The following is a 55,100-nucleotide window of genomic DNA, read 5'->3' on the forward strand; positions in this document are numbered from 1 at the left end:
GCAAATCCATACCCGAAGCACGGCGTAGCACCGAGTAGCACAGCTCGTTATCATCGGCAGCATGACAGCGCAGCCCGAGATCACTCAGCGCGATCTGCGCACCCGCTCCAAAGAGATCATGGACGCCGTCCAGGGAGGACAGGCGTTCACCGTCACCCGCGACGGGCATCGTGTCGGCGAGCTGATCCCGCTCCGCCGCCGTCGCCGCTTCGTTCCCCGTGCCGAGTTCGCGTCCATGTCACGCACTGCCCCTGACATCTCGCTGGACGCCTTTCGCGACGACCAGAACGCCGTCGTCGAGCAGGAGTTGGACGACCCGTATGCCCGTTGAGCACGAGCAAGGCCTGCTCGATACCAACATCATGATCCTGCGCAAGTGGATCGACGCCGACGAGTTGCCCGCCGAGATGGCCATCAGCGCCATCACCCTCGCGGAACTCTCCGCAGGCCCCCATCAGGTACGCGGCAGCGACGAGCAGAGCGACTACGACGAACACGCCGAGCGGGCCCGCCGTATGGACGTCCTGCAGCGCGCCGAGAATGAGTTCGACCCCATCCCCTTCGACGTGGAAGCGGCCCGCCTCTACGGCCGAATCTGCGCCGCCGTCGTCTCCGCAGGCCGCAAGCCCCGTCGCCGTGTGGCCGACCTGATGATCGCCGCCATCGCGGCCGCCGAGGAACTCCCCCTCTTCACCACCAACCCGGACGACTTCAAGGGCCTCGGCGACTTGATCACCATCGTGCCCGTGACGCGGCCCGACATCCTGCACGACCGGTAGTACCCCGTCCGCCCCGCGCTGCGCGGAAGCCCAGGTGGTTCCACTCCCGGTCGCGGACACCACCGCCCGTCACCAACTCACGTCACGCCAGACCTCGATCTGCACGGAGATGGCGCTCGGAGCCTCGGTGCCGGCACGCGCCCATACAGTTACCCGATGACGCCGATCAAGAAGTTCCAAGTCACCTTCGACTGCGCAGAACCCGAGCGGCTCGCTCGTTTCTGGTGCGAGGTGCTGGGGTACGTCATACCGCCGCCACCGGCGGGGTTTGCCACTTGGGACGATTTCAGGCGCTCGCAGCCAACTGAGCAGCGGGATTCCTGGTTCGCCTGCGTCGATCCCTCAGGTGTGGGCCCGCGGCTGTACCTCCAGCGTGTCCCCGAGGGGAAGGCCGCCAAGAACCGGGTGCATCTTGATGTGCGGGTCGGCACCGGACTCGTAGGGGAAGAGCGCCTCGCCGCACTAGAGGCGGAATGCGCACGACTGGTCCCGCTCGGTGCGGTGCACGTGCGCACGCTGTACGACGGCAATGATTCATGCATCCCGATGCTGGACATCGAGGGCAACGAGTTCTGCATCGACTGAGAGGCCGCGAACGTGCCTTCGCCCTGTCCCCATGAGCCAGGGCGAAGGCACGAGGGGCGGTCATCAGCCGAAGGTCCCCCGGAAATGACAGCAAGCGCTTTGACAGTATGCGTTCGCGAGCGACCAGCGAAGACGCAGGTGAGCACATCGCTCAACCCGTGACACCTTCTAAGCGCTTGGCCGCAGGTTCGAGTCCTGCCGGGGGCGCCAACAGCATCCGTGCACGATGTTGATCGTCAGCATCGTCGGCCGCGTCCAGCTCCGCGAGAGTCGCGAGAACGGCCTCTCACTGTGACCCCAGCCAGTTGCAGTTCACGCGCAGCCCCTTCGTAAAGGGGTCGTCCGGCTCGCCACTCTCGGCCTGGCGCAACGGAGGCTGATCACGTGGAGTATCCCTTTGAGGTCGCACCGGCCGAAGCTGGCCCCCGACCCCGTGCTGGCGTCAGTTCTGGCAACCGCACCCTGATGCGGTCTTGGCCTCGGCCACGGTGATCGCGGGGGCGACTGAAGTCTCAGCCGGACGTACAGAAGGCGTCGACGCCGCAGCAGGCATCTAACGGTTGTTCGTCCGAGGCGGGTTCTGCTCGGGAAGGCCGGTGAGGATGTCCAGCGCGGCGGCGTGTACGCCGGGCGCGGCGGCGAGGTAGCTCTTGGTGGCCGACTGCCATGGTTTGCCGTCGATGTCGGTCACGAGACCACCGGCCTCCTGGACCAGGAGCACGCCTGCCGCGTGGGAGCGGACGTTGTCGAGCTGCCAGTGCAGGTCCATCCGGCCGGCGGCGACCTGGGCGAGCTGGCCGGTGACCGGTACGGAGACCTGCACGCACAGAGCGGAGTTCAGCATCGCGGTGACGGCGGCGCCCATCCGCTTGGCGAGGTCGGGGTCGTGGCCCGGCTTGGCCTGGCCGGTCCCGGCCAGTGCGCCGTCCAGCGACGTCTTGGCCGAAACCTGAAGCCGTACACCGTTGAGGAACGCCCCGCCGCCCTCGGTCGCGGTGAACATCTCGTCGAGGACCGGAGAGTAGACCACGGCCAGGACCGGGCGGCCGTCACGGACGAGGCTCACGCCGATGTTCCAGTCGGGCATGCCGTGCACGGCGTTGACGTTGCCGCCGACCGGGTCGATGAGCCACCACTCGCCCGCGGCCATCGGTCCCGATCCGCGTTCGTCATTCAGCCAGCCCGCGCTCGGCAGCACCTCGGTCAAGGCGGGACGCAACGTGTCGACGACGGCCGCGTCATTGGCCTGGAGGTTCGCGAGCAGTTCGGGGAGGCCGGACTGACGGGACTCGGTGGAATAGCGCGTCATCATCCGGGCGCCGGCGTGGCGGACGGCGCGGACGGTCGCGGCAAGCAGGTTCTGGTTCATGGGGACACCCCTGGAGTTGATTGAAGTGGAGTTGATTGAAGTGGATCCGTATCTGGCTAGGATTTACTTCTATGCAATTGGACTTGAATCTGCTGACCGTGCTGGACGCCCTGCTCGAAGAGGGCAGCGTGATGGGCGCGGCCCGGCGGCTGCACCTGTCCTCGCCCGCGGTCAGCCGCACCCTCGGCCGGCTGCGCGCCGTCACCGGGGACGACATCCTGGTGCGCACCGGCCACTCCATGGCGCCCACCCCGTACGCGCTGTCGGTGCGAGAGGACGTGCACCGGCTGGTCCGGCAGGCGCACGAAGTGCTCTCGCCGATCCGTGAGCTGAACCTGGACGAACTGGAGCGCACCTTCACGATCCAGTGCCACGACGCGGTGGCCGCGTCACTGGTACCGGTACTGGTCGGCAGGATCCAACAGCAGGCTTCCGGGGTGCAGTTGCGGGTGCTGGCGGAGAACCGCGTCGACACCGACGACCTGCGACACGGCCGCGTCGACCTGGAACTCGGTGGCGACAGGCCCACTCAGCCCGAGTTCCGGTCCGAGCCGCTCGGCGACGACCGGCTCGTCGTGGCGATGCGCGCCGACCACCCTTGCGCCGCCGCACTGGACCTGGCCTCCTATGCGGCGCAGCCGCACGTGGTGATCTCCCGGCGTGGCCGCCTGACCGCCCCGATCGACGACGCGCTGGCCGCCGACGGCTTGCGGCGCCGGGTGATCGCGGCGGTGGCCACGGTGTCCACCGCCCTGCAGATCGCCGCCCGCAGTGACGCGCTGGTCACCTGCACGGCGATCCTCGGCCGCCCGCTCATCGAGGCGTTCGGCCTGGTCGCCCGGCCGCTGCCGATCGAATCCCCGGCGGCGACGATCAACTGCAACTGGCACCAGCGCTACGACTCCGACCCCGCCCACGCCTGGCTCCGCGAGCAGGTCCGGGCATCGATCGAGGAGATCACCGCCTGCTGACTACTCCGCCAACGGCAGGGCCACGACACCGGGAAAACCAGGCGTCTCGGCTTCGTCGAGCATCGCCGCAGCGACGGTTTCCCGGCTGACCCGCGCACCGAGGTCGAAGGGAGGCGCGGCCTCCAGGCCGACCGTGCGCCGACGAGGGCTTTCCGGCCCGTCAGCCAGCATCCCGGCATGGAAGACGGTGCCCCCGGCCGCGAGAACGGTGTTGTCGGCTTCGACCTTGTCCGCCAGCCGGTCACCCAGCACCCTCGCGAGCACACCCGCGCCCTCCCCCGCCACTTCGGCCGACTTGCCCGTGCCGTAGGCACCGAGCCAGATGACACGCCGTGGGCCGGCGGCGACCACGGCCCGGGCGCCTGTCAGGAGAACCCCGGCCCGGTCCGTGCCGAGCGCGGAAAGGACCACGGAATCCCCGTCCACGACGCCGGCGATACTGGCCGCGTCGTTCACGTCACCCGCCACTTTGCCCAGGTTCGGGGAGTCGGGCAGAGCGATCCGCTGGGGATCACGCGCGATGGCGGTCACGGTGTGACCACGGCGCAGCGCCTGTCGTGTGAGGGCGATTCCGGTCCGGCCGGAGGCCGCGAGGACGGTGAGGTTCATGCCGAGAACGCTAGAGACCCCGTAACTTAACATCAAGTGCAAGTATCTGACTTGATAAGTTACCCAGACGCAATCAATACCAGCGGGCGGAAGAGTCAGTCGATGGCTGTGTCCGCTGCGACGGCAGTCCTGCGGCGGCGGAGGTAACGTATGCCTTCGATGACACCGGTCACCACGAACGCCAGCCCCACACCGACGGCGATGGCCAGGAGCGTGTTCTCCTGGAACACGACGCCGCCGAAGTAGCCGGTGAGTGCGGTGTAGGCGCTCCACGTGGCGGTGGCGAACGCGACGAAGAGTAGGTATTTGCCCAACGGGTAGCCGACGAGCCCCGTGGACAAGGTGGCCAGGTAGCGCCCCACCGGGATGAACCGTGTGGTCACCAGGATGAAGCCGCCGCGAGCGTCGAGTTCGCGGGCGAACCAGTCGTGTGCCGTCCGGCGTTTGGAGCCGGGTGGCAGGCGCTTGAGTATGCGTTCACCCAACAGCCGTCCGACCGTGTAGGGAACGAGATCGCCGAGAAGGGCGCCGAGCGTCGTGGCGGCGATGACGAGCACGATGTCGGTCTGCCCGGTGGCGGCGTAGACGCCTGCGACGATCACGACGGGTTCGCTCGGGATCAGCGGGAGGAAGGAGTCGAGGAAGGACACCGCGATGAGTACCGCGTACAACCACGGTGAGGCGATGACTGATTCGGCCAGCTCGAGCCAGTCGATCATAAGCGCCAGACCTTCGTCGTCAGGTGCGGATGGATGGTCACGGGGCATCTCTCCCGGGGTGGTCGGCGATCACGGCGTTCGGCATGTGAGGGGTGGTACGGATCGGGTCAGAGGTCGACGGTGAGGTCGGACGAGAGGGCCCGTGAGACGCAGCAGTACATGTGACCGGGCGGGGCGCCGATGTCGTCGCGGTGCTCCGGTTCTCCGTCCACGAGGGCGATCTCGCAACTGCCGCAGACGCCTTCACGGCATCCGGACGGTATGCGGAATCCCGCGTGGTTCAACGCGTCCAACATGGAGTCCTCCGCACTGACCCGGACAGTCCGTCCCGACCGGGCGCAGCGCACATCGAAGGGCTTGTTGGGCGCGAACTCCTTGGCCACCGGCCGGAAATGCTCGATGTGCAGCTGCTGTGGGGGGAACGCCGCCTCGGCCGCGTCGAGCATCGACATGGGGCCGCAGCAGTACACCAGCGCCCGAGGGTCCAGCGCTGCCGCCTCCGCGGCGAAGTCGGGCCTGCCGTGCTGCTCGGTGGCGTGGATGCGCACCCGGCTGCCGTGCGCAGCGCGCAGTTCGTCGGCGAACGGCATGGTGGCCAGGGACCTGCCCACGTACACCAACGTCGCCGAAGCGCCCGCTTCGACCGCCGCCGTCAGCATCGGCACGATGGGGGTGATGCCGATCCCGCCGGCGAGGAACAGGTACGCCTGTGCGGGCAGCAGGGGAAAGTTGTTGCGTGGCACCGAGACGTCGAGTGTGCGGCCCTCATTGAGGAACAGGTGGATGTACTCCGAGCCGCCCCGGCTGAGCCGGTCGTGACGGACGGCGACACGGTACGTGTCGCGGTCGGTCGGGTTTCCGCACAGCGAGTACTGCCGGGTCAGCCAGTTGGGCAGTGCCAGATCGATGTGCGCGCCCGGTTCCCAGGGGGCCAGCGGGCCGTCGGCGCCGCGCAGGAGGAGCGAGACCGCGCCTTCGGCGACCGGCTCCACCTTCTCAAGGATGGTTCGTTGCATGGCCGTACCGCCTTCAGTACAGGTGCCGGTAGTCGTCTTCGAGCATCTCTTCCAGCGCCGTCGGATCTGCGTCGTCGAGCCCCATCTGGTCGACGGCGATCTCACCCATCGGCGGCAGTTCCTCGGCCAGGGCCTGGCTCGCCGGATCCCACAGCCGGGAGCGGATCAGCGCGCGGCCGCAGTGGAAGAAGACCTCCGCCACTTCCACGACGATCGCCAGCTGGGCCGCCTTTCCCTCGGTGCGCATCCGGGCGAGCACGTCCGGTTCGTCGGTGGGATAGGCACGACCGTTGACACGCAGCACTTCCCGCACTCCGGGAATGACGAACATCAGCCCGATCCCGTCGTTCTCGGCGAGATTACGAAAAGAGTCGGCGAGGTTGTTGCCTGGCCGGTCGGGAATGGCGAGCGTGCGCTCATCGAGTACTTTGACGAATCCCGGATAATCACCGCGCGGTGAACTGTCGGGGAGTCCTGTCGCGTCCGACGTGGCCATCGCCAGGAAAGGGGAATGGGCGATGAAACGGCGGCAGTGCCCGTCGAGGCGGTCGTGAATTTTGCCCTTGATCAGGTCCTCGGGCTCGCCGATCCGGGCACGTACCTCCGCGAAGGGAATCCGGCGCGGACGGGCCTCGGAGATTGCGTCACCGCTGGTCGCATGATGGTCATGAGTGATCATTCAGGTTGCTTTCCGTGGTGTCCAGATCGAACAGCGGCAGTCGATGTTTCCCCCAACGCGCGCTCACAGCGTCATGGGGCCTGCTGTCGCGAGGTGGGCAGATGCGGATGTCCACCGCGACCTCCTTCATGTCGTCGAGTGAGTTCGACGTTAGGAAACGCAGCCGATTCACACCAGTGCAACCTTGGTAAGCAGTTCTTTCGCCAGTGATAATCCGGGGATGGACTACGTTGATCTGAACCTCATCGAGGCGTTGGACGCGCTGCTCGCCGAGAACAGCGTGACGAAGGCCGCGGAACGCCTGCACACCTCGCCACCGGCGATGAGCCGCGCACTGGCCCGACTGCGCCGCGCCTTCGACGATCCGCTCCTCGTGCGTGCCGGACGCGACCTCGTGCCCACACCCCGGGCCCTGGAGCTGCGTGGTGAGGTGCACGCGGTCGCCACCCGGGCGCGAGCGCTGTTCGCGCCGTCGAACACCGCCGATCCCCGAACCGCTGTGCGCACGTTCGACCTGCAGGTCAACGACATGCTGTCCACGACCTTCATCCCGTCCCTCCTCGACGATCTACGGGTCCAGGCGCCCGGTATCTCACTGCGGTTGCGGCCGGAGAGCCTCGAGGACACCCCGGCCCTGCGCGAAGGACTGGTGGATCTGGAGATCGGGATCGTGCGTCCCGGTGATCCGGAGATCCACTCGGAAACACTTCTCACGGAGACACTGATCGGCGTCGTACGGCCGGACCATCCACTCACGAGGACGAAAACCGTCACACCGCGGCGGCTCGCCGACACCGACCACGTCGTCGTGTCGCGACGCGGCCGAGCTCACGGCCCGATCGACGAGCAGCTCGCCGAACTGGGCCTGAGCCGGCGCGTGGTGGCCGTGGTCCCCAGCGTCGCGACCGCGCTGTTCCTGGCCCGCGAAACGGACGTCGTCAGCGTTGCCCCGGCCGGACTCGGACGGCCGATGCTGAACACACTCGGGCTGCGCACGTTCCCGATCCCCCTGGCGCTGCCGTCCCTGACGATCGGCATGGCGTGGCACCCACGTAACCACCACGACCGCACGCATCAATTGCTACGCGAACGTATCCGTCACATCATGACCACCGCTGTCGACGGAGCCGCGCAGACGTGACCCGCGCTGCCACAAAGTTGTTGAACAAGCCGTAGTCGCTGCGCCCAGAAGCCACGTCGTGCTTGCAAGGCGCCTCTTCAACAGGGAGTAGCCGTCGCATCCGCTACTGCCTGTGCATGCGGAGGCTGATCGGCGGGGCCGGTGTCCGGCGCCGTGGCCCGTTGATCGACAGGACCCCGGCGCCGGGTACGGAGATCAGCTGCTGGGAACCGTGTCCTGGAACGTGGTGCCCGCGCTGCGGTAGCCCGTCACCTTGGCGGCGACCTGGGCCGGCGTAAGGACCTGGTCCTTGACGTGGAGGACGTAGTCGACCTGCTGGTCGTACGCCCGCCCCGTGGTGCTGGTCTGGCCCGCGAGGTCGATCAGCCACTGGTTGAAGTTGATCGACATCGGCCGCTCCGGCAGGTACGCGGCGTCATGGGTGCCGAAGAGCCGTCCGTCGACGTAGTACTTGATGCTGCTGTTGTCGATGGTCAGCACCAGGTCGTGCCAGCCGGCGTAGCTCTGGCGGCTCTCGCTGTGCTGGTTGACCGCAATCCACGGGTCGGCCTGGTAGGTCTCCCAGGACGTCGTGTAGAGGATGTTCGACGGCTCGCCCCAGCCGCCGTTGGGCAGGTACTCGAAGTCGTACTCGGCGTAGTCGTCCGCCAGCGGTGCCTTGAGGTCGTTGATGGTGAAGAACGTCTGGACGAGATGGTCGCCGTCGGGGCCGTACTTGGGCGCGTCGCTGAACTTGACCCGGGCCGCGTAGGTGCCGTTCTTGAACTTCATCGCCCGGGTGAGGATCTCGGTGTGTTCGGTGCTCGCCGCGGTGCCGGCGGTGGAGGTCTCCAGGTTCATGATGGAGTTCCCGCCCGCGCTGGCGAAGGTGACGTTCTCGGGTGCCCAGGTGGCGCCGGGCACGCCGGGGCCGCCGGAGTTGGCGCGCACGCTCCAGCCGTGAGCCGAGATGTTCGGGTCGTTGTGGCTGCTGTAGTTGAAGTCGTCGAACAGCGCGGCACCGTCGGCCGGAGGATCGGTGGGCGGGTCCGTCGGCTCGTTGCCCGCGGGGGCCGTGCCCCACAGGGTGGTGCCGGACAGCTGCGCCGTGACTTTGGACCAGTCGCCGTACGACGTCCGGGAGGCGCCGAACGAGTAGTCGTCGCTCTGGTTCAGCGGCGCCCACGTCGACTGGTAGAAGCGCAGCTGCATGTCGCCGGTGTCGGCACCCGGGGCGAGCGAACCGGCACCGGAGGTGAAGCCGATCTCCAGGTAACGGTCGGCGGTGGCGGTCGGGTTGGCGAGCGTGCCGAAGGTGCCCGTGACGTTGGCGCAGCCCTTGACGGCCCAGGAACAGGCGAAGCGGTAACTCGCGCTCGCCGAGTCGGCCTTGAAGTAGTAGCGGATCTTGACTCCGCTCAACTGCACGCTCGCGGTGCCGGTGTTCGTCACCTTGAACCAGGGTTCGGCCTGGTCGGCACTGGCCCCGGTGGCGCTCGTACGGTACTGGACACTCAGCCCGTCGGCCGCCGCGCTCGCGGTGGTGGGGAGTGCGGTGAGCGCGGCGGCGCCCATGGCCGCCGCTACGGCGGTGACTGCGGTGGTGCGCAGCCGGTTCTTCGCGAATCTCATCCTTGTTCCTCTCCAGAACGGTGGGGGCTTCCCGGAATTCCCGGAACGGGACGGGGGTCAGGGGTGGTACTGGACGCCGAGCGCATCGAGCCGGGCCGTGTGCGCGCCAAGCCGGAACCGGAAGTCGGCCCAGTCGCTCGCGCCACTCCAGCCGCGGTCGGCGAGGGCGCACAGGCGTGGGTAGGTGAGGTATTCGATGTGGGCGGGCGTCGCGACGAACTCGGTCCACAACTGGGCCTGGGTGCCGAGCACCCGCCCGGCCGCGTCGACGTCCGCGTGTTCGGGCACGGCGTCGTGGGCGTGAACGGCGCGCAGATCTACGACGGTTCCAGGCTGGGCGGGTGGCTCGTGCGGATCGGTGGACTGGGCGTAGTCGAGGTAAGTGGCCCGGTGATACGCGCTGACGACGGGGTGGCCGCGACGAGCCGCCGCCAAGGCGTGGGACGAGTCGCGCCACGTCATCACCGTGAAGTCCAGAGGCAGTTCGGCCCCGGTCTCGGCCCAGCCGACCGGTCGGCGCCCACGCCGGACCAGATGGTCGCCGATCCGCCCGAGGAACCAGCCGCGCAGGGCCTCGGGATTGGGCAGCCCCTCCGCCGCCGCTCGTTCGCGGGCGACGGCACTGCGCGTCCACTCGGTGGTGGGGCACTCCTCGCCGCCGACGTGGATGTACGGCGAGGGGAAGACATCCATCACCTCGTCGAGGACGGTACGGCAGAAGTCGAGGACCTCGTCGTGGACGCCGAGCACGGTGTCGCACACACCCCAGCGCGTCCAGACGTCGAGGGTGCGCTCGGGGTGGTTGCCCAGGTGGGGGTAGGCGGCGAGGGCGGCCCGTACATGTCCGGGCATCTCTATCTCGGGCATGACGGTGACGCCGCGAGCGGCCGCATACCGGACCAGGTCGGCGAGTTCGGCCCGCGTGTACGCCCCGCTGTGCGGGACGCCGTCGTACGTGCCGCTGCCGGCCGGGCCCTGCTGGGACTCGGCACGGTGGCCGCCGATCTCGGTGAGCTTGGGATAGGCGGCGACCGGCATCCGCCAGCCCTGGTCGTCGGTGAGATGCAGATGGAACACGCTGATCTTGTGCAGGGCCAGGACATCGACGTACCGGCGCAGATAGGAGACGGGCTGGAAGTGGCGTGCCACGTCCAGCATCGCGCCGCGCCAGGGGTGCCGCGGGACATCGGTGATGTCGACGCACGGCAACAGCCATGGCGTGCCGCGCTGCGGGTTCGCCGACAGGGCCTGCGGGGGCAGGAGTTGACGGATCGTCTGGATACCGCGCAGCAGGCCGGTGGGGTGCGCGGCACGCAGTAACAGGGCGTGCGGGTCGATGGTGAGGACGTACCCCTCGTCGCCCAGGTCGCCGAGGCCGGAGTCGAGCGTCAGCGTGAACTGGCCGCCCGGGGACGGTCGTAGAGCCAGTCCGGTGGCGGGGGCGAGCAAGGTGCGCAGCAGGTCTACGGCCGGTTCGGCGCCGGGGCCGATGTGCAGCGCGGTGCTGTCGTCGAGGGCGAAGTGACCGGGCCGGAACGCGGCTTGGGTGGGGTGAGGCACGAGTGCGGGCATGGCTCGCCTCCGGAACGGGTCGTGTGGGGTTCACCCCTGGAGGGCCTGACCACTTGACCAGTGAGGCCACTGGACAGCTCATCTGTCGATGTGTGGATGAAGGTGGCATAGACCAATCGCGGCGTCAACCCCCTGCGTCCGTAAGGGATTTGGTCGGCGGCAGTTACACTTTCCCGACCAAGGGACCGGCCACGGGCACCGACTGGTCAACTGGTCAACCGGGGATCCGCGCATCAGGGAGGGCAACATGAAGGCCGACGAACCAGGCGCAGTTCTCAAACGGGAGCGAGTGCGCGACTTCATCCTCGACCTCGTCGAGTCGCACCGCCCGGGCGACGCGATCCCCTCCGAGCGCTCCCTGTGCGCCCAGCTGGGCGTGTCCCGCCCGACCCTGCGCGCGGCGGTCGACGAGCTCGTCGCCGCGGGTCTTCTCGTACGGGAACACGGCCGCGGCATGTTCGTGGCACCCGAGAAGATCACCCAGGAACTCGTCTCCGCCCAGCAGGCCATGACGGTGCCTCAGGCCTCCGGTACCTGGTCGAGCCGTCTGCTGGAGTTCACCACCATCCCGGCAGGCGCGCGCGTGGGCCGCAAGCTGCGCCTTTCACCCGCCGCCGAGATCGTGTACGTGGCACGGCTGCGCCTGGTCGACGGCGCCCCGATGGCCATCGAGCACCTGCACATCAGGGCCGACCTGGTCCCCACCCTGTCCGCCCAGGAACTGGAAGCCGGCGACCTGTACGAGCACCTGCGCGAACAGCACGGCGTGCACGTCCAGGAGGCCGTGCAGGCGATCGAGCCGACCGTCGTCACCCGGGCCGAGGCCGAACTGCTCGACGTGCCCGAGCTGTCCCCCGCGCTGCTCTTCGAGCGGCTCACTTCGGACACCACGGGTCAGGCCGTCGAATACGTCCACTCGGTCTACCGCGGCGACCGCTACCGCATCGTCTCCCGCCTCACCCTCGGCCCCTCGGCCGCGGCGGCGCCCCCGGTCGGCCTCGGACACCACCCCGGCATCCCCCCGGGCGACTTCGCCCACAGCGACACCATCGCGTCCTCCACACGCGGGGACATCCAGTCGGCACCGTGACCCGCGTTCGGCGCATCCCCCGTGAGAGCTACAGGAGTTGTCCATGCGCGGGTGACTCGCCGACGTCGGCAAATTCCTAGCGTGGTCATCAAGTCGCCGCAGGTGCGACCACTACCGGGGAGGCCACCATGGGCACGACGTCCGTCACGCAGCACGACACAGGCTCCGGCCCGAATACCGGCCCGAATACCGGCCCGGACGGCCGCGGTGGGCGTTTCCGCCGTATCGTGCGCTCTCCGCTCGGCTGGATGGCGGCGGGCATCGTCGGCGTCGGCCTGGTCTCGGGCCTGACGGCGACCGGCCCCGGCCCGGTGCCGGTGCTGGGCGCGGCCGCCGCGGTGGCCGTGTACTGGTGGGTCATGCGCCGTGTCGCACGGCGCTCCACGCCGGAGATCGCCCGGCGCGGGGCCGGCCGGGAGGCGCTGCTCGGCGGCGGGATCGGCGTGGGCTTCATCCTCGTATCGGCCCTCCTGATCACGGCGTTCGGGGGCTACTCGTTCTCCTGGGCGGGCAACGGCTTCATGTCGGTCGTGTGGACCACGGTCGCGGTGCAGATCGGCGCCGCGGTCACCGAGGAGTTGCTGTTCCGCGGTCTTGCCCTGCAGGCCCTGGAGCAGCTGTGGGGCAGCCGGGCCGCCATCGTGATCACCTCGCTGTTCTTCGGTGTCGCCCACCTGGGCGCCCCGGGAGCGAGCGCGTGGAGCGGACTGGCGATCGCTCTGGAGGCGGGCGTCCTGCTCGGTGCCGCGTTCCTGTGGCGGCGTAGCATCTGGTTCGTCGTGGGTCTGCACTTCGCCTGGAACACCACGGAGGAGCTGCTCGGTATCCCGGTCTCCGGACACGCCCCCGAGGGTCTGTTCACCGTCGACGTCCACGGCTCCGCCCTGCTGACCGGCGGCAGTTTCGGCCTGGAGACGTCGATCGTGCCCGTCCTCATCGGCGTGGCTCTCGCCGTGCCCATGTTCGCTCTCGCCCGCCGGAGCGGCGCTCTACGGCCCGGGCGGCGCAGCAAGGGCTGAGACCGGACGACTGGAGGAAACGGAAGTGATGTCCCGTCAGGCGCCCTGGAGTGCCCCGCTGTTCCGGGCGCCGCTCGCCTGGTGGCAGGAGCGGGATGCCTTCCTCAAGGACGGCGTCCTCGCGCTGGTGCTCACCGCGCTGGCCTTCGTACCGACCCTGTCCAACCTCGGTGGGCAGATCGGCGATCTGAACGAGCGGCCGGCGAACGCGCTGAGCGTCGGGCTGGTCCTGGCCCAGACCCTGCCGCTGGCGGTCCGCCGCCGGTGGCCCGCGGCCTGTCTGGCCGTCGTCGCGGGAGCGTTCGCCGTGCACCAGGCGCTGGGCTTCGCGACGACGTTCGCGAGTGTGGGGCTGTATCTGGCCCTGTACTCCGCCGGGGCCCATCAGGTCCGATTCCGCCACGGCCTGACCGCCGTGGCGAGTGCGGGCTACGCCGTGCTGGCCGTCGTACTGGACCGCCTCGGCTCACCGCAGTCGATCCCGGACTATCTCGCGTACTACCTCGCTCTGGCCGCGATCTGGCTGGTGGGGAGCACGGTGCGCACAAGGCGGACGGAAGAGGCGGAGCGGCGGCGGCTGGCCGCCGAGGTGGCCACGGCCGCCGAGCGGGCGCGGATCGCGCGCGAGCTGCACGACGTGGTCACCCACCATGTGACGGCCATGGTGGTCCAGGCCGACGCGGCGCAGTTCCTGCTCACGTCCGCGCCGGACCGCGCCGGCGAGGGACTGTCGGCCGTCAGCGACACCGGCCGTCGGGCGCTGACGGAGCTGCGGTACCTGCTCGGCGTGCTGGAGGCGACCGGCGAGTCGGCGCCCGCGGACCCGGCGCGTGCGGGCCGGGCACCCACCCTGGGGCGGGTGGCGGACCTGGTCGAGCAGGCCCGCAGGTCGGGACAGCCGGTCGAGTTCAGCGAGCGGGGCGAGCGGCGGCCGCAGCTCGTGGACGTGGAGCTGGCCGCGTACCGGGTGGTGCAGGAGGCGCTCACCAACGCGATGAAGTACGCGGCCGGGATGCCGACCCGGGTCCTGCTCCGGCACGGCGAGGAGCACATCGAGATCGCGGTGACCACCGAAGGACCCGTGGTCGCGCCGGTCACGCGGAAGCCGGACCCCGCGGGCGGACGAGGGCTGAGCGGGCTGCGTGCACGGGTGCGGATGCTCGATGGTGAACTGGAGGCCGGTCCCCGGCGCGAAGGCGGCTTCGAGGTCTGTGCCACGATTCCGTCCAAGCCCCTTCAGGAGTGACCCCGTGAGCGATGCGCCGCCACCGATCCGCGTGCTCGTCTGCGACGACCAGGCACTCGTACGGACCGGCTACGTCACCATCTTCTCCGCGCAGCCCGACATGGAGGTCGTCGGGGAGGCCGAGAACGGCCACGAGGCGGTCCAGGCCGCGCGGCGGCTGCGCCCCGACGTGGTCGTCATGGACATCCGGATGCCCCTGCTCGACGGCATCGAGGCGACCCGGCAACTGGCCGGCCCCGGCACCGACGCCGAGGCCGCGCCGAAGGTGCTGGTCGTCACCACGTTCAACGTCGACGCCTACGTCTACGACGCGTTGCGCGCCGGAGCCAGCGGCTTCCTGCTCAAGGACGCGCCCCCGGCGGAGCTGGTGAACGGCATCCGGACCGTCGCCCGGGGCGAGGCCCTGCTGGCACCCACCGTCACCCGCCACCTCATCGGCCACTTCGCCGAACACCTGCGGCCGGCCGACACCGCCCGGCCGGCCAGACAGGACGTCGTACGCGCGCTGACCCCGCGCGAGCTGGAAGTGCTCCAGCTGATCGCCGAAGGCCTGTCGAACGCGGAGATCGCCGCGGCGATGTTCATCACGCCCGAGACCGTCAAGACGTACGTGTCGCGCATCCTGGCGAAACTCGCCCTGCGCGACCGCGTCCAGGCCGTCGTCCTCGCCTACCGGACCGGACTGGTGCCGGGCACACCGTGAACGGGCACGGTCGCGCAGTCGTTCCTGTCCGGTCAGCCGGTGATCTGCTTCGCGTCCCCTTCTCCTCGGCTGATCTCGATGCGGCGGGGCTTGGCCTGCTCCATCACCGGGATGCGCAGGGTGAGTACGCCCGCGTCGTAGTGGGCGGTGATCTTCTCCAGGTCGAGCGTCTCGCCCAGAAAGAGCTGACGGCTGAAGACGCCGGGCAGGTCGAAGTGGACAGAGACTTGACAAGAGGGAGCTCAAGTTTTATCGACAACTACCGCAAGCGGGTACGCCGGGACCGTATGGCCGTACGCGAGATCGCCGTGGCCAACGTCCTGCGCTCCCTCTTGCCCGTCCTGGACGCCGTCGACCGCACCTGCGCCCACGAGCCCATGACCCCGGGTCTGAAGGACATCACCGACACCCTCCGGACCCAGCTGGGGGCGCTGGGTCTGGAGGCGTTCGGCCAGGAGGGAGACTCTTTCGACCCCACCTGCCACGAGGCAGTGGCCCATCACGTGTCCCCGGACTCCGACCACCTGATCTGCACGGAGATCCTGCGATCCGGCTACCGGCTCGGCGACCAACTGCTGCGCCCTGCCCACGTGGAGGTCACCGGGCCGGCCCCGCCCGCTCCCGCCCGCGTGAGGGAATGCCGATCGTGAGGGAGTGTCGATCAGGCTCAGGCAGCGACGGGCGGGTCACTGACGGGGACGGTCACGTGCAGGGGGCGGGGCTGCTCGGCCCAGATGGTCTTTCCCGCTCCGGTGTGCCGGGTGCCCCACCGCTCACACAGCAGCGCGACCAGGAGCAGTCCGCGCCCGCCCTCGTCCAGGACGCGGGCGCGGCGCGGATGCGGAGAGGTGCTGCTGCCGTCGGAGACCTCGCAGATCAGCATGCCGTTGTGGATCAGCCGCAGCATGATCGGGGCGTGGGCGTGCCGGATGGCGTTGGTGACCAGCTCGCTGACGATCAGCTCGGTGGTGGGTACGGCCTCGGCCAGACCCCACGCCTCCAGCCGCGCTACGGTCCACCGGCGGGCGTCCGCGACCGCCGCCGGGTCGGGGGCGACCCTCCACGTGGCGACGTAGTCGGTGTCGAGGGGGTGGGTCCGGGCGACGAGCAGGGCCACATCGTCGTCCGGCTCACGGTGCAGCAGAGTGTCGAGGACCGCGTCGCACACGTCGTCTAGTGAGGAGGCGGTACGGGTCAGGGCGCGGCGCAGGGCGTTCATCCCGGTGTTGATGTCGCGCCCGCGGGACTCGATCAGCCCGTCGGTGTACAGCACCAGGAGACTGCCCTCGGGCAGCGCGAAGTCGACGGCCTCGAAGGGCACACCTCCCACGCCCAGGGGCGGACCCGGCTCCACCTCCAGGAAGTCGACGGTGCCGTCCGGGGTGACCACGGCGGGCGCCGGGTGGCCCGCGCTGGCCACGGTGCAGTGGCGGGACGTGGGGTCGTAGACCACGTACAGGCAGGTCGCGCCGACCTCCCCGTCGGAGGTGGACCTCTCCCGCGCCTCTTCGATGATCAGGTCGTCGAGGTCCGTCAGCAGCTCGTCGGCGGGCAGGTCGATGTCGGCCAGGGTGCGCACCGCCGTCCGCAGCCGGCCCATCGCGGCGGAGGCATGGATCCCGTGGCCGACGACATCGCCGACGACGAGGGCGACCCGGGCCCCGGACAGGGGGATGACGTCGAACCAGTCGCCGCCGACGCCCGCGTGCGGTTCGGCGGGAAGATAGCGGGTCACGATCTCCACCGCCTGCAGCGTGGGCAGCCGCTGCTGCAGCAGACTCCGCTGCAGCGCCAGCGCCGCTCCGTCGCTGTCCTGCGGAACGGTCGCGTGCACCGACCACCACGGCAGGTCTCCATTGGCGCCGACCAGCGGACACGCCTGCAGATCGGCCTCGACCGTACGTCCTGCCCGGTCCCGCAGGACGAGCCTGCCCATCCACGCTCTGCGTTCGGCCAGGTGCCGCCGGGCTTGGTCGGGCAGTCGGCCGCCGGTCAGCAGCTTGGACGCCGCACGTCCGACGATCTCGTCCGGTGCGTAGCCCAGCAGCATCTGGGCGCCAGGGCTCCACGCGATGACCGTCCCCGCGGCATCGACGGCCGCCACCGCCAGCTCGGTCGCCGGAAGGAACGCACGGTACGTGTTCATCGTGCTCACCCCAGGCGCCGTGTCCCCATCGACACTAAAAGCACATTTCCCTCTCTATTGTGCATACTCGGCACGACCCGGCGCAGGGTGCTGTGCGGGTTGGGTGGCACCTGGCGACGGATGCTGCCGTCGCCAGGCAACCACGCGGCCGAAGGAGCTCAGGCGGTGGCGTACACCCGCTCGGCGAACTCGGCGATCTGGTGCTCGCTGAGGTGCCGGGCGATGTCCCGCTCGCTGATCATGCCGACCAGCGTCTTGTTCTCGATCACCGGCAGGCGCTTGATCTGGTGCCGCTCCATCGTGGCGAGCACCTCGCTGACGTCGGCGTTGACGTCGATCCACTGCGGGGTGCCCTGGCACAGCTCCGAGCACTCGGTCTCGCCAGGGTCACGTCCCTCGGCGACGCACTTCACCACGATGTCGCGGTCGGTGATGATGCCGCACATCCTGCCGTCGTCCTCACAGACCGGCAGTGCGCCGACCTCCAGTCGTTTCATCAACTCGGCGGCGTGGGTGAGGTTTTCCGTCTTGTTGATGCACTCTGCGCCTCGGTGCATGATCTGCCCGGCAACCGGCATGGAGTCCTCCTGTGTGGAAGCGTCTGACTCCCCCTCGTCCTGCTACGGCGCTTCCACGCTATGCGCGAGCACTCCACGACCCCGTGCCGTAGTACGCCACTCGGGTGACGGGCCTTGTTGAACGATGTTCGGTCAGGCAGCCGGCTGAAGGAGGAGTTCGCGGATGTCGTGCGGGAGTTGGTCCACTGCCGCCTCCAGTTGCCCGGGCGAGACGTGGTCGCGTACGACGGCGGTGACGGCCGAAGCGATCCGGGGCACGTCGTCGGCAGTGACCTTCGCTTCCTGGACGAAGCGGTCCACATACCCTTCGCGGCCGTACTTGACCGGTACGGCGCTGGGGTCCCAGCCGTCGTAATAGGCGCCCCGCAGCAGGTCAGGGAGTTGCGCGGCGAAGTGGGCGGCCACGTCGACGGTGACCCGGTCGCGCAGCGTGTGCAGCCAGGTGCGCAGCACCCGGTGGGCGAAATGGCGGTCCTCAGTGCCCAGGGCTTCGGACACCGCCTTCAGCCAGATGTTGGCGGTGTGGATGGCGTGCTCGAAGTCGGGTGGATGCGTGGGAGGCATCGGTCTTGCCCTCCGGTCTTCTGGATCTTCTGGGTGGCGTGCCGTATGCGAGTTTCCAGGCCAGGGTGGGACGAAACTGGCCGGCAGCCGCGGCGGCGCACCGCCGGATCCGCTCCGGTCAGCCACGGGATCTGCGACCGGTCCTGCCCTTGCGCAGGAAGCGCCGCAGGCGGGTCTGTGGCCAGGTGTTGATCACGTCGTCCTTGGTGAGCCAGCCGCGCTGTGCCGTGCCCACGCCGTAGCGCATGTTGGCCAGGTGGAGGGTGGCGTGGGCGTCGCTGTCGACGGCGAACTTCACGCCGTGCCGCCTGGCCCGCAGGATGTCCTCGTCGCGCAGATCCAACCGGTCGGGGTGCGCGTTGATCTCCAGGGCCGTGCCGGTGCGCGCGCACGCGGCGAAGACCGCGTCGAGGTCGGCGTCGATGGGCGGCCGCTTGCCGATGATCCGGGTGGTGGGGTGGCCGATGATGTTGACGTACGGGTGCTCGCAGGCCCTGACCAGCCGCCGGGTCAGCGCGTCGCGGCTCTGGTTGAAGTGCGAGTGCACGGAGGCCACGCACAGATCGAAGCCGGCCAGGAACTCCTCCGGCCAGTCGACGTCCCCGTCCGGGTCGATGTTCAGCTCCACGCCGTGCAGCAGCCGCATGCCTCTGCCGCCCTTGCCGCCATGGGCGCCGTCGAGCTCCCGTACGCGCTCGCGCTGGGCCAGGATCCGCTCGTCGGTCATGCGCTGCATGTAGAGGTTGGGCCCGTGGTCGGTGATGGCGTAGTAGGCGTAGCCGCGCTCGGCGGCCGCGGTGACCATCTCCTCCAGCGGGGCGAGACCGTCGGTGAGGTCGGTGTGGGTGTGCAGGTCGCCCCGGATGTCCTTCTCCTGGATCAGGTCGGGCAGTTCGTCGTGCAGCCCGGCCTCGATCTCGCCGCGGTCCTCGCGCAGGGTGGGCGGGATCCAGGGCAGGCCGAGGCGGGCGTACACGTCCTCCTCGGTCTCGGAGACGATCTTCTTGCCGCTCTCGGCGTCGAAGAGCCCGTACTCGGAGAGCTTGAGCTTCTGGTGGACGGCGATCTCCCGGGTGCGGATGTTGTGCGCCTTGGAGCCGGTGAAGTACTGCAGCGCCGCTCCCCAGGAGTCCGGCGGGACGACACGCAGGTCGACGGCCAGGCCCTTGGTGGTGCGGATGGACGTCTTCTTCTCGCCGTGCGCGATGACCTCCAAGACGTACGGCAGCTCGGTGAACGCCCGCATGAGCGGCTCCGCCTTCTTCGCCGCGACGAGGATGTCGATGTCGCCGATGGTCTCGCGGACGCGGCGCAGTGAGCCGGCGTAGGTGCACCGCTTGCAGCCGGTCAGCTGCGACAGCTCGGTGACGATGTCGTCGGCGAGGTCCATGGCGACGTCGAGCAGGACCCGCTCTCCGGAGGACTGCAGGAGTTCGATGCCGTGGAGGATGTTCTCCTCCGTCTTCGGCCCGAAGCCCTTCAGGTCGCGCAGCCGTTCCTCGTGGATGGCGTCGGCCAGTTCCTCGACGGAGGCGATGCCCAGCTCCTCGTACAGGACACAGGCCTTCTTCGGGCCGAGCGTGGGGATGGCGGTCAGCCGCCGGACCCCGGCGGGGATCTTCGCCCGCAGCTCCTCGACGGCGGACACGCTGCCGCTGCGGAAGTACTCGAGGATCTTCTCGGCGATGGACTTGCCGACGTTGGGGATCTCCTGGAGGCCCTTGATGTCGAGGGTGGAGACGTCGGCGTGGTAGCCGCCGATCGAGCGCGCGGCCTTCTCGTAGGTGCGCGTCCTGTACGCGTCTCCTCCGGTGATCGAGATCAGGTCCGCGTATTCGTAGAACAGCGCGGCCACCTCGTCGTTGGACCGAGCCATGACCTCCGAGTAGGCAGACAACGCCCGTTTCATGCGTGCCGGCCACGTCCTGTGACCGTGAACTGGGCGCCGTCGGGGTCACGCAGCACGGCCTCCTGCTCGCCCTCCTCCAGGATGCTGCCGCCGTGCTTCTCCGCGGCCCGGGCACACGCGCCCGCATCGTCCACGGTGAAGTGCACCTGCCAGTACGCCCGGACGGAAGGGTCGGGCGGCGCCTCCACCGAGCCCGACTCGATACGGGCCACGATCTCGCCCCGGCTGCGCAGCAACACCTTGTCGCCCGCGTACTCGACCTCGCAGCAACCGGGCAGGTCCGAGGCCCAGTCGAGGATCTCCCCGTAGAAGATGGCCGCGTCGAAGGCGTCCCGGGAGTGCAGGACGATGAACGTGGACGCCGCCTGCCGCCACGCTTCCCATTCGGTGACGAGTTTCCCCTGCCATATCCCGAAGGCGGCCCCGTCACGGTCGGCGACCAGCGCCGCTCGCCCGGGAGGAAAGGAGAGCGGCCCTACGGCCACGGTCCCGCCGCGCTCCCGCACGCGGGCCACGGTCTCGTTCGCGTCCGCCACGGCGAAGTACGGCGTCCAGGCCGAGCCGGTCTGCCACACGCCGGCCACCCCCGCGATCCCCGCGACGGGCACCCCGTCCGCCAGCGCGGTCCGGAACCGGTCGCCCAGCCTCGCGTCGCGCCACCGCCAGCCCAGTACGGCCCCGTAGAAGGCCTGCGTTGCCTCGAGGTCGCGGCTGGTCAGACTCACCCAGCACGGAGCGCCGAACACGGAACGCGTGAAGACGACGTCCGCAGCGTCGGCGGAGTGTGCCCTGCCGTGATTCATGGCCATCGCGCCCTGGTCTCGTACGCCCGCAACCACTGCTCTCTATTCAGTGTCCAACCCACGTCCCGGTCCCGCACACGGCCCGGTCGCCCGGCGCGGCGGAAACGCGCACCATGGAGGTGCCCCTTATGGCCCACTCTCGCGGAGGTGAACCGCGATGACGCTGCCTGTACGACACCGGCCCGGCAGCCCGCTGGAGCGGCAGTTCCCCGGCTTCGGATGGGGTGAACCCATCGCCGCCGAGTTCGACGAACTGTTCGAGCGCATGAACCGGCTGCTGCAAGGCGCCACGGCACCTCCCACCGCACTGGCCTGGTCTCCCGCGGCCGACATGCGAGAGACCGACGACGCCTACGTCATCGAGGCGGAACTGCCGGGGATCAAGGGCGACGACATCGACATCGAGATGAGCGAGCGCGAGCTGCACATCACCGGGGAGTACAAGGAGCGCGAGCGTGCGGGCGTCCTGCGCCGCGGCACCCGCCGCACCGGCCGGTTCGAGTACCAGGCCCTCCTGCCCGCCGACGTCAAGTCGGACGAGGTCAGCGCTACCCTGCACGACGGGGTACTGACCGTCACCGTGCCCAAGGCGCAGGCCACCAAGCCGCGGCACATCGAGATCACCGAGTCCTGACCCCGACCCGGTGCGTGCCGCGACGTCGTCGCACGGCAGGCCCGTTCTGGGCGCGGCCTGGCCGTGCGACGAGCCGTCTGCCGGCACCGCGAGGTGTGGAGACGAAGATGCTGATACCCCACGTCAGGACCGTCGCCGCAGCACTTCACGCCTACCGGTCCGCATGGGCCGGTCTGCTGCGCGACCCGGCGAGCCCACACAGCTACCGCCGGCTCGACGACGCCGCCTACACACTCTGCGTCCTCATGGGACAACGCAACGCGGCCGACGCCGCGGCAAAGGCAGAGCGGCTTCTCGCCCGGGCCTCGGCGGAGAGGAGGGCAGGGGCCGGGCTCGGCAGGCACGGACCGTCTTCCCCCGAGGGCGAGGTCGATGCCGAGCCCGCGGCCGACGGCTCGGTTCCCGCGACGCCGCCGTCGCAGACTGAGGTCTCCGCGTGAGGCGGTGGCTTTATGGTGGTCATGAGTGACCCTGTGAGGGCGGTGAGCGCCATGCGAGTCGAACTGATCCAACGGGCTGCCGGCGTGCTCTTCGACGTGCCGGACGAGACGCACGAGGAGATCATCACGCTCATCGACGCGATCACCCAGGCCACGGAGATCCAGGACGCGGACCTGGCGGCAGCGTTCGGCGAGTGGTGCTGGCTCGTCTACACGGTCCACGGCGACGTGATCGAAGTGCTGGACGTCGGCTGCGCACGGTGATGCACACTCGGTTCACCCATCGAGCCCGCCCCGCTTGACCAGCTGGCTCGCGATGACGTTGCGCTGGATCTCGTTCGTGCCCTCGCCGACGATCATCAGCGGGGCGTCGCGGAAGTAGCGCTCCACGTCGAACTCGGTCGAGTAGCCGTAACCGCCATGGATGCGGACGGCGTTGAGGGCGATCTGCATGGCGGTCTCGGAGGCGAACAGTTTCGCCATGCCCGCTTCCATGTCCACACGGCGCCCGGCATCCGCCTTCCGGGCCGCGTACAGGGTCAGTTGCCGGGCGGCCGTCAGCGAAGTCGCCATGTCCGCCAGGTAGTTGCCGATCGACTGATGCCGCCAGATCGGCTTGCCGAACGACTCCCGCTGCTGTGCGTAGGCGAGCGCGTCCTCGAATGCCGCCCGGCCGACACCGAGGGCACGGGCGGCGACCTGCAGCCGCCCGGTCTCCAGGCCCTTCATCATCTGCGCGAAACCCCGGCCCGCCACGCCGCCCAGTACGGCGTCGCCCGGAGCCCGGTAGTCCTCGAAGGACAGCTCGCAGCTCTCCACGCCCTTGTAACCGAGCTTGGGCAGGTCGCGGGAGACGGTCAGGCCGGGACCGTGCTCGACGAGCAGGATCGAGATGCCCTGGTACGCGGGGCTCGCCTCCGGGTCGGTCTTGCACAGCAGCGCGATCAGCTGCGAGCGGCGGGAGTTGCTGATCCAGGTCCTGGCCCCGTTGATCACATATCCACCGGCGTCCTCGCGGGCCAGGCTCATCCAGCCGCGGGCCAGCGGCTCGTCCTCGGACAGGATGTCGAGGTTCGGTGCGCCCTCGGCATCGAACAGGCGGCGGGCATCCAGCCGCCCGTCGATGGCGTCACCACCGCCGTACGGGATCCCGGCGCACTGATGCGCGAACGCGCGCCACGCCTCCTCGCCCGCACGGCAGAACCCCGCACCACGCCCTGACACCGCCTCGGCCAGGTCACGTAGGTAGGGTGCGTCAGATGCTGGGCCCCGGCCACGGAAAGGAGCCGCCGTGCGGCTGCGCTGTGCTGTGCTCGACGACTTTCAGCGGGTGGCGACGGAGGCCGCCGACTGGTCGCCGCTCGCGGACGACGTGGAGGTCGTCGCCTTCTCCACCCACTTCCCCGACGAGGACGCCCTCGCCGAAGCTCTCGCCGGGTTCGACATCGTGGTCACGCTCCGGGAACGCGTCCCCTTCCCCGCCTCCCTGTTCGCCCGGCTCCCCCGGCTGAGGCTGCTGATCGCCTCCGGCATGCGCAACACGGTCATCGACTACGCCGCCGCCGAAGCACACGGCGTCACCGTCTGCGGCACCGGCAGCTCCTCCACCCCGCCCGTCGAACTGACCTGGGCCCTGCTGCTGGGCCTCGCCCGCGGCATCGTGGAGGAGGCCAACTCCCTGTGTTCGGGCGGCCCGTGGCAGTCCACCGTCGGTGCCGATCTGCACGGCCGCCGCCTCGGGCTGCTCGGCCTCGGGAAGATCGGCAGCCGCGTGGCGCAGGTCGCACTCGCCTTCGGCATGCGGGTCGGCGCCTGGAGCCAGAACCTCACCAAGGAACGCGCCGACGAGTGCGGCGTACAACTGGCCGCCTCCAAAGAGGAGTTGCTCGCCGAGAGCGACTTCGTCTCGATCCACCTCGCTTTGAGCGACCGCACCCGCGGCCTCCTCGGCCCCGCCGAACTCGCCCTGCTCAAGCCGACGGCCTACCTGATCAACACCTCGCGCGCGGCGATCGTCGACCAGGATGCCCTGCTCACCGCCCTGCACGAGGGACGGATCGCCGGCGCCGGCATCGACGTCTTCGACATCGAGCCCCTCCCCGCCGACCACCCCATGCGCACCGCCCCACGCCTCCTCGCCACACCCCACCTGGGCTATGTCTCGCAGGCGAACTACGCGACGTACTACGGCCAGGCGGTGGAGGACATCCAGGCCTTCCTGGCGGGTTCTCCGGTACGACAACTGCCCTGAAGTCAGCGGTCGAGCGATGCCGGCGTGTCAGGCGATGTCGGCGGCCTCGTCCTGCTCGGTGTCGACCGGCCGCCGGTAGATGCCCTCGCTCCGGCGCAGATGGTGCAGGTCCACCAGATGGCGCCGGAGCGTCACATGGTCAATGTCGTCGCTGTCCTGGCACCAGGCGCGCAGCTTGTCGTTGACGGCCCGCTCCGGATACTCGACGCCCGGCTCGAAGGTCTGCTCGGCGATGTGCCGCAGCACCAGCTTCTTGCGGGTCCACTGCGCGGGAAGCCGGACCAGCCGCCCGTCCCGGACGAAGGTCCGCAGGACGAGGTCGGCCCGATCTCCGCCGGGGGCGGAACGCTCGGCGGCCTCGGAGTCCTTCGCCCGCTGCGCCGCCGCTCGCGCGTACTCCTTGAACAGGCCGTACACAACGCCCAGTTCACCGTCGTCCCCCGCCGTCACGACCCCCTGCTCCCGCAGCCGCCGCAACGCCACGGCCGTCTCCTTCGGGGACAGACCCGCCGCCCGGGCGACCTGCTCGGCGCTCCCGGCGCCCAGCGCCACGGCGGCGAAGGCGCGCACCCGGCTCTCCTCGGCGAACAATCGGACCAGTTGCTCCGTCGCATCGGTTGCCATGCGCGGAGGCTAGTGGACATCGGCCGCGGGACCGAGCGATTTTTTCATGCGTACCGGTAGACGTGGGACACGTCCTCCAACTCATCCGGAGTGACATCCCACGGCGGCAGCCGCTGGTGCCGGGCGACGATACGGCCGTACTGGGGACTGCCCCGGCCGGGCGGCCGGTCCGGCAGATAGCGGTGGTTGCGGTGACGCTGCTGCCAGCGCTGCCACTGCAGGTCCACGAAGGCATGAACCAGCCAGAAGACCGGGTCGTTGACGGACGCGCCGCCGAGCATGGCGCCCCCGACCCAGCGGTGCACCCGGTTGTGGTTGCGCCATGGGTTGCTGCCACTCCCCCATCCCTCCAGCTGGTTGCGGAAGCCCCTGGTCACCGTTGAGTCCCACGGGGAGACATCGTAGAGAGGGTCGTCCAGCGCCCGGTTCAGATCGTCTTTCGTGGGCAGGGCAATCGGTCTGCGGGGGCGGCCCAGGTCCCGGGTCAGGAACTCGTCGTCGGTGACGCCCACCCGGATGGTCCAGTGGCCCGCCGCATAGGCGAACGGCCCGGTCATCACCTGCCGGTCGAAGCGCCGCCCGTTGCCGCCGAGCAGATCGTCCGTCCACGGCACCGAAGTGGTCGTACGGTCCCGGGTCCAGTCCCAGTACGGCACCGTCACCGAGGAGTCGACTCGGCGCAGGGCGCTCTCCAGGTCCAGCAGGAACCGGCGGTGCCAGGGCAGGAAGGAGGGCGTCATATGGGCGGCACGCAGACCGCGGTGGCCGTCCCCGACGAAGTGCGCGACATGCAGCCGTACGAACTCGTCGTACTCGCCACTCCGTTTGAGCTCCAGCAACGCCTCGACGAACCGCCGCCGCTCGGTCCGCGTCAGCTTGCTGACGTTCTTACGCACGTACGTCATGCTCTCCGCCCTGATGCGAGTGCCCGCCGCCCATCGCTCCCGGGGCGATGTCACGCAGCCGCCGCAGGGGCCCGAGTTCGTCGACGGCCGCACGGGTCGCCTCCAGCGGGGTCCGGAACCAGCCGTAGTGGTCGAGCATGCTCAACCAGCTGCCGTCGGCCCGGCGCATGAGGTGCAGCGGTTGCCCGTCCACGGTGACGTGCCATACGACATCGAGGCCGCCGAGGGGCACCAGAACGCCCTGGATACGGCGGCCCTGGTAGACCTCGTCGAAAGCGGTACCGGTCCCCTCCGGCCCGTCCGCGGACCGTGGACACCGGGAGGCGGTGACGAACGGGGCGACGGCGGAGGCGAGCAGCCCCCGCGCCACCTCCCGCCGCGGCGTGCCCATCGTCATCGCTCACTCCTCGTACGGTCCGGCTGTCCGTACGAGCAACCGCCCAGCCCTGCCCACGGTCACCGAATTCCTCATTCCTTTCAGCAATTCAGCCGGACCGCACCGGAAGAACCATACGATCAATCGATTCGCCGATCACATTCCAATCCCCCCGCGACGCCTTGCGCATTGCATTCTTCACTCCCGCGACTTTCATACGTATGGAGCAACGTGCCGCTTTTGCCGAGCCCATGGACTGCTATGTTCTCCAAACGTCGGATCAGAGGTAACTTTTCAAGCGAGGTGAATCATGAAGAAGGCAGTTTTCACCACTGCGGCGTTGGCCATCGGTGCGGGTCTTGTGGGCGGCTCCGCCGCCGCGGCATCGGCCGCCGGAGGTTCGGGTACGACCCCGGCTCCGCTCGGTCTCATGTCCCCGACCAAGGTGTCTCCGGCTGTCGTGCCGGCGGCCGACACCGTGACGCAGTTGGTTCGTGAAGGCGGTATCGGAAAGGGCAGCGCGTTCGACAAGAACAACTCGGGCGGAATGTCCGGCATTTATCTGGACGGAATGGACCCGGACGCCGCCAAGAAGCCCACGATTCCAGTGAAGAACCCGGCCGGAAAGGGTTCCGTGCAGGTCCACCCGCTGCATGCGCCGACCGCCGCGGGGCTCGGCACCATGCTGAGCAAGTGAAAGCGTACGAGTTCTGAGACTCTGATCCGGTTCTCGGCAGCCGGAGACCGACAGCAGGCCCTGACGCTGGATCCGGACCCGCAGCTCCACCTCCGCATACGGCGGGCCCCAAGCCCACTGGCACCCGCGAACCATCTGTCCGGCCCACCGGCCCTCACCCTGCCGGTGGGCCGGACGCACGTCGACATCCATGCATTTCCTGGAACACCGCGCGGATTCCACGCTGCCCGTGGTTGCGCCATCCGATGGAATCTGCCCGCGTTTGAATGTTCCCACCGTGACTTATGCACAGTTATATGGGTTTCCTGGTACGTAAGCGTGCGCAACCGTGAATTCAGGAAGGAATCGAGTTGTCCAAGAAGTTCGCGGTCATCACGGCCCTCGCCCTCAGCACCGTCGTCGGCAGCGCCGGCATTGCCGCCGCTGACGGCGGCGGCAACAACACCACCGTCAAGGGCGGTGGCGGCTTTTCGACGTCCCCGGTCGTCGTGAACGCCCCTCAGCAAGGCGTTCTCGTCGTCAACGGCACGGTCGTCGACGGCCGGTGCATCGCCCCGTGGTCGAACGGAGCCGTCCTCGGCGGCGTCGTCCCACCGAACTCGAAGTACGCCGCGTGCAACACGGCGCCGGTCGACCAGTCGCAGAACGCCCCCTACGCGGGCGGCCTGCTGTTCTGACCCCTGCTCCCCCCCTGCTCCGAGCAATTCAGAGCAGGTAAACCCACGCAGCCCGGAAAGGCGCAACTCATGCGTAACAAGGTTACGGCCATTTCCGCCCTCGCGGCAGGCATCGTCCTCGCAGCCGGCGGCACCGCCGCGGCCTGCAACTGTACGGAGGTCGAAGGTGGTGACGGCTTCTCGACGTCCCCGGTCGTCGTGAACGCCCCTCAGCAAGGCATTGCCGTCGTCAACGGCACCGCCGTCGACCTCCGCTGCGTCGCCCCGTGGTCGAACGGGGCCGTCCTTGGCGGCGTTGTCGCACCGAACTCGCACTACGCCGCCTGCAACACGGCCCCGATCGACCAGTCGCAGAACGCCCCGCACAAGGGCGGCCTGCTGTTCTGACCCCTGCTCCGAGCCATTCGGAGCAGGTAAACCCACGCAGCCCGGAAAGGCGCAACTCATGCGTAAGAAGGTTACGGCCATTTCGGCCCTCGCGGCAGGCCTCGTTCTCGCGGCCGGCGGCACCGCCGCGGCCGACGGCGACACCACCACGGTCACCGGCGGCAACGGTTTCTCGTCGGCCCCGGTCGTCGTGAACGAGCCTCAGCAGGGTATTGCCGTCGTGAACGGTGCCCTCATCGACGGCCGATGCATCGCCCCGTGGTCCAACGGAGCCGTCCTCGGTGGCGTCGCGGCGCCGAACTCGCACTACGCCGCCTGCAACACGGCGCCGGTCAACCAGTCGCAGATGGCCCCCTACTTCGGCGGCCTGCTGTTCTGAGCAGTACTTCACACCCGAGTGCGGTCCGCCGGAAATCCGGTGGACCGCACTCGGCTTTTACGACAAAGGGTGAGTGCTGTATCAAGCCCGTGGGCCCTGTCCGCGTCAGTACACAGACAGGGCCCACGGTCACGAGAGAACGCCAACAAGGAGGAAAGGGCGCCCATTCACTTGGTGCAACGGAGTTGTGCCGCCCGCGGTCACCCTGAATCGTCCGTTTGGCCCAACGGGCAAAGGCTATGGCCATGGCAGCCCCGCATACATGCCGAAGGGCCAGCTCCGGGAAGTGCGGAGCCGGCCCGGCGCGGGATGAATCGCTACTTGGTGGCCGGCTTGGCCGCCGTCTTGCCGACCGGAAGGCCGTTGAGCAGCTTGCCGTCGAGCGGGTTGGGCAGGGCGCCGCCGAAGACGGGGGTCTTCACCATGCCCGACTCCTGCACGCCCTGCTTCACACCCTCTGCCGTGCGCTTCACCTTGCCGCCCACCATGCCCGTCGGCGCCTTGGCGGCCGCGGGGAGATTGCGGGCGACCGTCTTCCCGTTGTCGACCAGGCCGTTCCCCGGCTTGTCCGCCGCGACGGCGGGCGCAGTGACGCCGGCGAGGGCGAGGGAGCCGACCACGACGGCAACAGCCTTCAGGTTCTTCATCATGCGCCTTTCTTGGCAAATCTTCCGTAACTCGCGGAAGCCACAAGGGTTTTCATGCCTCTTGCGTCGCGAGTGACTCGGTCTCGGTTCTCCTGGGCTAACGAGAGCGGACCTTCCGGGAAACTCTGCCGCCGACAAGTCCCGGGAACTCATACGAGACGACCCCCCGCCGATCGGGTGGTCCGTGCGAGGAAACATATGGATAAGAGGCCCACGCCGCTCATCCCATGATCAAAATAAACCGATTGAACTCTTTCTTCGGAAGGGCAGCCTCGGTCATGCGTATTTCCCCGGGTCCCGTCCCGTGCCGTGCGGCGCCGTCCGTGGTATATGCGCCGCATATCCTGCATGTGACTCAGCCCGTCGAGGGCGAGGTCGCGCGGGCCGTGACGGACCTGGTGGCGGCGCAGCTCGCCGCGGGGCTGCGGGTGACCGTGGCGTGCCCGGAGGGCGGCACGCTGGCGGAGGGGCTGCGCGCGCTGGACTGCACGGTGCTGCGCTGGGACGCGACCCGCTCGCCGGGGCATCGACTCCCGGACGAGGTACGGCGGTTGACGCGGCTGTTGCGCGAGGTGCGGCCGGATCTGGTGCACGCGCACAGCGCGAAGGCCGGGGTCGCGGCCCGGCTCGCGGTGTACGGCCGTATGCCGACCGTCTTTCAGCCGCATGCCTGGTCGTTCGCGGGGGCGGACGGAGTCGTCGCCCAACTGGCGCTGGGCTGGGAGCGGTTCGGGGCGCGATCGGCTACGCGTGTGCTGTGTGTCAGCGAGGCGGAGCGGCGGGCCGGGGAGCGGTACGGCATCACCGCGCGGTGGCGGGTGATCCCCACCGGTGTCGACACCGACCGGTTCCGGCCGGAGGGAGAGCGGGCCCGGTCGGGGGCCGGTCCGGTCGTCGTGTGCGTGGGGCGGCTGTGCCGGCAGAAGGGGCAGGACGTGCTTCTGCAGGCCTGGCCCGAGGTGGTGCGGCGGGTGCCCGGCGCACGGCTGGTGCTGGTCGGCGACGGTCCGGAGGCGGAGCGGCTGCGCGCCGAGGCACCCGCGTCGGTGGAGTTCGCCGGCGCGAGCGCCGACACCGCCGCCTGGTACCGGGCCGCCGACGTCGTAGTCCTGCCGTCGCGCTTGCCAGGTATCGGGCTCGCCCCGCTGGAGGCCATGGCGTGTGCCCGGCCGGTCGTCGTCACGAACGTGGACGGAGCGCGCGAGAGTCTTCCGCCCGGCCATCTGGCGTCCTGTCTGGTGCCGCCGGAGGACCCCGACGCGCTGGCCCAGGCCGTGACGGCGCTGCTGCGGGACGAGCCGCTGCGGGCCGCGCTGGGTGCACAGGCCCGCGCGCATGTGCTCGTCGCTCACGACCTGCGGCATGCCACGGATGCGGTGATCGATGTGTACCGCGAGCTGCTCGGCATGGTCACCACGTCGTGTGTCGTACCCAGTCAGAGCAGGGAGTCCATCACCTCCTGACGGCGTGCGCCCGTCATCTACGAAGGAGCTCCGGCCTGATGAAGAGGGCGAGCCGTGTCGCGGCGCTGATGATGGCCGGAATGGTGTCCTTGGCGTGTCACGTCCATGCGACGGCGCCGCAGGGGAGGAGCGTTCCCGAAGGCGTGAGTGTCGTCCAGGACGGTCTCACTCCGTCAGGCGCCCATCCCGGTAAGGCCGTCGCCGCTACGGTGAAGTTGCGCGCGTCCGAATGCGTCACTGTCCGGAGAGTGGGCGTGGCCGTGCGGGACGGGCTGGAGAAGCCGCTTGATTATCCCGGTGTGGCAATGAACGCACGGATCTGCCCCGGCGGTTTCACCTTCACCACCAAGCCCCGCGCCTTCCGCGCGGGCACGTACACCCAGTACGCCTATTACGACGACGAGACCGGTCACCATCCGCTCGCGAAGACCAAACTGCGGGTCGTCTCGAAGGGGCGGAGTGTGGATCCGTCCGCGGGGAGAAAGCTGGTCTGGGCGGAAGACTTCAACTCGCCTTTCGTGTGGGGTCGCCGCTGGACCCGCGACGCCAGCTCGGCCTATGAATACGGGACCCACAATCCGAGGTACTTCAAGCTCGACTGGCTGAATCCCCACAACGTGCGTATCGCCGGCGGAAAGGCGGTCTTCACGGCTCGGCCCGGTCGGCGGACCCTGGAGAACGGCCTGCAGGCCTGGGAGACGGGGCTGATCACGACGGAACGTTCCCGAGAGGGGTTCCGGCTGCGGCCCGGCCACTACATCGAGGTCCGGGTGAAGCTGCCCACCGCTGTCGGAGCGTGGCCGTCGGTGTGGACCTGGATCGGCGACGGCCACGAAATCGACGTACTCGAATACCATCCGGATGCCCCGGACCTGCTGGAAATGGTGAACCATGTGCGGGAAGCGGCCAATTACCACGTCATCAAGCCCCCGGGCAAAGGGAATTGGACGCGGGTCGGGGTGCTGCTGGGCACCCGTTCCGCCGACTGGTACGTCGACGGCGCTCTGGTCTTCCAGGACGGACGCGGAGTGGACCCGAAGTGGTCCGCCTATCTGAACGTCAATCTCTCGATTTCCTCGGGCACCCATCACCCCGTTCCGCAGACGAAGGACCCCATCACCTTCAGCGCCGACTATGTGCGTGTTTTTCGATGAGGCCCCATGCTCCATTCGAGGTGTCGGGTGCGTCCGTCCGACACAGTTGACGAGTTCTCAGATACATACAGGTGCTGGTTCAAAATCCCGAAATGCAGGGAGACCGACCCCACATGACTACGACGCTCGCAGCCGCGTCACCGTGGGCGCTGCCCCTGCCGGCGCTGCGCCGGGCCGCTCCCGTTCTGCCCGTCGTGGCGCTGATCGCGCTGATCGGGCTGCCGCCCATGTCGGACGGCGTCACCCCGGCCGACGCCGCCTCCGGGCTGGTGGTGCTCTGGGCCGTCGTACACACCGCGCGTCAGGCCCGGCGTCCGCTGACGCGCACGGCCGCCGTGGTCCTCGGGCTCCCCGTGATCGGCTTCTCGGTCGCCGCGACGGTCACGCCCAGTGCGGGTGAGGGACTCATGGGGCTGGCCCGCAGCGTCCAGGTGTTCGTGCTCGTCCCGGTCGCGGTGCTGCTGCTGTTGCGCGACCGCCGTGATCTGCGGCTGGTGGCCTGGGCGGTGATCGGTCTCGCGGTGTGGCAGGGCGCGGTCGGGGTGCACCAGTATCTGACCGGTACGGGGGCCTCGTACGACGGGGAATTCGTGCGGGCGGTGGGCACGTTCGGGCCGACCGAAGTGATGGGGATGGCGACGGTCGTCGCGTCCGGGATCGCGGCCGCCACGGGTCTCGCGCTCGAGGCCCCGGCGCGGCAGCAGCGGGTCGTCGCCACGGTGTGCGCGCTGGCTCTGCTCGTTCCCCTCGTCCTGTCCTTCAGCCGGGGTGCCTGGATCGCCACGGCCGTGGCCTGCGGGGCACAGCTGCTGCTGGCCGGGGTGCGGCGGGCGGTGAAGGTGTTCGTGGCGGCGGTCGCCGCAGGGGTGGTGCTGGTCGGTGGGTTCGGCGTGGGTACGTCGATGCTGCAGGAGCGGCTGGACAGCATCACGCAGGTCGCCGCCGCTCCGGACCAGTCGGTTCTCGACCGGTACGCACTGTGGTCGGCCGCGCTGGGCATGTGGAGCGAACAGCCGGTGACCGGTGTCGGGTTGAAGGCCTTCCCGGAGTACCGGGACGGCCATGCGCCGCTCGCACTGGAGTCGGCGGCCGACACGGACGGTGCCGGCCACGACTTCTACCGCCAGCCCTTCTTCTCCCCGCACAACATGTACCTGACGGTCCTGAGCGAGCAGGGCCTGGTGGGTGTGGTGACGGTGGCGGGGAGCTGGCTGGCCCTGCTGGTGTGCGGGCTGCGTCGACTGGTCCGTACCCGTGCGGGACGGCACGACCGGGACTGCGCGCTGATCTGCTGCGGGCTGCTCCTGTGGCAGCTCGTGGACTTCACGTACGCCGACACCGGCGGAGGCTCCGCCACCCTGGTGGCCCTGGACTTCGGACTCGCGGCCTGGTGGGCGCTGGGCGGCGGCGCGGCGCCGGCCACGACCGCGGCGTCGGAAGAGGGCCCGCGATGAGGCCCACGTCGACCGGTTCTGTCCCGGCCGGACTTCCCGACACCGAGCAGGACGACGCTCCGGGGCGAAGCCGGGCCACCGCCCGTGCCGCGGACACGGCGACCGCGTCGGCCCCCTCGGGCCGTTTCCTCGCGAAGGCGACCCTGCTCACCACCGTGCTGTCCATGTTCGGGTCGCTGCTCGGGCTGGCCAGGGACCAGTCGCTGGCGCACTTCTTCGGGGCGAGCGGGGAGACCGACGCGCTGCTGGTGGCCTGGACCCTGCCGGAGCTGGCCGGGTCGTTGCTGATCGAGGACGGGATGGTGATCGTGCTGGTCCCGGCGTTCAGCGTGGCGCTGGCCCAGCGGGCGCGCGGCGTCACCTCGCCCGACCCGGTGCGGGCGCTGATCGCCGCGTCGTTGCCACGGCTGGGCCTCGCCTTCGCCGGTATGGCGGCGCTGTTCATCGTCGCGGCGCCGCTGCTGGTCTCCGTCCTCGCGCCGGGCCTGCCCGATCCGTCCCTCGCCGTGGACTGCACCCGTCTGACGGCGACGTGCGTGCTGACCTTCGGACTGGCCGGGTACTGCAGCGCGGCGCTGCGGGCGCACCGCTCGTATCTCGCACCGGCGACGATCTCCCTCGCGTCCAACTCCGCGATCATCGTCACGATGTTCGCCCTCGGTGGGCATTGGGGCGTACGGTCCGCCGCGTTCGGCGTCGCACTCGGCGGGTGCCTCATGGTCACCGTCCAGGGGATCGCCCTGTGGCGCAGGATCTCCGGCGGGCCCCGGCAGCCGTCGTCCGCGGAGGCCGAGGAGGACGGCCGGCCGCTCACGCTCGCCCTGGTCGGCGCGGTTCTCGTCTTCGCGCTGTGCCGCCACTCGCAGGTCCTCGTCGAGCGCTACTTCGGGTCCGAGCTGCCCAGCGGTTCCATCTCCCACCTCAACTACGCCCAGAAGGTCGGGCAGTACCCGATGCTGCTGGCGCTGACGCTGGCGATCGTGACGTATCCCGTGGTGGCGCAGGCCATCGCCCAGGGGGATCTGCGGCGGGCCCGGGAGCGTATCGAGCAGGACCTGGTCCTGGTGGCCTCGATCGCGTTGATGGGCGCCGCCGCGATCGTGGCCTGTGCGCCGCAGATCGTCCAGGTCCTCTTCGAGCGTGGCGCCTTCACCGCCGAGGACACCGCGGCGACCGCCGGCATCCTGCGGGTGTACACGCTCGGGCTGCTCGGCCAGGCGCTGGTGGGGACGCTTCTGCGGTCGTACTTCTCGGCGGGGCGCGCGACTTGGTACCCGGCGGGGGCGATGGCCGTGGGCCTGGTCGCCACCGCCGGTATCGACGCCTGGAGCGCGAGCCACTGGGACGCGCGCGGCATCGCCCTAGGCAATGCGGCCGGTATCACCCTCACCGGGCTGATCCTGTTGCACGGGCTGGGCTCGCACAGCGTGCCCGTGCGAGTTCGCGGACTCGTCATCGAGCTGGCCAAGGCGGCTGTCGCCGCCGCGTGCGCGGCCGGAGCGGGGTTCTTCTGCGCGGGGGCGTTCGCCTCGCCGCCGGCCGCGGTCGCCGCGGGGGGCGTGAGTGTGACCGTCGTCTTCCTGCTGCTGGCGTGGGTCCTCGACGCGGCGGATGCCCGGCACCTGACGCGTGTCGCCGCACTCGCCGTCCGACGCTTCCTCACCCGAAAGGCACGCCATGGTCGTTGACGGCTCCGCATCCCGCGACGCGATCGCGCCGCCGGCACGAGGGCGTACCCGGCGCGGCCCCAGCGCCTGGGTGGCCATGTACCACTCCGTCTCCGACTGCCCGGAGGACCCGCACCACATCACCGTCTCCCCCGACCGCCTCGACCGCCAGCTCGCCTGGCTGTGCGGGCGCGGCCTGCGCGGGGTGAGCATGCGCGAGCTGCTCGCGGCGCGTGCCCGGGGCGAGGAACGCGGCCTGGTCGGGCTCACCTTCGACGACGGGTACGCCGACTTCCTCACCACCGCGCTGCCCGTGCTGCGCCGCCGGGGGTGCAGTGCCACCGTGTTCCTGGTCGCCGGGCGGCTCGGCGGCGGGAACGACTGGGAGTCGTACGGACCACGCAAGCCGCTGCTCGACGCGGACGGCGTCCGCCGGATCGCGGCGGCCGGCATGGAGATCGCCTCGCACGGCCTCACCCACACCGACCTCATCGCCCTCCCGGACGACCTGCTGCACGCCGAGCTCCACGAAAGCCGCGCCCTCCTCGCCCAGATCACCGGCGGTGACGTCGAGGGCTTCTGCTACCCGTACGGCACGATCGACGCGCGCGTCCGAGCCGCCGTGCGCAGCGCGGGCTACCGGTACGCCTGCGCCATCGCGCCCGGCCGGGAAGCCGCCGGTGATCTGGCGCTGCCCCGCATCAACATCAGGCAGGCCGACACGGCGGTGCATCTGGAACTGAAACGACGGCTGGCCCGTGTCTGGGGCCGCGCATTGGAGACGAGCGCATGAGAGTTCTGCACATCATCACCGCCCTCAGGGCCGGCGGCGCCGAGCAGCAGTTGCGCCAGCTCCTGCGCCATCTGCCGTCAGAGGTGGAGTGCGACGTGGTCACGCTGACCCGGCCCGGCCTGGTGGCCGACGGGCTGCGGGCCGACGGGATCCGCGTCCTGCACCTCGGCATGGGCGGCAACCGCGATCTGCGCGCCCTGCCCCGTCTCGTCAGGCTGATCCGGGCCGGCGGCTACGACATCGTCCACACCCACCTCTACCGGGCGTGCCTCTACGGGCGGATCGCCGCGCGCCTTGCGGGGGTGCGGGCGGTGGTGGCCAGCGAACACAGCCTGTCCGGCGTGGAGTTGGAGGGCCGACGGCTGACGGCGGGGGTGCGCGCGCTGTATCTGCTCGGCGAGCGCCTCGGCCGCGTCACGATCGCCGTGTCGCCGACGGGCGCCGAGGAACTGCGGGCGTGGGGGGTGCCCGAGTCACGCATCCGCGTCATCCCGGTCGGCTTCGACCCGGCCCTGTTCCGGTTCGACGACGTGCGCCGCAAGAAGGCCCGGATGCACTACGGGCTGCCGGAGGACGCGTATGTCGTCGGCGGCGTCGGCCGACTGATTCCCGGCAAGCACTTCGAGGTGCTCGTGGGCGCGCTGCCGCGGCTGCCCGCCGACGTACGGCTGCTGCTGGTCGGTGACGGTCCCGAGAAGTCGGCGCTGTGGCACACCGCCCGGGCACTGGGGGGCGCGGACCGGGTGGTGATGACGGGCGAGCGGCCGTACGTACCGGACCCCGGGGACGACGCGCCCGGCATGCCCGACCTGATGTCCGCGATGGACGTGCTGGCCGCCCCGTCGACATCCGAGACCTACGGCATGGCCGTGGTGGAGGCACTCGCGACCGGGCTCCCGGTGCTGTACACGTCCGCCCCGGCCGTCTCGGACCTGCCCCCCGACGCGGTACCGACCGCCCGGCAGGTCCCGTGCGGTGCCGAGGAGTACGCGCGGGAAGTGCTGCGGCTGTACGCGGCGCGTCCCGGTGAGCGAACCGTCCCGGATGTCGTCCAGCGCAACAGCATCCAGAACATCGCCCGGCAGACGGTGGACCTGTACTCGGCAGTCCTGTCCGACGCACCCCTGGAAGTGAGGACCCGATGACGACCGACACCTCCCCTCAGCCCGCACGACGTGCCCTACGGGCCCTCGCGCGCGCCACGCGGCTGCCGGCGCGGTGGCTGCTGCCGGCCGGCGTACTGCTCGGCGCCGCGGCCGGCGGCCTGTACGGCACGGCGCAGACCCCGCAGTACACGGCCACCAGCTATGTCATGGCCGTACCGGTCAAGCAGAGTTACGTCGACTCGCAGGCGGCGCTGGGCTTCGCGCAGGCGTACGGCCGTGTCGCCACGCAGCTCGCGGTGCTCGGGTACGCGCAGATGTGGGCCGATGTTCCGGTCGGGACGCTGCGCAGGAGCGTGCGGGCCCAGACCTCGCCCGACGCGCCGATGGTCTCGATCTCGGCGACCTCCACGCGCCCCACTCAGGCCGCCGACATGGCCAACGCCGTGACCCGCTCGCTGACCGAGCATGCCGGCCACGCCGCCGGCACCACCGGCATCAAGCTGGTGAGCTTCTCCCGCGCCTTGAAGCCCGCCCAGCCGTCGTCCGCGTCCCCCGCGCTGACCACGCTCGTGGGCGCCAGCGCGGGAGGTCTGCTGGGCGGCCTGGCGCTGCTGGTCCGGCCGCGGCAGAGCACGGACCAGGACGATTCGACGCGCGCGCCGGTGCCGGCTCCGGCCCACGCCGGTGATGCGCAGGAGCAGCTCGGATGACCGCGTCCGGCAGCCCGCTCTCGGTGGAGATCTGCACCGACGAGCGCGTGTTCGCCGGGCTGGCCGAGGAGTGGACGCGCCTGCACAGGGCGTCTCCGGCGGCGACGCCGTTCCAGAGCTACGCCTGGGTGCACTCATGGTGGCTGTCGTACGGCAGGCCGGGCCGGCTCCGGCTCGTGCTGGTGCGCAGGCGCGGCACCTTGGTGGCCGCCGCGCCGCTCATGCGCGTGCACTACCCGTTGCCCGCGCTGGTGCCGATCGGCGGCGCCATCACCGACTTCTGCGATGTGCTCCTCGACGAGCAGGCGGTCGTACAGGGCACACTCGCGCTGGCGGACGCCCTGCACGACGAGGCCCGTACCGCGCTGATCGACTTCCGGGAGGTGCGGCCGGGTGCCGCGATGGAGCGGATCTACCGCATCTGGGGCGGCCCGCGCCGCCGGCTGCGCGACTCCGAGTGCCTGGAACTACCCGCCGCTCCCATGAACGATCTGCTCGGGCGGCTGCCGAAGACACGCTCCCAGCGGATCCGCAACAAGCTGAACAAGCTCACCAGGCTTGGCGTCGAGTCGCGTGTCGTGGCCCCCGAGGAGACGGCGTCATCGCTGCGGCGCATGCTGGAGCTGCATCAACTGCAGTGGCAGGGCAGGGGCGTGACGCCGGAGCATCTGCGGCCGCGTTTTCTCGACCATCTCGTCCGGTCGACCGTGCCCATGGCCCGCTCCGGCGAGGCGCTGGTGCGGGAGTACCGGCTGGAGGACGAGGTCGTGGCCGTCGATCTGACGCTGCTGTCCCGCCAGTTGGCGGGCGTCTATCTGTACGGCGTCCATCCGACGCTGCGGAAGCGCAAGGCGGACGTGGCGACGATGGTGGTGCGCGCGTCGGCCGAGTACCTCGCGTCCCGCGAGCACCGGGTGCTGAGCCTGCTGCGCGGCAACGAGCCGTACAAGTACCGCTGGCACCCCGAGTCCGTCGTCAACCAGCGCCTCCTGCTGGCCCGTCGCCGCACCGCACCGCTGCTGGCGACCGCCGCCGGCGAGGCCGCCGCGCGCGCCCGGGCCAAGGTGATCCTGCGCAGTCGGGCGTGGTCCCGGAGCGGCGCCGGCAACGAGAACCACCGTGGCGCCGACGGAACATGACGGAGCGTCGGATCTCTGACGACAGCTGAACATTTCATGGCAGGCCGTCCGGGCGTGGGCCGGGCGGCCTTTTGGATGACAATATGCGTCGGCGTCGCGTCAGGCCACCTGGACAGACTCCATTTCCGTGTATATATGAATTCGCCGCCCGCCCCGAATTTCCTGACCAAGTTAGCGGCGGTCAGTTCAATGCCGGTCATCCCAGCAGAGATCAGGAAATGGAGCATCCCTCACGATGTCCGCTGACACCCCACGCCCACGGCTCTCGTTCATCGGCACCGGATATCTCGGCGCGACCTACGCCGCCTGTTTCGCCGACCTCGGATACGACGTGATCGGCTACGACAACGACATCGCGAAGGCCGCGCGGCTCGCCTCCGGCGTCCTGCCGTTCCATGAACCGGGACTGGATACGCTGCTACGCCGCAATCTCGGGGCAGGCCGCCTCTCCTTCACCGCCGACATCGACGAGACAGCCCGCTTCGCGGACATCCACTTCATCTGCGTCGGCACACCCCAAAGACCCGACGGCCTCGGAGCCGACCTCGGCCACGTCGACACCGCGGTGACCGCACTCGCCCGCCATCTGCGCCGGGACGCGCTCATCGTCGGCAAGTCGACGGTCCCCGTGGGTACCGCCGAGCACGTCGAGCGGCTGGCGCGGGAACACGCCCCCGAAGGCCTCGCGGTCGACGTGTCCTGGAGCCCGGAGTTCCTCCAGGAGGGACGTGCCGTCGAGGACGTCCTGCGTCCCAGCCGGATCGTGTTCGGCGTACGCGACGAGAGCGTACTGGCGCGGCTGCACGCCGCACATGAGGGCCTCTACCGGCTCGCCGAGCACGAAGGGCGCGAACTGCCGCTGCTCATCACGGACTTCGCCACCGCCGAGCTGGTGAAGGTCGCCGCCAACTCCTTCCTCGCCACCAAGATCTCGTTCATCAACGCCATGGCCGAGGTGTGCGACACAGCCGGCGCCGACGTCACCGAGCTCGCCGAGGCCCTGGGCCACGACCCGCGGATCGGCCCGGCCTTCCTGCGTGCGGGGGTCGGATTCGGCGGCGGCTGTCTGGGCAAGGACATCCGGGCCTTCCAGCACCGGGCGAGCGAGCTCGGCGCCGTGGGCGCACCGCGCCTGCTGCACGAGGTCGACATGATCAACCAGCGCAGCCGGGCCAGGACCGTCGAGCTCGCCGCCACCATGCTCGGCGGCACCCCCGCAGGCTCGCACCCCGATCTGACCGGCCACACCGTCGCCGTACTCGGCGCCACCTTCAAACCGGACTCCGACGACGTCCGCGACTCGCCCGCCCTCGCCGTCGCCTCGGCACTTCGCGCGGCCGGGGCGCGGGTGCGTGTCTACGACCCCATGGGCACGGACAACGCCAGGCGCGCCGAACCCCTGCTCGACTACGCGGACGACCTCGAGGCCGCCGGGGCCGGGGCCGACCTGGTGTGCGTCCTCACGGAGTGGGCCGAGTTCCGGGACGCGGACCCCGCCGTCCTGGGCAAGGTCGTCTCGGTCCCCCGGGTGCTCGACGGGCGGAACTGCCTCGACCCCGCAGCCTGGCGGCAGGCCGGCTGGACCTACCAGGCCATCGGCCGCGGCATCGGACACCGCCGCCGCACCGGCACCGTCCACGCGCCCGCCGGCGAGCCCCGTCTGGAGTCCGCCCACCACGAGGAGATGGCCCATGTCTGACGACCGCGACGGCCTCACCCTCGTCACCGGGGGCGCCGGCTTCATCGGCAGCCATCTGATCCGGAAGCTCCTGACCAAGGCGCCCGGCACCCGCATCGTCTCCGTCGACAACTACTTCACCGGCAGCCGCGACAACCACGTCCAGGACGACCGCGTCCGGTACCTGGAGGGCTGCACCACCGACATCGCCAAGATCTGGGCCAGGCACGGCCTCGGCCGCATCGGCACGGTCCACCACCTCGGCGAGTACTCCCGCATCCCCCAGTCCTTCGACGAGCCCGACCGGGTCTGGGAGTTCAACCTGCTCGGCACCAAGGAAGTGGTGTCGCTGTGCCAGGAGCACGAGGCCCGCCTGGTCTACGCGGGCTCCAGCTCCAAGTTCGGCAACGGCGGCCGCGACGAGCACCTCAACCCGTACGCCTGGACCAAAGCGAAGAATGTCGAGTACCTGCGCAACTACGGCGACTGGTTCGGGCTCGACTACGTCATCACGTACTTCTACAACGTCTACGGCCCGGGCCAGATCTCGACCGGCACCTACGCAACAGTGATCGGCATCTTCGAGGAGCAGTACCGCCTCGGGCGCCCCCTCACCGTGGTCGAACCCGGCACGCAGAGCAGGGACTTCACGCACGTCGACGACATCGTCGAGGGCATTCTCATCTGCGCGGCCAAGGGGTCCGGCGACGGATATCTGCTGGGCCGGGGCGAGGAGCACCGGGTGATCGACGTGGCCCGGATGTTCGGAGCGCCGATCGAGTTCGTACCCGCCCGCCGTGGCGAACGGACTCGGGGCCGGGCCGACAACTCCCGGGCACGGGCGCTGGGTTGGGAGCCCAGGATCGCCCTGCGCGACTACATCGCGGAGTTCCGCGCGGGCACGGGCGCTCACGCGAGCGTGGGCCAACTCGCCCCTGTGTGACGCCGATCTCGCGCCGTCGCACCCATTTTCGAACGTCTCGAACGTCGCATTTTCCTGTCTCGGGAGGAGTAGTGCCTTGGAAGGAGTAGCCCCCGTGCTGAACGAGGTGGAGAGCTCGGCGGCGACGCCGCGGCCACCACTCATCGGCACACCCCGTCCGCGCTGCGCCGGCTCCCGCGCCAAGCGCATGCTCGACATCGTGCTCTCCGCGGTCCTGCTGATCGTCTTTCTGCCGCTGATGCTGGTCATCGGCCTCGCCGTGGCCCTGAGCAGTTCCGGGCCCGTGATCTTCAGGCAGACTCGGGTCGGTCTCGGGGAACGGCCGTTCACGATGCTGAAGTTCCGCACCATGCACCGCCACGCGTCCGAGCGTCCGGTGGACGTGGCGCAGGCCGACGGGCGCGCCAGGATCATGGTCGTCGACCCCTTCCTGGCCAAGCCACGGCACGATCCCCGCATCACAGCGGTCGGCCGCCTCCTGCGCAAAGCCTCACTGGACGAACTCCCTCAGTTGGTCAACGTACTGCGCGGCGACATGTCGCTTGTGGGACCGCGCCCCTGCCCGGGCGGTGAGCACATGAGGCTGAGCCCGGAGGACCGGACCAAGCGGGTGTCCGTCAAACCGGGGCTGACGGGACTGTGGCAGGTCTCGGGCCGCTCGACCATCACGGCCGAGAAGGCGATCCAGCTCGACCTGCAGTACGTAGACGACTGGCGCCTGCGGCTCGATGTGTCGATCCTCCTGCGCACGCTGCCCGCCGTCCTCAGGACGCGCCATGCGTGGTGACCCGGGCATGGCGCCACAGGCGGACGGGCGGCAGACCGTCCTGCACGTAGCGGAGGCGTGGCAGGGCGGTGTGCAAGCGATCGTCTACGACTACGTACGGGCCCTTCCGGAGGCGCGGCACCTGCTGCTGAAGGGTGATCGGGAGGGCTACCAGGTCGCCGACGAGGAGACAGCCTTCGACGGGGTCTGGCGGATGCCGCCCGGCCACCTGGCACGGGTCCGCGAAGTGGGACGACTGTTCCGGGAGCTGCGGCCGGACGTCGTCCACGCCCACTCCTCCTTGGCCGGAGGATATGTGCGCCTCGCCGCCTCCGTGCCGACGCGGCGCATCGTCTACACCCCGCACGGCTTCGCGATGGAGCGCAGCGACCTCTCCTGGGCCGCATCGGCGGCGGTGTGGGTGGCCGAGTGCGTGCTGTCCCGCCGTACAGGCATCGCGGCGGGCTCCAGCCCTCGGGAAACCGAACTTGCCCGGTTGCTCCGAAAGCGGCAGCGAACCGTCTACGTGCCCAATGTGGTGCGCCCTCGGTCAAGCCCGGGCACAAGCGACGCCGGCCTGCCATCGCCGACCGTCGCCGCGGTCGGAAGACTGTGCACACAGAAGGACCCCGCGTTCTTCGCCGACGCGGCGGCCCGGGGGAAGCAGCTGATGCCGTCGAGCAACTGGGTCTGGCTCGGCGACGGGGAACCCGCCCACCGGGAACGGCTGGAACGGGCCGGTGTCACGGTCACCGGCTGGCTTGACCACCATGACCTTCAACGACTGCTCGCTCAGGCCGACGTGTACGCGCACACCGCGTTGTGGGAGGGAGCACCGATGACGCTCCTGGAAGCGGTCGGACTGGGGCGGCCCGTCGTGGCCCGGCGTATCCCGGCGCTGGAGTCCCTGGGCCTGCCCGGCCTGGTCGACACACCGGCAGAACTGGCCGCTGCGGCCGTCGCCCTGCTGAAGGACGGTCCCAGCAAGGGTGCCGAGGAGAGGATGGCCGAGCTGCTCGTCGAGCACAGTCCGGAGCGGCAACGGACGATGTTGCGGACCGTGTACGGCCATTGACGGATTCCCGGGCCGGCGCCCGGGAGTCAATTCGTTCGCCTTCGGGGCCTGTGCCACAGCTGTGGCACAGGCCCTCATTCGTCCGGCGGGGCCGACGCGGACGCCGTGGGCGTGGGCTCTGGCCACGAGACAATGGGCGATCCCCGCCGCGGGTCGACTTGCGCGGCCAGCCACACACGGACCAGGGCGGCTGAGTAGGGGTGCTTGGAGCACTGCCACAGACCGTACGGGCAGTAGTCCGAGAACGTGGCGTACAGCGGTTTGTGCTGATCCATCCACGCGAGCATCCTCAGCACGTAGGTCGCGTTGTCACCGTTTTGGGACAGCCCCCACTCGGGGTACGAGATCTCCTTACCGTGAGCCTTCGCGAAATCCACTTGGTGCTGAAGGCCGTAAGGCTCTGAGATCTCCTCGTCGAACGACATCCCCTCCGGATGGTCGTAGGAGTCCATGCCGATGATGTCCACGAACTTGTCACCGGGATAGCACGCGGTCCATGGAATGTCGTCCATTCCCCGGTTCGGAGTGAAGTCGAATCTGAATTTCTGCCCCGGCACGGAACGCATCACGTTGACGATCCGCCGCCAGTACAGCTTCCAGCTCACCGGATCAGGGCCGCAGCGATGGGTGTACGAGATGCCGTTCATCTCCCAGCCCGGCACCAGAATCGTGTCCGGCACCCCCAGTTCGACCAGCCGGGTCGCCAGGACCTTGAAGTGCTTGTCGAACTCGCCGGCCGCGCCGCGCCGCAGAAGCTGTCTGACCTCGGCGTCGGAGAGCCCCTCCTCGTTGCGCTCCTGCATCGGCACATTGAGCACGAAGAGCCGGTCGTCCTTAGCCCGGCGCCACTCGGCCCACTTGTCCAGGAATCCATGGGCGCCCTCGATATTGCTCCACAAGTCCCCCGGCAGATACGTGCGTCCGACACGCAGCTCGTAACCGTTCAGCCACTTGCTGAGTTCCTTCATCCGCTCCGTCGCGGTGGCGCCGTCGTAGTGGACGTATGCGCCGTATGCGGGAGCGCGATAGACCTTCCCCGTCGGCGAGTGCTGTGCCGACACAGGCGGTTCCGAGGTCGACAAGGCGACCGATGCGATCGATGCGGCCGTTCCCGCCGCGATGAACATCAGCCACCAGCCGACGGCCCGGGGGCGCTTAAGGCCCATACTCACTCCTCATGCTCCGCCCCCCTATCTCCTGACATTCAGTCACATATAGCCAAGACCTTACGGATTCATGAGAAGTGCGCCCCCTCACTAGCCCGCGAGAGTGAGGAATACCCAGGAACTCGCGGCACGCGTGCAAAGCACGCCCCGGCTGGATGCACTGTTCGACGACGAATCGTCGGCGATGAAAGGGAGCGAGTCCATGAGCGGGAAGTGTCTGGTCACCGGTGGAGCGGGCTATGTCGGTGGGGTCGTCGCGCAGCATCTGCTGGAGGCCGGTCACGAGGTCACCGTGCTGGACAATCTCTCGACCGGCTTCCGTGAAGGCATCCCGAGTGGCATCACCTTCATCGAGGGCGACATCAAGGACGCCGCCAAGTGGCTCGACTCGTCGTACGACGTGGTGTTGCACTTCGCCGCGTGCGCGCTGGTCGGCGAGTCGGTCGTACTGCCCGAGAAGTACTGGGACAACAACGTCGCCGGCAGCATGGCCCTGTTGGAGGCGATGCGCTCGGCGGGCGTGCGCAAGCTGGTCTTCTCTTCGACCGCGGCCACCTACGGCGAGCCCGAGCAGGTCCCGATCGTGGAGACCGCGCCGACCAGGCCGACCAACCCCTACGGCGCCTCGAAGCTCGCCGTCGACCACATGATCACCGGTGAGGCGGCGGCGCACGGCCTGGCCGCGGTCTCCCTGCGCTACTTCAACGTGGCCGGCGCATACGGCAACCAGGGCGAGCGGCACGACCCCGAGTCGCACCTCATCCCGCTGGCGCTCCAGGTCGCCCTGGGCAAGCGGGACGCCGTCTCCATCCACGGCGACGACTACCCGACGCCGGACGGCACCTGCGTCCGCGACTACATCCACGTCGCCGACCTGGCCGAGGCCCACCTGCTGGCCGTGAAGGCCGCGCGGCCCGGTGAACACCTGATCTGCAACCTCGGTAACGGCAACGGCTTCTCCGTCCGTGAGGTCATCGAGACCGTCCGGCAGGTCACCGGGCACCCGATCCCCGAGGTCGTCACGGCCCGGCGCGGCGGCGACCCGGCGGTGCTGGTGGCGTCCGCAGGGGCTGCCCGGGACAGGCTCGGGTGGAGCCCGTCCCGGGCGGATCTCGCGGAGATCGTCGCGGATGCGTGGAAGTTCACGCAGAACACGTGAGCGCTCCGCTGGTAGTGCCGCGATGTGTCGTCGGTTATCTGCGGCGCCGTTGTGGCTGGTCGCGCAGTTCCCCGCGCCCCTTACCGGCGCTGTACTACCGGTGGGTTCCTGCCCGGCCTCGTCGGTACAGGACCGTTCCGGCTGCCAGGAGTGCTCCGCCGGCTGCCGTGGCCGCGATGATGCCCTCAGCGCCGGTTTCGGGCATCTGCGGGTGGTGCGGCTTCGCCGGCGGTGTCTTCGACGGGGTGGGCGTCGGCTTGTGGGAGGGCGGTGGCGTGGTCGGCTTGTGGGGCGGCGGCGTGACCGTCTTGGTCGGTGTGGGGGTCGGCTCGGGGTGGTGGCTGTGGCACTCGCAGGTCGGCTTCTCGCTCGGCTCCTCGCGGCCATAGCTGGGCGGCCCTTCCGGACCGTAACCGGGCGGCTCCTCACGGCCGTATCCAGAGGGGACCTCGCTGCCGTACCCGGACGGGACCTCACTGCCATGTCCGGACGGCTGCTCGGAGTGGTGTCCGGACGTGTCCTCGGTGTCGGTGTCGGTGTCGGTGTCGTAGCCGAAGGTGCCGTTTTCGAACCACGGCTGCGGGACCCGCAGTTGGTCCAGCCGCTCGTCCAGGTTGTTCAGCTTTTCGTCCAGGCCGTTCAGGCCGTCCAGGCCGTCCTCGGTGTCCCACCGAGCCGTGTTGCCGGACAGTACGGCCGGGGACTGGGCCGCGGTCCCGAGCTTGCCGGGTGTCGCGAAGGCCCAGGTGCCGTACAGGGACAGGGCGCTTGTCGTGGCGGTGACGGCCACGATCAATCCCTTGCTGAGGGTCTGTCGCACTCTCGTTGTCTTCCTCTCAGGGGCGAAGCCGGTCGTCGCAGGACCGCGCTGCCGCGCGCTCGTATGCGCCACGACCTGCCAACTGTGAACGAGATGTGGAGACCTAAAGAAACTGATATGTGCAATTTGCCAGGTAATTCACCCGGTTGCCCGTCCGTGCCCGGTGGGCTCACCCGCCGTACAGCGCCTCGATCTCGTCCGCGTACGCCGCCGTCACCGCATGGCGTTTCACCTTCAGGGACGGGGTGAGCATGCCGTTGTCCTCGGTGAACTCGCCCTCGACCAGGGCGAAGGTGCGGATCGACTCGGCGCGGGAGACGGCCTCGTTGGCGTAGTCCACGGCCTTCTGCACCTGCGCGCGCATCCGCGGGTCCCGTACGACCTCGGACAGCGGGGTGTCGGCGGGCAGCTTGCGGACGGACAGCCAGTGGGCGACCGCGTCGGGGTCGAGGGTGATCAGGGCGGCGACGAAGGGGCGGTTGTCGCCGACGACGAGGCACTGGCCGATGGGCGGGCGGCTGCGGAGCCGGTCCTCCAGGACGGCCGGGGAGACGTTCTTGCCGCCGGAGGTGACGATGATGTCCTTCTTGCGGCCGGTGATGGTGAGATAGCCGTCGTCGTCGAGGGCGCCCAGGTCGCCGGTGGCGAACCAGTCGTCGGTGAGTACGGCGTCGGTGGCGGCCGGGTTGTTCCAGTACGAGCCGAAGACGATGCCGCCCTTGATGAGCACCTCGCCGTCGTCGGCGATACGGATGGCCGTGCCGGGGACCGGGAGGCCGACCGTGCCGGGGCGGGGCTTGAGGGGCGGGACGATGGTGGCGGCGGCGGTGGTCTCGGTCAGGCCGTAGCCCTCGTAGACGATGATCCCGGCGGCGTAGAAGAACAGGTTGAGGTTGCGGTCGAGCGGGGAGCCGCCGCTGATGGCGTACCTCATCCGGCCGCCGAGTTCCTTGCGGACCCGGCGGTAGACCAACAGGTCGTACAGGGCCCAGGCGGCGTAGAGGGCGGGGCCCGGGCCCTTGCCGGTGCCGAGGAACTTGTTCAGGTACGCCTCGCCGAAGCGGACGCCGATGCGGTCGGCGCGGTCGAAGGAGGCGCCGCGGCCGATCTTCTCGGCGGTGGCGCGACCGGTGTCGTGGATCTTCTCGAAGAGATACGGGACGCCGACGAGGAAGGTGGGCCGGAACTCCTTGAGTGCGGGGCGGAGTTCGTCGGGCTTGATGCTCGGGCAGTGGCCGATCTCGATACGGGCCATCAGACAGGCAATCTGGAGCGTGCGGCCGAGGATGTGGGCGAGCGGGAGGAAGAGGAGGGTGGAGGCTGTTTGGCGGGTGACCTCCTTGAAGAGGGGGTGGAGCAGCTCTACCGTGTTGGCGGCCTCGGCATGGAGGTTTGCGTGCGTGAGGACGCAGCCTTTCGGCTTTCCGGTGGTGCCGGAGGTGTAGCAGACCGTGGCGACCGTGTCGGGGGTCAGGGCCGTACGGCGCTTGGTGACCTCCTCGTCGGGGATGTCCCGGCCGAGGGTGGTGAGTTGGGTGAGTGCGTCGGCGTCGAGCTGCCAGATGCGCGGGGGTTCGGGGTGGCGGGCCGTGCCGGTGGTCACCGTCTCGGCGTTCTCCGCCGTCTCCGTGACGACGAGACGGGTGCCCGAGTCGCGGACGATCCACTCGACCTGCTCGGCCGAGGAGGTGGCGTAGATCGGGACGGTCTGGCCGCCGGCCGCCCAGATCGCGAAGTCCAGGACCGTCCACTCGTAGCGGGTGCGGGACATCAGGGCGACCCGGCCGCCCGGTTCGAGGCCGGCGGCGATCAATCCCTTGGCTACGGCGGTGACTTCGGCGGCGAAGGCGGCGGCCGTGACGGGCTGCCAGCTGCCGTGGCGCTCGCGGCGCAGGACCACCGCGTCGGGAGCCTCCGCGGCGTTGGTGAACGGCAGGTCGGCCGTGCTGCCGGTGGTGACGCGCGGCGCGAGTGGGGCGGTACGAGCCTCGCGCACCGCGCCCGACTCGTCCCTGATCAGCTCGACCTTGGTGCGCGCGGCCAGGTCGGTGCGCTGCTTCGCCCGCTTCAGGTCCTTGCGTACGCCCATGTCGGCTCCCGGTGCCAGTCGGACTTACCGCGGAGTCAACTTACTCGCGCGTAACGAAAGGTCAATGGGTCGGGGCGTAGTGATGGTGTGTGCGTCTGTACGTTGCTGTACGACCGCCCCCCACCGGAAGGAAACCCCCGTGCACTCCCGACGTCTCCGGTCCGCCCTGGTGGCCGTATGCGCCGCCGCGGCCGTGTCCCTCTCCGGCGCCCCATCGGCCGCCGCGCACACCTCGACTCCCCCGCAGGCGGCCTCCGTCGCCCCCGGACTCATCCCGCTGACCGACCTGTTCGCCGAGCGGCTGCTGCTCGCCGACAAGGTGGCAGCCGCCAAGTACGGCACCGACAAGCCGATCGACGACCCGGTGCGCGAGCAGCAGATCCTGGACGACGTCGCCGCCCGGGCGAGCGGGCTCGGGCTGGACCCGGCGGCCGTGCGGGCCGTGTTCCGGGACCAGATCGAGGCGAACAAGCTGGTGCAGCGCGGGCTGTACGGACGCTGGGACGCGCATCCCGAGGAGCGGCCCACCGAGCGCCCCGACCTGGCCACGGAGGTGCGTCCGCAACTCGACCGCATCACCACCGAGTTGCTGACCGCCCTGAAGGACACACAGCGGCTGCGGACGTCGCCGTCGTGCGAGCCGAGGCTGTACCTCGCGAGCACCTGGTCGGCGTACCGCCATGAGCTGGACGTCCTGCACCTGAAGGGGCTTCAGCGGGCCGTGCCCTCGGTGTGCGGGGGCGGGCCTCAGTCCTGACCGGTGAGGTCACTCGCCCGGTCGATGGTGTCGGCGAGGCGGCGGACCTCCTCGTCCTCGGTCCTGGTCGCCAACTCGGCGGAGTAGTCGGCCAGTCCGGCGAGGGTCGGGGCGCCCGGAAGGGAGTCGTCGCCGTCGAGGGCGTCGGCGAAATAGGCGGCCGTCGCGGTGACCTGGAGGCGCGGCGCGGCTTCGCTCAGGGAGTCCTCGAGGGAGCCGGTCTCCAGCTGGCCGGACTCCTCGTGCGGGTCGCGGGATTCGGGGTCGAGCCAGCGGACGCTCGCCGTGGCGAGGTGGCCGTCGGCGCCGGGCTTGACGCGGACGGCGTAGAGGGCGGTGACGGTGTGGCCGGGGCCGACCTCGCCGCCGTCGACGCGGTCGTCCCGGAAGTCTTCGTCGGCGACCTGGCGGTTGTCGTAGCCGACCAGGCGGTACTCGGCGACCGTCTCGGGGTCGAAGGCGACCTGGGCCTTGGCGTCGCGGGCGGTGAGGTCGATGTTCTGCGGGAGTTGCTCCACGAACACCTTGCGGGCTTCCTCGTCGTCCGAGACGTAGACCGTGTGGCCGTCGCCGTTGTCGGCGAGCTGTTCCATCAGGGCGTCGCCGTAGTCGCTGCCCAAGCCGACGCCGAAGAGGGTGATGCCGTGCTCGCGGCGTTCGGTCGCGATGCGTTCGAGGATGGTCTCCGCGTCGGTGTCGCCGGTGTTGGCGAGGGCGTCGGAGACGAGGACGACGCGGTTGGTGGCGCCTTCGCGCAGGCCGTCCTCCGCGGTCTCGTAGCCGGTGTCGACGCCCGCGCCGAGGTTGGTCGAGTCGGTGGGCTCCAGGCTGTCGATGGCGTCGTGGACCTCGCCGCGGTTGTCGTCGAGGCGGGTCATCGGCAGCACCTCCTCGGCCTCGTCGCTGAAGGTGACGATCGCGACCGAGTCGTCGTCGCGCAGCTGGTCCGTCATCACGCCGAGGGAGTCCTTGGCGAGGTCGAGACGGCCGGGTTCGGCCATGGAGCCGGAGATGTCGATGACGAAGGTGAGGGCGGCGGGCGGCCGTTCTCCCTCGTCCTCGGCGGACCGGGTGGCGAGGCCGACCCGGACCAGGGACCAGTCGTCCGCGGCGGTGCGGGCGCCGTCGACGGTGACGGAGAAGCCGTCGCCGTCGGGGCGGTCGTAGTCCTGGCGGAAGCTGTTGACGAACTCCTCCGGGCGGACCGTCGATGGGTCGGGCAGCCGGCCCTCGGCGAGGGTGCGGCGGGCGTAGCCGTAGGAGGCGGTGTCGACGTCGAGGGCGAAGGTCGAGAGGTAGTCGGGTTCGGGGGCGAACTCACGGGATTCGTCGGTGCCGTCCCGCTGCTCGCCCGTCGCCCCGCCGCCGTCGGGTGCGCGCGGCGCAGGTGCCGGGAAGCCCTTGTCCTGCGCGGCGTTCGAGCTGTCGCCGTTACCGGTGTCACCCCCGCCGCAGGCCGTGAGCAGCAGGCCGCTCGCCGCGGTGAGCGTGAGCAGCAGCCGCCGTATGCCGTACCGCTTCAACATCCGTGCCCCCTTTGTCGGTCGACGTCTGTGACTGTGACGGCGAAGGGGGCCGAAACGTGCGTGACGGGGCGTTGCGGAAGCGTCTCGATGAGGGCACGGAGCAGGCCCGTCGAGACCGGTGGGTGATCCTCCGGTGACCTACGACACGATGTCCTTGCGGGCGAAACCGCGGAAGGCCAGCGCGAACAGCACGAGCGCGTACGTTACGGAAATCGCGCAGCCCTGGATCATGCTGGACCACTCGGGGTTCGGCTGGACGGCGTCGGCCCAGGCGTAGTTCCAGTGCGCGGGCAGGAAGTGCCGCCAGTCGCCGAGGGCGGTCACCTGGTCGAGGACGTTGCCGACGATGGTCAGGCCGACCGCGCCGCCCACCGCCCCGAGGGGCGCGTCCGTCTTGGTGGACAGCCAGAACGCGAGCCCGGCGGTGACCAGTTGGGAGACGAAGATGAACCCCACGACCACCACGAGCCGCTGGGCCGCCGTGCCCGCGTCCACCGCGCCGCCGGTCGGGAGCTGCAGCGGGCCCCAGCCGTAGGCGGCGAGGCCGACGGCCAGCGCGACCAGGGGCAGCACGATCATCGCGGCGAGGCTGAGGCCGAGGCCGACCACGAGCTTGGACCACAGCAGCCGGGCGCGGGGCACGGGTGCGGCGAGCAGATAGCGCAGGGAGGACCAGCCGGCCTCCGAGGCGACCGTGTCCCCGCAGAACAGGGCGACCGGGATCACCAGCAGGAAGCCCGCGGACACGAACAGGTTCACCGCGGCGAAGTTGGCGGCGGACTGCGTGGCCGTGTCCAGCAGCGTGATCCGCTCGCCACCGCCGCTGTCCGGCTCGCCGCCGATCGCGAAGGCGACGACGAGCACGAACGGCAGGACGGCGAGGATCGCGAACATGACCAGCGTGCGGCGCCGCTTGAGCTGGCGGAGCAGCTCGACGCGGAGCGGCAGGGTGCGGCCCGCGCGGTAGCCGGACGCCGTTTCGGCGCGCTCGACGAGCGGCTCGGGGCGGCCGGTCTCTTCGGAGCGGCCGGTTCCCTCGGTGAGCGTGCTCATGCGGAGCCTCCGATCAGGGTGAGGAAGGCGTCTTCGAGGCGGCGGTGCGGGCCGACCGACTGGACGGGGATGTCGAGGCGGACGAGTTCGGCGACCAGGCGTTGTGGTGTGCCGTCACCGTCGAGCCTGATCAGCAGCCCGTCGTCGGTGGACACGGCCGAGGTGACGCCCGGCAGCGCCGCGACCTTCTCCACGACGGGGCCCTCCACGGGCGTACCGGTGCCGACGAGGAGGGTGTCGCCGGAGCCGATGATCTCCCCGACCTGGCCCGCCTGCACGAGTCTGCCCCGGTCCATCACCACGAGGTGGGTGCAGGACTGCTCGACCTCCGCCAGCAGATGGCTGGAGACGATCACGGTGCGTCCGGCGGCGGCGTACCGGATCAGCACCTCGCGCATCTCGCGGATCTGCGGCGGGTCTAGGCCGTTGGTCGGTTCGTCGAGGATGAGCAGGTCCGGCAGACCGAGCATGGCCTGCGCGATGGCGAGGCGCTGGCGCATGCCCTGCGAGTAGGTGCGCACCGCGCGGGCGAGGGCGTCGCCGAGGCCCGCGATCTCCAGGGCCTCCTCGATGTGCGCGTCCCCGGCGGGGCGGCCGGTCGCGGCCCAGTACAGCTCCAGGTTCTCCCGGCCGGACAGATGCGGCAGGAAGCCCGCGCCCTCGACGAAGGCGCCGACCCGGGACAGCACCGGGGAGCCCGGCCGGATGGCGTGGCCGAAGACCCGGATCTCGCCGCCGTCCGGGGTGATCAGGCCCATCAGCATGCGCAGGGTCGTGGTCTTGCCCGCGCCGTTCGGTCCGAGGAGGCCCAGCACCTGGCCCTTCTCGACGCGGAAGGACAGGTCCTTGACCGCGTAACGGTCGGACGACTTCGCGTACCGCTTGCTCAAGTCCGTGATCTGAAGCGGCACTTCGGCGAGTGCGGGGTCCGGCGGCACGGACGCGGTGCGGCGGCGGGCGGTCAGCAGCAGGGCCAGCGCGATGACGGCGCCTGCGAGCGGCAGCCACCACACCCAGGACGGCAGCGGGGCCGCCGCGGTGCTCACGCCGGAGGCCGTGGGCACCGACAGGTCGCCCTTCAGGGAGACGGTGTACGTCGCCGGGGCCGCCGGCGAGGCGTAGCCGAGGTCCGTGGAGGAGAGGACCAGGCGCAGCCGGTGGCCCTTGTCGACGTTGTGGTCGATGGCGGGCAGCGTGATCGTGACGTCCTTGCCGGCCTTCGCGTCCGCCACCCTCAGAGGCGTCACCAGCTGGGACGGCAGCACCTGCTGGGTGCCGTCGGGGCCGACGTCGTACACCTTGCCGAAGAGGACGGCGTCGTCGCTGGTGGACTTGACGTGGACGGTGGCCGTCGGCGATCCGGTGATGCGGAGGTCGTCGCCGACGGGGGCCGACTCGAAGGCGGCGTACTGGCCGGGGAAGTCCAGCGAGATGCCGACGCCGAGCGAGGAGAGCTGGGCGAGTCCGCCGCCGAGGCCGGGCAGGGCGGAGATGGCGGGCGGGTTGGCGCCGGCCGGGTTGTCGAAGGTCTGCTCGCGGCCGGTCAGGGCGAGGGACTTCTGGCCGCTCTCCAGGCCCGGGTAGGTGTCGGAGCTGGCTCCGCGCAGCGTGGCCTCGCCGTCGGTGGAGTCGACGCCGCCGGTGCGGGTGATGCGGAAGGCGGGGCCGGTGTCGGCGCTCTTGTCGTCCTTGAGGTAGCGGTCGAACCAGGAGTCCACGCGGGCGTTGAGCCGGCTCTCCTCCAGGTCGCCGCCGTCATGGCCGCCCGAGATCCAGTCGACGTCGACGGGTGCGCCGTTGGCACGGATCGCCTTCGCGGCCGCGTCGGCCTGGCCGAGCGGGAAGAGGGAGTCCGTCTGGCCCTGCATCAGCAGCGTGGGCACCTTGATGCGGTCGCCGACGGCCGACGGTGAGCGCTCCTCCAGCAGCTGCCGTGCCTTGGCGTCCGGGGTGCCGGACTCGGCGACCCGGTCGTACATCTCGCAGAGCTGCGTCTCGAACTTGTCGCAGCCGCCTGCCGTGTTGAAGAAGACGCCCGCCCACAGCTTCTTGAAGACGCCGTTGGGGAACAGCGCGTCCGCGAGGTTCCAGTAGGTGATCGCCGGGGCGATGGCGTCCACCCGGTCGTCGTACCCGGCGCCGAGGAGGGAGATCGCGCCGCCGTACGAGGCTCCCGCCATGCCCACGCGCGGGTCGCCGGTCTTGTCGAGCTGGACCTGGGGCTGCTCGGCCAGCCAGTCGATCAGCCGGGAGACGTCGGCGACCTCGGCCTTCGGGTCGTTCAGGCCGACCTTGCCGGTCGACTTGCCGAAGCCGCGGGCTGACCAGGTCAGCACCGCGTAGCCGTCGGCGGCGAGGTCCTCGGCCTGCTCGCGCACGTCGTCCTTGCTGCCGCCGAAGCCGTGCGCCAGCAGGACGGCGGGGCGGCGGCCGTCCGCGCCGGAGGTGAAGTACGAGGTGTCGATGCGCACCCCGTCACCCACGGCCATGACCCGGTCGGCGCGGTGCACCGCGGGCGCGTCGTCGGAGGCGACGGCCGTCCACGTACCGGCGCCGGCGAGGACGACAACGGCGGCCGCGGCGGCAAGAAGCCGCCGCGGCCGCCCTGGCCCACGCAGTCCGGGCAGTCGAAGATCCATGCGTCAACGGTACGCGGCCAACCTGTCGGCCCCCGACAGCTTCTGGGCGGAACCCCCTGACCTCCCAGGGGCGTACACGCACCGTCCCGCATACCGCGCCCGTGGTACGCGCACCGTGGTACAGGAACCGCCGTTCGAGGCACCACTCGATCAATTGAAAGATCACGACACGGCGGGTTTCCGGGGGCGCCCCGGCAGATCCTTGAAGGTCTGCCCCCTTCGCGAACGGAGACGCCCTGTGCGCATCACTGACATCCAGCGCTGCGAGGTCCGGCCCGGACGGCTCGTCGAGTGGACGCTCAGTCCGGCGACCGTGGAGGCGGCGGCGGGCCTGCCGGATGACGCCCGGCCACCGGCGTACATCCAGGAGTCGCACATCAAAACGGCGCGAAGTGTGCGGGAGGACGGCCTGTTCGTGCCGACCTGGCTCGGTACGGCCTTCGACATCCCGGGCCGGGTCGACCTGGACGCGCTGCAGGACGCGCTGCGGGCCTGGACCCTCCGGCACGAGACGCTGCGCAGCGGCTTCCGGCCGGACGGCGACGCACTACGGCGCTTCACCCTCGCCCCCGGTGCCGTGTCCCTGCACCGCGAGGACATCGGCGACTTCCCCGACGCGGACGGACTGATCCGGCACCTCCAGGACCGCTTCGACACGACGGCGGACGCACTGCGCTGGCCGAACCTCATGTACGCGGCGGTCGTGCGGGACGACTCCACCAGCGTGTACATGGCCTTCGACCACAGCAACGTCGACTCCTACTCGATCCAGCGCATCCCGGCCGAGATCCACGAGCTGTACGCGACCGGCGTCGAG

The 55,100-nt window shown here is 69.9% G+C and carries 56 protein-coding genes and 1 pseudogene (1 of these 57 only partly in view); 33 read left to right on the top strand and 24 right to left on the bottom strand.

Annotated elements, in window-relative coordinates:
- Positions 1–61 precede the first annotated feature (61 nt).
- From AB0I98_RS09765 to AB0I98_RS09775, 3 genes are all read left to right on the top strand, one after another.
- A complete protein-coding gene (locus AB0I98_RS09765; RefSeq protein ID WP_362937903.1) occupies positions 62–331 on the top strand; it encodes a prevent-host-death protein in 270 nt (89 codons plus the stop codon).
- A complete protein-coding gene (locus tag AB0I98_RS09770; RefSeq protein WP_362937906.1) occupies positions 321–779 on the top strand; it encodes a type II toxin-antitoxin system VapC family toxin in 459 nt (152 codons plus the stop codon). Before AB0I98_RS09765 ends, AB0I98_RS09770 begins: the two co-directional genes overlap by 11 nt.
- Before the next feature lie 156 nt (positions 780–935).
- The gene (locus AB0I98_RS09775; protein WP_362937909.1) at positions 936–1,364 is read left to right on the top strand and encodes a VOC family protein; all 429 of its coding nucleotides are present in this window, start codon (positions 936–938) and stop codon (positions 1,362–1,364) included.
- A 553-nt stretch (positions 1,365–1,917) separates the two neighbouring features.
- Here AB0I98_RS09775 and AB0I98_RS09780 read toward each other — a convergent pair.
- Entirely contained in the window at positions 1,918–2,733 is an 816-nt protein-coding gene (locus AB0I98_RS09780) for an inositol monophosphatase (RefSeq protein WP_362937912.1), read from the bottom strand.
- A gap of 71 nt (positions 2,734–2,804) precedes the next feature.
- On the opposite strand from AB0I98_RS09780, the gene AB0I98_RS09785 reads away from it, so the two are divergent.
- Positions 2,805–3,704: a LysR family transcriptional regulator gene (locus AB0I98_RS09785; protein ID WP_362937915.1), complete on the top strand. Its 900-nt coding sequence runs from the start codon at positions 2,805–2,807 to the stop codon at positions 3,702–3,704.
- Here the strand turns inward: AB0I98_RS09785 and AB0I98_RS09790 are convergent, their stop codons facing one another.
- The 4 genes from AB0I98_RS09790 to AB0I98_RS09805 form a co-directional block, all read right to left on the bottom strand.
- Complete coding sequence (locus AB0I98_RS09790) at positions 3,705–4,313, bottom strand: NAD(P)-binding oxidoreductase (RefSeq protein WP_362937918.1); 609 nt, start codon at positions 4,311–4,313, stop codon at positions 3,705–3,707.
- Positions 4,314–4,408: 95 nt separating this feature from the next.
- On the bottom strand, positions 4,409–5,032 hold the full coding sequence (locus AB0I98_RS09795; RefSeq protein WP_362937921.1) for a DedA family protein: 624 nt from the start codon (positions 5,030–5,032) through the stop codon (positions 4,409–4,411).
- A gap of 107 nt (positions 5,033–5,139) precedes the next feature.
- Entirely contained in the window at positions 5,140–6,048 is a 909-nt protein-coding gene (locus tag AB0I98_RS09800; protein ID WP_362937924.1) for a PDR/VanB family oxidoreductase, read from the bottom strand.
- A gap of 13 nt (positions 6,049–6,061) precedes the next feature.
- Entirely contained in the window at positions 6,062–6,727 is a 666-nt protein-coding gene (locus tag AB0I98_RS09805; RefSeq protein WP_362937927.1) for an MSMEG_1061 family FMN-dependent PPOX-type flavoprotein, read from the bottom strand.
- 220 nt (positions 6,728–6,947) lie between these two features.
- On the opposite strand from AB0I98_RS09805, the gene AB0I98_RS09810 reads away from it, so the two are divergent.
- On the top strand, positions 6,948–7,868 hold the full coding sequence (locus tag AB0I98_RS09810; RefSeq protein WP_362937930.1) for a LysR family transcriptional regulator: 921 nt from the start codon (positions 6,948–6,950) through the stop codon (positions 7,866–7,868).
- A 195-nt stretch (positions 7,869–8,063) separates the two neighbouring features.
- Here the strand turns inward: AB0I98_RS09810 and AB0I98_RS09815 are convergent, their stop codons facing one another.
- Together AB0I98_RS09815 and AB0I98_RS09820 are read right to left on the bottom strand one after the other, a co-directional pair.
- Positions 8,064–9,479, bottom strand: coding sequence for a cellulose binding domain-containing protein (locus tag AB0I98_RS09815; protein WP_362937933.1), 1,416 nt, complete (start codon positions 9,477–9,479; stop codon positions 8,064–8,066).
- 57 nt (positions 9,480–9,536) lie between these two features.
- Positions 9,537–11,051, bottom strand: coding sequence for a beta-N-acetylhexosaminidase (locus AB0I98_RS09820; RefSeq protein WP_362937936.1), 1,515 nt, complete (start codon positions 11,049–11,051; stop codon positions 9,537–9,539).
- A 247-nt stretch (positions 11,052–11,298) separates the two neighbouring features.
- Here AB0I98_RS09820 and AB0I98_RS09825 point away from each other — a divergent pair, with 247 nt between their 5' ends.
- The 4 genes from AB0I98_RS09825 (at position 11,299) to AB0I98_RS09840 (ending at position 15,109) form a co-directional block, all read left to right on the top strand.
- Positions 11,299–12,141: a GntR family transcriptional regulator gene (locus tag AB0I98_RS09825; RefSeq protein ID WP_362937939.1), complete on the top strand. Its 843-nt coding sequence runs from the start codon at positions 11,299–11,301 to the stop codon at positions 12,139–12,141.
- Positions 12,142–12,269: 128 nt separating this feature from the next.
- Positions 12,270–13,160, top strand: a complete 891-nt coding sequence (locus AB0I98_RS09830) for a CPBP family intramembrane glutamic endopeptidase (RefSeq protein WP_362937942.1) — start codon at positions 12,270–12,272, stop codon at positions 13,158–13,160.
- A gap of 28 nt (positions 13,161–13,188) precedes the next feature.
- Positions 13,189–14,406 carry a histidine kinase gene (locus AB0I98_RS09835; protein WP_362937945.1) on the top strand — a complete coding sequence of 406 codons (1,218 nt, stop codon included), beginning with the start codon at positions 13,189–13,191 and terminating at the stop codon, positions 14,404–14,406.
- Positions 14,407–14,410: 4 nt separating this feature from the next.
- The gene (locus AB0I98_RS09840; protein WP_362937948.1) at positions 14,411–15,109 is read left to right on the top strand and encodes a response regulator transcription factor; all 699 of its coding nucleotides are present in this window, start codon (positions 14,411–14,413) and stop codon (positions 15,107–15,109) included.
- Positions 15,110–15,141: 32 nt separating this feature from the next.
- Here the strand turns inward: AB0I98_RS09840 and AB0I98_RS09845 are convergent.
- Positions 15,142–15,312: pseudogene (locus AB0I98_RS09845) on the bottom strand (Hsp20 family protein); the annotation flags it as partial.
- 12 nt (positions 15,313–15,324) lie between these two features.
- On the opposite strand from AB0I98_RS09845, the gene grpE reads away from it, so the two are divergent.
- Positions 15,325–15,759, top strand: a complete 435-nt coding sequence (gene grpE / locus AB0I98_RS09850; protein WP_362937951.1) for a nucleotide exchange factor GrpE — start codon at positions 15,325–15,327, stop codon at positions 15,757–15,759.
- Positions 15,760–15,776: 17 nt separating this feature from the next.
- On the opposite strand, the gene AB0I98_RS09855 is transcribed toward grpE, so the two are convergent.
- The 5 genes from AB0I98_RS09855 to AB0I98_RS09875 all read right to left on the bottom strand — a co-directional run bounded on the left by AB0I98_RS09855 (position 15,777) and on the right by AB0I98_RS09875 (position 21,109).
- On the bottom strand, positions 15,777–17,255 hold the full coding sequence (locus tag AB0I98_RS09855; protein WP_362937954.1) for a SpoIIE family protein phosphatase: 1,479 nt from the start codon (positions 17,253–17,255) through the stop codon (positions 15,777–15,779).
- Positions 17,256–17,413: 158 nt separating this feature from the next.
- Positions 17,414–17,833, bottom strand: a complete 420-nt coding sequence (locus tag AB0I98_RS09860; RefSeq protein ID WP_362937957.1) for a CBS domain-containing protein — start codon at positions 17,831–17,833, stop codon at positions 17,414–17,416.
- A gap of 132 nt (positions 17,834–17,965) precedes the next feature.
- Positions 17,966–18,397, bottom strand: a complete 432-nt coding sequence (locus AB0I98_RS09865) for a DUF2267 domain-containing protein (protein ID WP_362937960.1) — start codon at positions 18,395–18,397, stop codon at positions 17,966–17,968.
- 118 nt (positions 18,398–18,515) lie between these two features.
- Positions 18,516–20,273: a DNA polymerase/3'-5' exonuclease PolX gene (gene polX / locus AB0I98_RS09870; RefSeq protein ID WP_362937963.1), complete on the bottom strand. Its 1,758-nt coding sequence runs from the start codon at positions 20,271–20,273 to the stop codon at positions 18,516–18,518.
- Between the two features lie 29 nt (positions 20,274–20,302).
- Positions 20,303–21,109: a VOC family protein gene (locus AB0I98_RS09875; RefSeq protein WP_362937966.1), complete on the bottom strand. Its 807-nt coding sequence runs from the start codon at positions 21,107–21,109 to the stop codon at positions 20,303–20,305.
- 157 nt (positions 21,110–21,266) lie between these two features.
- Between AB0I98_RS09875 and AB0I98_RS09880 the strand changes: the two genes are divergently transcribed.
- From AB0I98_RS09880 to AB0I98_RS09890, 3 genes are all read left to right on the top strand, one after another.
- Positions 21,267–21,743 carry an Hsp20/alpha crystallin family protein gene (locus tag AB0I98_RS09880; RefSeq protein ID WP_362937969.1) on the top strand — a complete coding sequence of 159 codons (477 nt, stop codon included), beginning with the start codon at positions 21,267–21,269 and terminating at the stop codon, positions 21,741–21,743.
- A gap of 107 nt (positions 21,744–21,850) precedes the next feature.
- Positions 21,851–22,183: a DUF5133 domain-containing protein gene (locus tag AB0I98_RS09885; RefSeq protein WP_362937972.1), complete on the top strand. Its 333-nt coding sequence runs from the start codon at positions 21,851–21,853 to the stop codon at positions 22,181–22,183.
- Positions 22,184–22,234: 51 nt separating this feature from the next.
- On the top strand, positions 22,235–22,447 hold the full coding sequence (locus AB0I98_RS09890) for a hypothetical protein (protein WP_362937975.1): 213 nt from the start codon (positions 22,235–22,237) through the stop codon (positions 22,445–22,447).
- A gap of 12 nt (positions 22,448–22,459) precedes the next feature.
- On the opposite strand, the gene AB0I98_RS09895 is transcribed toward AB0I98_RS09890, so the two are convergent.
- The gene (locus AB0I98_RS09895; RefSeq protein ID WP_362937978.1) at positions 22,460–23,407 is read right to left on the bottom strand and encodes an acyl-CoA dehydrogenase family protein; all 948 of its coding nucleotides are present in this window, start codon (positions 23,405–23,407) and stop codon (positions 22,460–22,462) included.
- A gap of 67 nt (positions 23,408–23,474) precedes the next feature.
- On the opposite strand from AB0I98_RS09895, the gene AB0I98_RS09900 reads away from it, so the two are divergent.
- Positions 23,475–24,434 carry a D-2-hydroxyacid dehydrogenase family protein gene (locus tag AB0I98_RS09900; RefSeq protein ID WP_362937981.1) on the top strand — a complete coding sequence of 320 codons (960 nt, stop codon included), beginning with the start codon at positions 23,475–23,477 and terminating at the stop codon, positions 24,432–24,434.
- Positions 24,435–24,461: 27 nt separating this feature from the next.
- On the opposite strand, the gene AB0I98_RS09905 is transcribed toward AB0I98_RS09900, so the two are convergent.
- Genes AB0I98_RS09905 through AB0I98_RS09915 form a run of 3 tightly spaced genes read right to left on the bottom strand, consistent with a single transcriptional unit; the run spans position 24,462 to position 26,360 of the window.
- Positions 24,462–25,058 carry a DUF2087 domain-containing protein gene (locus AB0I98_RS09905; RefSeq protein ID WP_362937989.1) on the bottom strand — a complete coding sequence of 199 codons (597 nt, stop codon included), beginning with the start codon at positions 25,056–25,058 and terminating at the stop codon, positions 24,462–24,464.
- A 44-nt stretch (positions 25,059–25,102) separates the two neighbouring features.
- A complete protein-coding gene (locus tag AB0I98_RS09910; protein WP_362937992.1) occupies positions 25,103–25,963 on the bottom strand; it encodes a tyrosinase family protein in 861 nt (286 codons plus the stop codon).
- Positions 25,947–26,360 carry a tyrosinase family oxidase copper chaperone gene (locus AB0I98_RS09915; RefSeq protein ID WP_362937994.1) on the bottom strand — a complete coding sequence of 138 codons (414 nt, stop codon included), beginning with the start codon at positions 26,358–26,360 and terminating at the stop codon, positions 25,947–25,949. The genes AB0I98_RS09910 and AB0I98_RS09915 overlap by 17 nt, the downstream gene beginning before the upstream one ends.
- Positions 26,361–26,649: 289 nt before the next feature.
- Here AB0I98_RS09915 and AB0I98_RS09920 point away from each other — a divergent pair, with 289 nt between their 5' ends.
- The 4 genes from AB0I98_RS09920 to AB0I98_RS09935 all read left to right on the top strand — a co-directional run bounded on the left by AB0I98_RS09920 (position 26,650) and on the right by AB0I98_RS09935 (position 28,479).
- Positions 26,650–27,036, top strand: a complete 387-nt coding sequence (locus AB0I98_RS09920; RefSeq protein ID WP_362937997.1) for a hypothetical protein — start codon at positions 26,650–26,652, stop codon at positions 27,034–27,036.
- Positions 27,037–27,386: 350 nt separating this feature from the next.
- Positions 27,387–27,713, top strand: coding sequence for a hypothetical protein (locus AB0I98_RS09925; RefSeq protein ID WP_362937999.1), 327 nt, complete (start codon positions 27,387–27,389; stop codon positions 27,711–27,713).
- Positions 27,714–27,782: 69 nt separating this feature from the next.
- On the top strand, positions 27,783–28,100 hold the full coding sequence (locus AB0I98_RS09930; RefSeq protein WP_362938002.1) for a hypothetical protein: 318 nt from the start codon (positions 27,783–27,785) through the stop codon (positions 28,098–28,100).
- Between the two features lie 58 nt (positions 28,101–28,158).
- Positions 28,159–28,479 (top strand): hypothetical protein, encoded by a 321-nt coding sequence (locus AB0I98_RS09935; RefSeq protein WP_362938004.1) that lies wholly within the window; start codon positions 28,159–28,161, stop codon positions 28,477–28,479.
- Positions 28,480–28,796: 317 nt separating this feature from the next.
- On the opposite strand, the gene AB0I98_RS09940 is transcribed toward AB0I98_RS09935, so the two are convergent.
- Positions 28,797–29,129, bottom strand: a complete 333-nt coding sequence (locus AB0I98_RS09940; RefSeq protein ID WP_362938006.1) for a hypothetical protein — start codon at positions 29,127–29,129, stop codon at positions 28,797–28,799.
- Between the two features lie 275 nt (positions 29,130–29,404).
- On the opposite strand from AB0I98_RS09940, the gene AB0I98_RS09945 reads away from it, so the two are divergent.
- The 12 genes from AB0I98_RS09945 (at position 29,405) to AB0I98_RS10000 (ending at position 43,074) form a co-directional block, all read left to right on the top strand.
- Positions 29,405–30,589 carry a glycosyltransferase family 4 protein gene (locus tag AB0I98_RS09945; protein WP_362938009.1) on the top strand — a complete coding sequence of 395 codons (1,185 nt, stop codon included), beginning with the start codon at positions 29,405–29,407 and terminating at the stop codon, positions 30,587–30,589.
- A gap of 38 nt (positions 30,590–30,627) precedes the next feature.
- Positions 30,628–31,743 carry a hypothetical protein gene (locus tag AB0I98_RS09950; protein ID WP_362938012.1) on the top strand — a complete coding sequence of 372 codons (1,116 nt, stop codon included), beginning with the start codon at positions 30,628–30,630 and terminating at the stop codon, positions 31,741–31,743.
- A 113-nt stretch (positions 31,744–31,856) separates the two neighbouring features.
- Positions 31,857–33,197, top strand: a complete 1,341-nt coding sequence (locus tag AB0I98_RS09955; RefSeq protein ID WP_362938015.1) for an O-antigen ligase family protein — start codon at positions 31,857–31,859, stop codon at positions 33,195–33,197.
- A complete protein-coding gene (locus AB0I98_RS09960; RefSeq protein ID WP_362938018.1) occupies positions 33,194–34,885 on the top strand; it encodes a lipid II flippase MurJ in 1,692 nt (563 codons plus the stop codon). Before AB0I98_RS09955 ends, AB0I98_RS09960 begins: the two co-directional genes overlap by 4 nt.
- Positions 34,875–35,657, top strand: a complete 783-nt coding sequence (locus AB0I98_RS09965; RefSeq protein ID WP_362938021.1) for a polysaccharide deacetylase family protein — start codon at positions 34,875–34,877, stop codon at positions 35,655–35,657. The genes AB0I98_RS09960 and AB0I98_RS09965 overlap by 11 nt, the downstream gene beginning before the upstream one ends.
- Complete coding sequence (locus AB0I98_RS09970) at positions 35,654–36,802, top strand: glycosyltransferase (protein WP_362938024.1); 1,149 nt, start codon at positions 35,654–35,656, stop codon at positions 36,800–36,802. The genes AB0I98_RS09965 and AB0I98_RS09970 overlap by 4 nt, the downstream gene beginning before the upstream one ends.
- Complete coding sequence (locus AB0I98_RS09975; RefSeq protein WP_362938027.1) at positions 36,799–37,473, top strand: lipopolysaccharide biosynthesis protein; 675 nt, start codon at positions 36,799–36,801, stop codon at positions 37,471–37,473. Before AB0I98_RS09970 ends, AB0I98_RS09975 begins: the two co-directional genes overlap by 4 nt.
- Positions 37,470–38,612, top strand: coding sequence for a GNAT family N-acetyltransferase (locus AB0I98_RS09980; protein ID WP_362938030.1), 1,143 nt, complete (start codon positions 37,470–37,472; stop codon positions 38,610–38,612). The genes AB0I98_RS09975 and AB0I98_RS09980 overlap by 4 nt, the downstream gene beginning before the upstream one ends.
- 235 nt (positions 38,613–38,847) lie before the next feature.
- Positions 38,848–40,311: a UDP-glucose/GDP-mannose dehydrogenase family protein gene (locus tag AB0I98_RS09985; protein WP_362938033.1), complete on the top strand. Its 1,464-nt coding sequence runs from the start codon at positions 38,848–38,850 to the stop codon at positions 40,309–40,311.
- Entirely contained in the window at positions 40,304–41,233 is a 930-nt protein-coding gene (locus tag AB0I98_RS09990; RefSeq protein WP_362938036.1) for an NAD-dependent epimerase/dehydratase family protein, read from the top strand. Before AB0I98_RS09985 ends, AB0I98_RS09990 begins: the two co-directional genes overlap by 8 nt.
- Before the next feature lie 94 nt (positions 41,234–41,327).
- Complete coding sequence (locus AB0I98_RS09995) at positions 41,328–42,020, top strand: sugar transferase (protein ID WP_362938039.1); 693 nt, start codon at positions 41,328–41,330, stop codon at positions 42,018–42,020.
- Positions 42,010–43,074: a glycosyltransferase family 4 protein gene (locus AB0I98_RS10000; RefSeq protein WP_362938042.1), complete on the top strand. Its 1,065-nt coding sequence runs from the start codon at positions 42,010–42,012 to the stop codon at positions 43,072–43,074. The genes AB0I98_RS09995 and AB0I98_RS10000 overlap by 11 nt, the downstream gene beginning before the upstream one ends.
- 74 nt (positions 43,075–43,148) lie before the next feature.
- Here the strand turns inward: AB0I98_RS10000 and AB0I98_RS10005 are convergent, their stop codons facing one another.
- Positions 43,149–44,240: a glycosyl hydrolase gene (locus AB0I98_RS10005; RefSeq protein ID WP_362938045.1), complete on the bottom strand. Its 1,092-nt coding sequence runs from the start codon at positions 44,238–44,240 to the stop codon at positions 43,149–43,151.
- Between the two features lie 202 nt (positions 44,241–44,442).
- On the opposite strand from AB0I98_RS10005, the gene galE reads away from it, so the two are divergent.
- On the top strand, positions 44,443–45,399 hold the full coding sequence (gene galE, locus AB0I98_RS10010; RefSeq protein WP_362938048.1) for a UDP-glucose 4-epimerase GalE: 957 nt from the start codon (positions 44,443–44,445) through the stop codon (positions 45,397–45,399).
- A gap of 94 nt (positions 45,400–45,493) precedes the next feature.
- On the opposite strand, the gene AB0I98_RS10015 is transcribed toward galE, so the two are convergent.
- Positions 45,494–46,219: an LPXTG cell wall anchor domain-containing protein gene (locus AB0I98_RS10015; RefSeq protein ID WP_362938051.1), complete on the bottom strand. Its 726-nt coding sequence runs from the start codon at positions 46,217–46,219 to the stop codon at positions 45,494–45,496.
- 169 nt (positions 46,220–46,388) lie between these two features.
- Positions 46,389–48,308 (bottom strand): AMP-dependent synthetase/ligase, encoded by a 1,920-nt coding sequence (locus AB0I98_RS10020; RefSeq protein WP_362938055.1) that lies wholly within the window; start codon positions 48,306–48,308, stop codon positions 46,389–46,391.
- A gap of 139 nt (positions 48,309–48,447) precedes the next feature.
- On the opposite strand from AB0I98_RS10020, the gene AB0I98_RS10025 reads away from it, so the two are divergent.
- Positions 48,448–49,065 (top strand): chorismate mutase, encoded by a 618-nt coding sequence (locus AB0I98_RS10025; protein WP_362938058.1) that lies wholly within the window; start codon positions 48,448–48,450, stop codon positions 49,063–49,065.
- Here AB0I98_RS10025 and AB0I98_RS10030 read toward each other — a convergent pair.
- The 3 genes from AB0I98_RS10030 to AB0I98_RS10040 form a co-directional block, all read right to left on the bottom strand.
- Complete coding sequence (locus tag AB0I98_RS10030) at positions 49,056–50,591, bottom strand: von Willebrand factor type A domain-containing protein (RefSeq protein ID WP_362938061.1); 1,536 nt, start codon at positions 50,589–50,591, stop codon at positions 49,056–49,058. The two genes, AB0I98_RS10025 and AB0I98_RS10030, sit on opposite strands and share 10 nt — an antisense overlap.
- Positions 50,592–50,729: 138 nt before the next feature.
- Positions 50,730–51,644 carry an ABC transporter permease gene (locus tag AB0I98_RS10035; protein WP_362938063.1) on the bottom strand — a complete coding sequence of 305 codons (915 nt, stop codon included), beginning with the start codon at positions 51,642–51,644 and terminating at the stop codon, positions 50,730–50,732.
- Positions 51,641–54,283, bottom strand: a complete 2,643-nt coding sequence (locus AB0I98_RS10040) for a CocE/NonD family hydrolase (RefSeq protein WP_362938066.1) — start codon at positions 54,281–54,283, stop codon at positions 51,641–51,643. The genes AB0I98_RS10035 and AB0I98_RS10040 overlap by 4 nt, the downstream gene beginning before the upstream one ends.
- A gap of 238 nt (positions 54,284–54,521) precedes the next feature.
- On the opposite strand from AB0I98_RS10040, the gene AB0I98_RS10045 reads away from it, so the two are divergent.
- Positions 54,522–55,100, top strand: the start of a protein-coding gene (locus tag AB0I98_RS10045) for a condensation domain-containing protein (RefSeq protein ID WP_362938069.1). 804 nt of this gene lie beyond the right edge of the window; the window shows 579 of its 1,383 coding nt (coding positions 1–579); the start codon lies at positions 54,522–54,524; its stop codon lies beyond the right edge, outside the window.

Source organism: Streptomyces sp. NPDC050211 (assembly GCF_040656035.1).
Taxonomy (GTDB): domain Bacteria; phylum Actinomycetota; class Actinomycetes; order Streptomycetales; family Streptomycetaceae; genus Streptomyces.

Coding starts and splice junctions, on each gene's coding strand:
- AB0I98_RS09960 (WP_362938018.1), top strand. CDS start 33,194: ATGAGGCCCACGTCGACCGGTTCTGTCCCGGCCGGACTTCCCGACACC.
- AB0I98_RS09930 (WP_362938002.1), top strand. CDS start 27,783: ATGCGTAACAAGGTTACGGCCATTTCCGCCCTCGCGGCAGGCATCGTC.
- AB0I98_RS09780 (WP_362937912.1), bottom strand. CDS start 2,733: ATGAACCAGAACCTGCTTGCCGCGACCGTCCGCGCCGTCCGCCACGCC.
- AB0I98_RS09765 (WP_362937903.1), top strand. CDS start 62: ATGACAGCGCAGCCCGAGATCACTCAGCGCGATCTGCGCACCCGCTCC.
- AB0I98_RS09770 (WP_362937906.1), top strand. CDS start 321: ATGCCCGTTGAGCACGAGCAAGGCCTGCTCGATACCAACATCATGATC.
- AB0I98_RS09800 (WP_362937924.1), bottom strand. CDS start 6,048: ATGCAACGAACCATCCTTGAGAAGGTGGAGCCGGTCGCCGAAGGCGCG.
- AB0I98_RS09820 (WP_362937936.1), bottom strand. CDS start 11,051: ATGCCCGCACTCGTGCCTCACCCCACCCAAGCCGCGTTCCGGCCCGGT.
- AB0I98_RS09885 (WP_362937972.1), top strand. CDS start 21,851: ATGCTGATACCCCACGTCAGGACCGTCGCCGCAGCACTTCACGCCTAC.
- AB0I98_RS09980 (WP_362938030.1), top strand. CDS start 37,470: ATGACCGCGTCCGGCAGCCCGCTCTCGGTGGAGATCTGCACCGACGAG.
- galE (WP_362938048.1), top strand. CDS start 44,443: ATGAGCGGGAAGTGTCTGGTCACCGGTGGAGCGGGCTATGTCGGTGGG.
- AB0I98_RS09785 (WP_362937915.1), top strand. CDS start 2,805: ATGCAATTGGACTTGAATCTGCTGACCGTGCTGGACGCCCTGCTCGAA.
- AB0I98_RS09795 (WP_362937921.1), bottom strand. CDS start 5,032: ATGATCGACTGGCTCGAGCTGGCCGAATCAGTCATCGCCTCACCGTGG.
- AB0I98_RS09990 (WP_362938036.1), top strand. CDS start 40,304: ATGTCTGACGACCGCGACGGCCTCACCCTCGTCACCGGGGGCGCCGGC.
- AB0I98_RS09945 (WP_362938009.1), top strand. CDS start 29,405: ATGCGTATTTCCCCGGGTCCCGTCCCGTGCCGTGCGGCGCCGTCCGTG.
- AB0I98_RS09855 (WP_362937954.1), bottom strand. CDS start 17,255: ATGAACACGTACCGTGCGTTCCTTCCGGCGACCGAGCTGGCGGTGGCG.
- AB0I98_RS09805 (WP_362937927.1), bottom strand. CDS start 6,727: ATGATCACTCATGACCATCATGCGACCAGCGGTGACGCAATCTCCGAG.
- AB0I98_RS09975 (WP_362938027.1), top strand. CDS start 36,799: ATGACGACCGACACCTCCCCTCAGCCCGCACGACGTGCCCTACGGGCC.
- AB0I98_RS09790 (WP_362937918.1), bottom strand. CDS start 4,313: ATGAACCTCACCGTCCTCGCGGCCTCCGGCCGGACCGGAATCGCCCTC.
- AB0I98_RS09875 (WP_362937966.1), bottom strand. CDS start 21,109: ATGAATCACGGCAGGGCACACTCCGCCGACGCTGCGGACGTCGTCTTC.
- AB0I98_RS09920 (WP_362937997.1), top strand. CDS start 26,650: ATGAAGAAGGCAGTTTTCACCACTGCGGCGTTGGCCATCGGTGCGGGT.
- AB0I98_RS09890 (WP_362937975.1), top strand. CDS start 22,235: ATGCGAGTCGAACTGATCCAACGGGCTGCCGGCGTGCTCTTCGACGTG.
- AB0I98_RS09965 (WP_362938021.1), top strand. CDS start 34,875: ATGGTCGTTGACGGCTCCGCATCCCGCGACGCGATCGCGCCGCCGGCA.
- AB0I98_RS09940 (WP_362938006.1), bottom strand. CDS start 29,129: ATGATGAAGAACCTGAAGGCTGTTGCCGTCGTGGTCGGCTCCCTCGCC.
- AB0I98_RS09985 (WP_362938033.1), top strand. CDS start 38,848: ATGTCCGCTGACACCCCACGCCCACGGCTCTCGTTCATCGGCACCGGA.
- polX (WP_362937963.1), bottom strand. CDS start 20,273: ATGGCTCGGTCCAACGACGAGGTGGCCGCGCTGTTCTACGAATACGCG.
- AB0I98_RS09905 (WP_362937989.1), bottom strand. CDS start 25,058: ATGGCAACCGATGCGACGGAGCAACTGGTCCGATTGTTCGCCGAGGAG.
- AB0I98_RS10040 (WP_362938066.1), bottom strand. CDS start 54,283: ATGGATCTTCGACTGCCCGGACTGCGTGGGCCAGGGCGGCCGCGGCGG.
- AB0I98_RS09810 (WP_362937930.1), top strand. CDS start 6,948: ATGGACTACGTTGATCTGAACCTCATCGAGGCGTTGGACGCGCTGCTC.
- AB0I98_RS09955 (WP_362938015.1), top strand. CDS start 31,857: ATGACTACGACGCTCGCAGCCGCGTCACCGTGGGCGCTGCCCCTGCCG.
- AB0I98_RS09950 (WP_362938012.1), top strand. CDS start 30,628: ATGAAGAGGGCGAGCCGTGTCGCGGCGCTGATGATGGCCGGAATGGTG.
- AB0I98_RS09865 (WP_362937960.1), bottom strand. CDS start 18,397: ATGCCTCCCACGCATCCACCCGACTTCGAGCACGCCATCCACACCGCC.
- AB0I98_RS10005 (WP_362938045.1), bottom strand. CDS start 44,240: ATGGGCCTTAAGCGCCCCCGGGCCGTCGGCTGGTGGCTGATGTTCATC.
- AB0I98_RS09775 (WP_362937909.1), top strand. CDS start 936: ATGACGCCGATCAAGAAGTTCCAAGTCACCTTCGACTGCGCAGAACCC.
- AB0I98_RS10000 (WP_362938042.1), top strand. CDS start 42,010: ATGCGTGGTGACCCGGGCATGGCGCCACAGGCGGACGGGCGGCAGACC.
- AB0I98_RS09935 (WP_362938004.1), top strand. CDS start 28,159: ATGCGTAAGAAGGTTACGGCCATTTCGGCCCTCGCGGCAGGCCTCGTT.
- AB0I98_RS09815 (WP_362937933.1), bottom strand. CDS start 9,479: ATGAGATTCGCGAAGAACCGGCTGCGCACCACCGCAGTCACCGCCGTA.
- AB0I98_RS09860 (WP_362937957.1), bottom strand. CDS start 17,833: ATGCCGGTTGCCGGGCAGATCATGCACCGAGGCGCAGAGTGCATCAAC.
- AB0I98_RS09915 (WP_362937994.1), bottom strand. CDS start 26,360: ATGACGATGGGCACGCCGCGGCGGGAGGTGGCGCGGGGGCTGCTCGCC.
- AB0I98_RS09830 (WP_362937942.1), top strand. CDS start 12,270: ATGGGCACGACGTCCGTCACGCAGCACGACACAGGCTCCGGCCCGAAT.
- AB0I98_RS09825 (WP_362937939.1), top strand. CDS start 11,299: ATGAAGGCCGACGAACCAGGCGCAGTTCTCAAACGGGAGCGAGTGCGC.
- AB0I98_RS09880 (WP_362937969.1), top strand. CDS start 21,267: ATGACGCTGCCTGTACGACACCGGCCCGGCAGCCCGCTGGAGCGGCAG.
- AB0I98_RS10035 (WP_362938063.1), bottom strand. CDS start 51,644: ATGAGCACGCTCACCGAGGGAACCGGCCGCTCCGAAGAGACCGGCCGC.
- AB0I98_RS10030 (WP_362938061.1), bottom strand. CDS start 50,591: ATGTTGAAGCGGTACGGCATACGGCGGCTGCTGCTCACGCTCACCGCG.
- AB0I98_RS10020 (WP_362938055.1), bottom strand. CDS start 48,308: ATGGGCGTACGCAAGGACCTGAAGCGGGCGAAGCAGCGCACCGACCTG.
- AB0I98_RS09970 (WP_362938024.1), top strand. CDS start 35,654: ATGAGAGTTCTGCACATCATCACCGCCCTCAGGGCCGGCGGCGCCGAG.
- AB0I98_RS09835 (WP_362937945.1), top strand. CDS start 13,189: ATGTCCCGTCAGGCGCCCTGGAGTGCCCCGCTGTTCCGGGCGCCGCTC.
- AB0I98_RS09910 (WP_362937992.1), bottom strand. CDS start 25,963: ATGACGTACGTGCGTAAGAACGTCAGCAAGCTGACGCGGACCGAGCGG.